The sequence below is a fragment of the Pseudolabrys sp. genome (assembly GCF_050250095.1).
Classification (GTDB): Bacteria; Pseudomonadota; Alphaproteobacteria; order Rhizobiales; family Xanthobacteraceae; genus Pseudolabrys.
Genome location: NZ_JBFWPH010000003.1, coordinates 556,531 through 613,104, shown reverse-complemented (window position 1 = coordinate 613,104; position 56,574 = coordinate 556,531). Strand labels below are relative to the sequence as shown.

At 66.3% G+C, this 56,574-nt stretch carries 52 protein-coding genes and 2 tRNA genes (2 of these 54 cut by a window edge); 26 read left to right on the top strand and 28 right to left on the bottom strand.

The window, feature by feature from the left end; translation table 11 throughout:
- The 10 genes from ubiE to trxA all read left to right on the top strand — a co-directional run.
- Positions 1 to 18, top strand: partial view of a bifunctional demethylmenaquinone methyltransferase/2-methoxy-6-polyprenyl-1,4-benzoquinol methylase UbiE gene (ubiE, locus tag AB7F10_RS12435; RefSeq protein WP_428561336.1) — the 3' end only. The gene continues 753 nt to the left of window position 1, outside the view; only the last 18 of its 771 coding nucleotides appear in the window; its start codon lies beyond the left edge, outside the window; it ends in the stop codon at positions 16 to 18.
- Positions 15 to 1,598 carry a 2-polyprenylphenol 6-hydroxylase gene (ubiB, locus tag AB7F10_RS12430; protein ID WP_428561333.1) on the top strand — a complete coding sequence of 528 codons (1,584 nt, stop codon included), beginning with the start codon at positions 15 to 17 and terminating at the stop codon, positions 1,596 to 1,598. The genes ubiE and ubiB overlap by 4 nt, the downstream gene beginning before the upstream one ends.
- Before the next feature lie 44 nt (positions 1,599 to 1,642).
- Positions 1,643 to 3,055 carry a bifunctional phosphopantothenoylcysteine decarboxylase/phosphopantothenate--cysteine ligase CoaBC gene (coaBC, locus tag AB7F10_RS12425; RefSeq protein WP_428561330.1) on the top strand — a complete coding sequence of 471 codons (1,413 nt, stop codon included), beginning with the start codon at positions 1,643 to 1,645 and terminating at the stop codon, positions 3,053 to 3,055.
- Entirely contained in the window at positions 3,052 to 3,507 is a 456-nt protein-coding gene (gene dut / locus AB7F10_RS12420; protein WP_428561328.1) for a dUTP diphosphatase, read from the top strand. The genes coaBC and dut overlap by 4 nt, the downstream gene beginning before the upstream one ends.
- Before the next feature lie 155 nt (positions 3,508 to 3,662).
- Positions 3,663 to 6,173, top strand: coding sequence for a PAS-domain containing protein (locus AB7F10_RS12415; protein WP_428561326.1), 2,511 nt, complete (start codon positions 3,663 to 3,665; stop codon positions 6,171 to 6,173).
- Between the two features lie 62 nt (positions 6,174 to 6,235).
- Positions 6,236 to 7,774, top strand: coding sequence for a tRNA (adenosine(37)-N6)-threonylcarbamoyltransferase complex ATPase subunit type 1 TsaE (gene tsaE, locus AB7F10_RS12410; RefSeq protein WP_428561323.1), 1,539 nt, complete (start codon positions 6,236 to 6,238; stop codon positions 7,772 to 7,774).
- Between the two features lie 23 nt (positions 7,775 to 7,797).
- Positions 7,798 to 8,532, top strand: a complete 735-nt coding sequence (locus AB7F10_RS12405; RefSeq protein WP_428561321.1) for a nucleotidyltransferase family protein — start codon at positions 7,798 to 7,800, stop codon at positions 8,530 to 8,532.
- Positions 8,533 to 8,681: 149 nt separating this feature from the next.
- A complete protein-coding gene (gene addB, locus AB7F10_RS12400) occupies positions 8,682 to 11,825 on the top strand; it encodes a double-strand break repair protein AddB (protein ID WP_428561319.1) in 3,144 nt (1,047 codons plus the stop codon).
- Positions 11,822 to 15,268 carry a double-strand break repair helicase AddA gene (gene addA / locus AB7F10_RS12395; RefSeq protein ID WP_428561317.1) on the top strand — a complete coding sequence of 1,149 codons (3,447 nt, stop codon included), beginning with the start codon at positions 11,822 to 11,824 and terminating at the stop codon, positions 15,266 to 15,268. Before addB ends, addA begins: the two co-directional genes overlap by 4 nt.
- 99 nt (positions 15,269 to 15,367) lie before the next feature.
- The gene (trxA, locus tag AB7F10_RS12390; protein WP_428561315.1) at positions 15,368 to 15,685 is read left to right on the top strand and encodes a thioredoxin; all 318 of its coding nucleotides are present in this window, start codon (positions 15,368 to 15,370) and stop codon (positions 15,683 to 15,685) included.
- A 70-nt stretch (positions 15,686 to 15,755) separates the two neighbouring features.
- Here trxA and AB7F10_RS12385 read toward each other — a convergent pair whose 3' ends face one another.
- The 4 genes from AB7F10_RS12385 to AB7F10_RS12370 all read right to left on the bottom strand — a co-directional run bounded on the left by AB7F10_RS12385 (position 15,756) and on the right by AB7F10_RS12370 (position 19,869).
- On the bottom strand, positions 15,756 to 17,081 hold the full coding sequence (locus AB7F10_RS12385; protein ID WP_428561313.1) for a bifunctional folylpolyglutamate synthase/dihydrofolate synthase: 1,326 nt from the start codon (positions 17,079 to 17,081) through the stop codon (positions 15,756 to 15,758).
- Positions 17,082 to 17,118: 37 nt separating this feature from the next.
- Complete coding sequence (gene accD, locus AB7F10_RS12380; RefSeq protein WP_428561311.1) at positions 17,119 to 18,021, bottom strand: acetyl-CoA carboxylase, carboxyltransferase subunit beta; 903 nt, start codon at positions 18,019 to 18,021, stop codon at positions 17,119 to 17,121.
- Between the two features lie 85 nt (positions 18,022 to 18,106).
- Complete coding sequence (locus AB7F10_RS12375; RefSeq protein ID WP_428561308.1) at positions 18,107 to 18,703, bottom strand: MarR family winged helix-turn-helix transcriptional regulator; 597 nt, start codon at positions 18,701 to 18,703, stop codon at positions 18,107 to 18,109.
- Positions 18,700 to 19,869, bottom strand: coding sequence for a Gfo/Idh/MocA family oxidoreductase (locus AB7F10_RS12370; RefSeq protein WP_428561306.1), 1,170 nt, complete (start codon positions 19,867 to 19,869; stop codon positions 18,700 to 18,702). The genes AB7F10_RS12375 and AB7F10_RS12370 overlap by 4 nt, the downstream gene beginning before the upstream one ends.
- 101 nt (positions 19,870 to 19,970) lie before the next feature.
- Between AB7F10_RS12370 and AB7F10_RS12365 the strand changes: the two genes are divergently transcribed.
- Together AB7F10_RS12365 and AB7F10_RS12360 are read left to right on the top strand one after the other, a co-directional pair.
- A complete protein-coding gene (locus AB7F10_RS12365; RefSeq protein ID WP_428561304.1) occupies positions 19,971 to 21,260 on the top strand; it encodes a Rieske 2Fe-2S domain-containing protein in 1,290 nt (429 codons plus the stop codon).
- A 47-nt stretch (positions 21,261 to 21,307) separates the two neighbouring features.
- Positions 21,308 to 22,261, top strand: coding sequence for an ABC transporter substrate-binding protein (locus AB7F10_RS12360; protein ID WP_428561302.1), 954 nt, complete (start codon positions 21,308 to 21,310; stop codon positions 22,259 to 22,261).
- A 118-nt stretch (positions 22,262 to 22,379) separates the two neighbouring features.
- Here AB7F10_RS12360 and trpA read toward each other — a convergent pair whose 3' ends face one another.
- The 9 genes from trpA to cmk all read right to left on the bottom strand — a co-directional run bounded on the left by trpA (position 22,380) and on the right by cmk (position 31,248).
- Complete coding sequence (trpA, locus tag AB7F10_RS12355; protein ID WP_428561300.1) at positions 22,380 to 23,213, bottom strand: tryptophan synthase subunit alpha; 834 nt, start codon at positions 23,211 to 23,213, stop codon at positions 22,380 to 22,382.
- The gene (gene trpB, locus AB7F10_RS12350; RefSeq protein WP_428561297.1) at positions 23,210 to 24,430 is read right to left on the bottom strand and encodes a tryptophan synthase subunit beta; all 1,221 of its coding nucleotides are present in this window, start codon (positions 24,428 to 24,430) and stop codon (positions 23,210 to 23,212) included. Before trpB ends, trpA begins: the two co-directional genes overlap by 4 nt.
- Positions 24,427 to 25,107, bottom strand: coding sequence for a phosphoribosylanthranilate isomerase (locus AB7F10_RS12345; protein WP_428561294.1), 681 nt, complete (start codon positions 25,105 to 25,107; stop codon positions 24,427 to 24,429). Before AB7F10_RS12345 ends, trpB begins: the two co-directional genes overlap by 4 nt.
- A gap of 57 nt (positions 25,108 to 25,164) precedes the next feature.
- Positions 25,165 to 26,367, bottom strand: coding sequence for an EAL domain-containing protein (locus AB7F10_RS12340; RefSeq protein WP_428561293.1), 1,203 nt, complete (start codon positions 26,365 to 26,367; stop codon positions 25,165 to 25,167).
- A 181-nt stretch (positions 26,368 to 26,548) separates the two neighbouring features.
- Complete coding sequence (locus AB7F10_RS12335; protein WP_428561291.1) at positions 26,549 to 26,932, bottom strand: lipopolysaccharide assembly protein LapA domain-containing protein; 384 nt, start codon at positions 26,930 to 26,932, stop codon at positions 26,549 to 26,551.
- 118 nt (positions 26,933 to 27,050) lie between these two features.
- On the bottom strand, positions 27,051 to 27,347 hold the full coding sequence (locus AB7F10_RS12330; RefSeq protein ID WP_428561288.1) for an integration host factor subunit beta: 297 nt from the start codon (positions 27,345 to 27,347) through the stop codon (positions 27,051 to 27,053).
- A 19-nt stretch (positions 27,348 to 27,366) separates the two neighbouring features.
- Complete coding sequence (gene sppA / locus AB7F10_RS12325) at positions 27,367 to 28,344, bottom strand: signal peptide peptidase SppA (RefSeq protein WP_428561285.1); 978 nt, start codon at positions 28,342 to 28,344, stop codon at positions 27,367 to 27,369.
- A 210-nt stretch (positions 28,345 to 28,554) separates the two neighbouring features.
- Entirely contained in the window at positions 28,555 to 30,327 is a 1,773-nt protein-coding gene (gene rpsA / locus AB7F10_RS12320) for a 30S ribosomal protein S1 (RefSeq protein ID WP_428561605.1), read from the bottom strand.
- Between the two features lie 300 nt (positions 30,328 to 30,627).
- On the bottom strand, positions 30,628 to 31,248 hold the full coding sequence (gene cmk / locus AB7F10_RS12315) for a (d)CMP kinase (RefSeq protein ID WP_428561283.1): 621 nt from the start codon (positions 31,246 to 31,248) through the stop codon (positions 30,628 to 30,630).
- A gap of 138 nt (positions 31,249 to 31,386) precedes the next feature.
- Between cmk and AB7F10_RS12310 the strand changes: the two genes are divergently transcribed.
- Positions 31,387 to 32,700 carry a class I SAM-dependent methyltransferase gene (locus tag AB7F10_RS12310; RefSeq protein WP_428561281.1) on the top strand — a complete coding sequence of 438 codons (1,314 nt, stop codon included), beginning with the start codon at positions 31,387 to 31,389 and terminating at the stop codon, positions 32,698 to 32,700.
- Between the two features lie 102 nt (positions 32,701 to 32,802).
- Here the strand turns inward: AB7F10_RS12310 and aroA are convergent, their stop codons facing one another.
- The gene (gene aroA, locus AB7F10_RS12305) at positions 32,803 to 34,143 is read right to left on the bottom strand and encodes a 3-phosphoshikimate 1-carboxyvinyltransferase (RefSeq protein WP_428561278.1); all 1,341 of its coding nucleotides are present in this window, start codon (positions 34,141 to 34,143) and stop codon (positions 32,803 to 32,805) included.
- A gap of 161 nt (positions 34,144 to 34,304) precedes the next feature.
- On the opposite strand from aroA, the gene AB7F10_RS12300 reads away from it, so the two are divergent.
- Positions 34,305 to 34,733, top strand: a complete 429-nt coding sequence (locus tag AB7F10_RS12300; RefSeq protein ID WP_428561276.1) for a TIGR02300 family protein — start codon at positions 34,305 to 34,307, stop codon at positions 34,731 to 34,733.
- Between the two features lie 34 nt (positions 34,734 to 34,767).
- Positions 34,768 to 34,843: transfer RNA gene (locus AB7F10_RS12295), tRNA-Ala, on the top strand.
- A gap of 84 nt (positions 34,844 to 34,927) precedes the next feature.
- Here AB7F10_RS12295 and AB7F10_RS12290 read toward each other — a convergent pair.
- The gene (locus tag AB7F10_RS12290) at positions 34,928 to 36,211 is read right to left on the bottom strand and encodes a cell wall hydrolase (protein WP_428561273.1); all 1,284 of its coding nucleotides are present in this window, start codon (positions 36,209 to 36,211) and stop codon (positions 34,928 to 34,930) included.
- 189 nt (positions 36,212 to 36,400) lie between these two features.
- On the bottom strand, positions 36,401 to 37,510 hold the full coding sequence (locus tag AB7F10_RS12285; protein ID WP_428561271.1) for an enolase C-terminal domain-like protein: 1,110 nt from the start codon (positions 37,508 to 37,510) through the stop codon (positions 36,401 to 36,403).
- A 196-nt stretch (positions 37,511 to 37,706) separates the two neighbouring features.
- Here AB7F10_RS12285 and AB7F10_RS12280 point away from each other — a divergent pair, with 196 nt between their 5' ends.
- A complete protein-coding gene (locus tag AB7F10_RS12280; RefSeq protein WP_428561269.1) occupies positions 37,707 to 38,132 on the top strand; it encodes an Hsp20 family protein in 426 nt (141 codons plus the stop codon).
- Positions 38,133 to 38,246: 114 nt separating this feature from the next.
- Entirely contained in the window at positions 38,247 to 38,486 is a 240-nt protein-coding gene (locus AB7F10_RS12275; protein ID WP_428561603.1) for a DUF1150 family protein, read from the top strand.
- 149 nt (positions 38,487 to 38,635) lie between these two features.
- Here the strand turns inward: AB7F10_RS12275 and ptsN are convergent, their stop codons facing one another.
- From ptsN to AB7F10_RS12235, 8 genes are all read right to left on the bottom strand, one after another.
- Entirely contained in the window at positions 38,636 to 39,097 is a 462-nt protein-coding gene (ptsN, locus tag AB7F10_RS12270; RefSeq protein ID WP_428561267.1) for a PTS IIA-like nitrogen regulatory protein PtsN, read from the bottom strand.
- A 131-nt stretch (positions 39,098 to 39,228) separates the two neighbouring features.
- Positions 39,229 to 39,534 carry a ribosome hibernation-promoting factor, HPF/YfiA family gene (gene hpf, locus AB7F10_RS12265; protein ID WP_428561600.1) on the bottom strand — a complete coding sequence of 102 codons (306 nt, stop codon included), beginning with the start codon at positions 39,532 to 39,534 and terminating at the stop codon, positions 39,229 to 39,231.
- Positions 39,535 to 39,693: 159 nt separating this feature from the next.
- Positions 39,694 to 41,250 carry an RNA polymerase factor sigma-54 gene (rpoN, locus tag AB7F10_RS12260; protein ID WP_428561265.1) on the bottom strand — a complete coding sequence of 519 codons (1,557 nt, stop codon included), beginning with the start codon at positions 41,248 to 41,250 and terminating at the stop codon, positions 39,694 to 39,696.
- Between the two features lie 177 nt (positions 41,251 to 41,427).
- Entirely contained in the window at positions 41,428 to 42,336 is a 909-nt protein-coding gene (gene lptB / locus AB7F10_RS12255; protein ID WP_428561262.1) for an LPS export ABC transporter ATP-binding protein, read from the bottom strand.
- A 130-nt stretch (positions 42,337 to 42,466) separates the two neighbouring features.
- Positions 42,467 to 43,171, bottom strand: a complete 705-nt coding sequence (locus AB7F10_RS12250; protein ID WP_428561260.1) for an LptA/OstA family protein — start codon at positions 43,169 to 43,171, stop codon at positions 42,467 to 42,469.
- Positions 43,168 to 43,917 (bottom strand): LPS export ABC transporter periplasmic protein LptC, encoded by a 750-nt coding sequence (lptC, locus tag AB7F10_RS12245; protein ID WP_428561257.1) that lies wholly within the window; start codon positions 43,915 to 43,917, stop codon positions 43,168 to 43,170. Before lptC ends, AB7F10_RS12250 begins: the two co-directional genes overlap by 4 nt.
- 88 nt (positions 43,918 to 44,005) lie before the next feature.
- Entirely contained in the window at positions 44,006 to 44,632 is a 627-nt protein-coding gene (locus AB7F10_RS12240) for a ribonuclease D (protein WP_428561255.1), read from the bottom strand.
- Positions 44,633 to 44,661: 29 nt separating this feature from the next.
- Positions 44,662 to 44,746 (bottom strand) — tRNA-Leu (locus tag AB7F10_RS12235).
- Between the two features lie 239 nt (positions 44,747 to 44,985).
- Here AB7F10_RS12235 and AB7F10_RS12230 point away from each other — a divergent pair.
- Both AB7F10_RS12230 and AB7F10_RS12225 read left to right on the top strand, forming a co-directional pair.
- Positions 44,986 to 45,951 (top strand): complex I NDUFA9 subunit family protein, encoded by a 966-nt coding sequence (locus tag AB7F10_RS12230; protein WP_428561253.1) that lies wholly within the window; start codon positions 44,986 to 44,988, stop codon positions 45,949 to 45,951.
- Between the two features lie 7 nt (positions 45,952 to 45,958).
- The gene (locus AB7F10_RS12225) at positions 45,959 to 47,122 is read left to right on the top strand and encodes an alpha-hydroxy acid oxidase (protein WP_428561251.1); all 1,164 of its coding nucleotides are present in this window, start codon (positions 45,959 to 45,961) and stop codon (positions 47,120 to 47,122) included.
- On the opposite strand, the gene AB7F10_RS12220 is transcribed toward AB7F10_RS12225, so the two are convergent.
- Positions 47,119 to 47,967, bottom strand: a complete 849-nt coding sequence (locus AB7F10_RS12220) for an undecaprenyl-diphosphate phosphatase (RefSeq protein WP_428561249.1) — start codon at positions 47,965 to 47,967, stop codon at positions 47,119 to 47,121. The two genes, AB7F10_RS12225 and AB7F10_RS12220, sit on opposite strands and share 4 nt — an antisense overlap.
- 180 nt (positions 47,968 to 48,147) lie before the next feature.
- Between AB7F10_RS12220 and AB7F10_RS12215 the strand changes: the two genes are divergently transcribed.
- Together AB7F10_RS12215 and queG are read left to right on the top strand one after the other, a co-directional pair.
- Positions 48,148 to 48,831 (top strand): glutathione S-transferase family protein, encoded by a 684-nt coding sequence (locus AB7F10_RS12215; RefSeq protein WP_428561247.1) that lies wholly within the window; start codon positions 48,148 to 48,150, stop codon positions 48,829 to 48,831.
- On the top strand, positions 48,729 to 49,946 hold the full coding sequence (queG, locus tag AB7F10_RS12210) for a tRNA epoxyqueuosine(34) reductase QueG (RefSeq protein ID WP_428561245.1): 1,218 nt from the start codon (positions 48,729 to 48,731) through the stop codon (positions 49,944 to 49,946). The genes AB7F10_RS12215 and queG overlap by 103 nt, the downstream gene beginning before the upstream one ends.
- Here queG and AB7F10_RS12205 read toward each other — a convergent pair.
- Entirely contained in the window at positions 49,935 to 50,723 is a 789-nt protein-coding gene (locus AB7F10_RS12205) for an alpha/beta hydrolase (protein WP_428561243.1), read from the bottom strand. The two genes, queG and AB7F10_RS12205, sit on opposite strands and share 12 nt — an antisense overlap.
- A 94-nt stretch (positions 50,724 to 50,817) precedes the next feature.
- Between AB7F10_RS12205 and AB7F10_RS12200 the strand changes: the two genes are divergently transcribed.
- The 3 genes from AB7F10_RS12200 to infC all read left to right on the top strand — a co-directional run bounded on the left by AB7F10_RS12200 (position 50,818) and on the right by infC (position 54,088).
- Complete coding sequence (locus AB7F10_RS12200; RefSeq protein ID WP_428561240.1) at positions 50,818 to 52,032, top strand: glycosyltransferase; 1,215 nt, start codon at positions 50,818 to 50,820, stop codon at positions 52,030 to 52,032.
- A gap of 177 nt (positions 52,033 to 52,209) precedes the next feature.
- Positions 52,210 to 53,385 (top strand): glycosyltransferase, encoded by a 1,176-nt coding sequence (locus AB7F10_RS12195; protein WP_428561237.1) that lies wholly within the window; start codon positions 52,210 to 52,212, stop codon positions 53,383 to 53,385.
- A gap of 163 nt (positions 53,386 to 53,548) precedes the next feature.
- Positions 53,549 to 54,088: a translation initiation factor IF-3 gene (gene infC / locus AB7F10_RS12190; protein WP_428561597.1), complete on the top strand. Its 540-nt coding sequence runs from the start codon at positions 53,549 to 53,551 to the stop codon at positions 54,086 to 54,088.
- A gap of 82 nt (positions 54,089 to 54,170) precedes the next feature.
- Here the strand turns inward: infC and AB7F10_RS12185 are convergent, their stop codons facing one another.
- Together AB7F10_RS12185 and AB7F10_RS12180 are read right to left on the bottom strand one after the other, a co-directional pair.
- Positions 54,171 to 55,184, bottom strand: a complete 1,014-nt coding sequence (locus AB7F10_RS12185) for a class I SAM-dependent methyltransferase (protein ID WP_428561234.1) — start codon at positions 55,182 to 55,184, stop codon at positions 54,171 to 54,173.
- Positions 55,185 to 55,397: 213 nt separating this feature from the next.
- Entirely contained in the window at positions 55,398 to 55,763 is a 366-nt protein-coding gene (locus AB7F10_RS12180; RefSeq protein WP_428561232.1) for a hypothetical protein, read from the bottom strand.
- Positions 55,764 to 56,068: 305 nt separating this feature from the next.
- Here AB7F10_RS12180 and rpmI point away from each other — a divergent pair, with 305 nt between their 5' ends.
- Positions 56,069 to 56,269 carry a 50S ribosomal protein L35 gene (gene rpmI / locus AB7F10_RS12175; RefSeq protein WP_428561230.1) on the top strand — a complete coding sequence of 67 codons (201 nt, stop codon included), beginning with the start codon at positions 56,069 to 56,071 and terminating at the stop codon, positions 56,267 to 56,269.
- 50 nt (positions 56,270 to 56,319) lie between these two features.
- Positions 56,320 to 56,574, top strand: the 5' portion of a protein-coding gene (rplT, locus tag AB7F10_RS12170; RefSeq protein ID WP_428561228.1) for a 50S ribosomal protein L20. It continues 120 nt past the right edge of the window; the window shows 255 of its 375 coding nt (coding positions 1-255); its start codon is at positions 56,320 to 56,322; the stop codon falls past the right edge of the window.

The following is a 56,574-nucleotide window of genomic DNA, read 5'->3' as shown; positions in this document are numbered from 1 at the left end:
TCCGGCTGGCGTTTGTGATCGCCTTGCTGTCGCATACGACCCGACTCATTCGTGCCGGATATGTCTTCGCCCGCGAAGGCGTGTTCTCGCTGGCCGACACCGCCGGCATGCCGCTGCCGGCGCGATTCGGCATCGGCATCGCGCGGCTCATCGCGCGGCCGAGCGCGCGGTCCGGCGCGCGCGCGCCGGAGAGCCGGCTCGCCGCGGCGCTGACGCGACTCGGGCCGACTTACGTCAAGCTCGGTCAGTTCCTCGCCACGCGGCCGGACGTCGTCGGCACGGTGATCGCAAAAAATCTCGAAAGCCTGCAGGACCAGATGCCGCCCTTCCCGCAGACGCAGGCCGAGGCGACCGTCGCCGCGGCTCTGGAAATGCCTGTGTCGCAGGCCTTTGTGACATTCGGCCCGCCGGTCGCCGCCGCCTCCATCGCGCAAGTGCACAAGGCCGAGATCGAGACTCCTGAAGGCCGCAAGGCTGTCGCCGTGAAGGTGCTGCGGCCCAATGTCGAGCGGCGCTTCAAGGCCGACCTCGATGCGTTCTTCTTCGCCGCGCGCACCGCCGAGAAATTTTCGGCGGAAGCCCGGCGGCTGCGTTTCATCGAGATCGTGGCGACGCTGGCGCGCTCGGTCGCCATCGAAATGGATTTCCGTCTCGAGGCCGCCGCCCTCTCCGAGATGACGGAGAACGTTCGCGAGGATCAGGACTTCCGCGTGCCCGCCGTGAACTGGGATCTGACCGCGCGCGAAGTACTGACGCTGGAATGGATCGACGGCGTCAAGCTCAACAACCGCGAGGCGCTCGCCGCCGCCGGGCACGACCTGCCCGCGCTCGGCCGAAAGGTGATCCAGAGCTTTCTCCGCCACGCGCTGCGCGACGGTTTCTTTCATGCCGACATGCATCCCGGCAACCTGTTCGTCGATGCCGAAGGCCGGCTGGTCGCGGTCGATTTCGGCATCATGGGGCGACTAAGCCCGAAGGAACGACTGTTCCTCGCCGAAATCCTCTACGGCTTCATCACCCGCGACTACATGCGCACCGCGCAGGTGCATTTCGACGCCGGCTATGTGCCGCGTCATCATTCGGTCGAGAGCTTCGCGCAGGCGATCCGCGCCATCGGCGAACCGATCCATAACCGCACCGCCGAAGACATCTCGATGGCGAAGCTGCTGATGCTGCTGTTCGAGGTGACGGGCCTGTTCGACATGCGCACCCGGCCGGAACTGCTGCTGCTACAGAAGACGATGGTGGTGGTCGAAGGCGTCGCGCGCGGTCTTGATCCGAGACTCGATATGTGGAAAACCGCCGACCCGGTGGTGCGCGAATGGATGGCGCGGCACCTCGGCCCGGTCGGCAAGCTCGAGGACGCCGTCGAGGGCGCGAGCGAGATCGGCCGCTTCGTCGCCCAGGTGCCGGCCTTGCTCTCCCGCGCCGGCGCCCTGATGGACCAGCTCGACGCCGCCACCCGCAACGGACTGGTGCTGGCGCCGGAAACGATCGCCGCCATCGGCGCGGTCGAGGCCCGCCGAGACCGCTGGAAAACCTTAGGCTTATGGGCCATCGCGGCCGGGCTGGCCTGGCTGATCTATCTGGTGATATGATTGCACTGATTGCAGTGCAATCACCCCCAGACGGAGGCCGCCGCGTGGCCAGCATCACCATCCGCCAGCTCGACGAGGCGCTGAAGCAGCGGCTGCGGCTCCGCGCGGCGAAGAACGGCCGCTCGATGGAGGACGAGGTTCGCGTCCTGCTGCGCGAAGCGGCCGACGGCGAGACGCCCGCGCCGGCTGAAAAGCCGTCAGCCGGCAAAACCAGTGGCAAGCGCGCCGAGCCATCGTCGCACATGACGCGCGTGCTGCTCGTCGTCGGCGGCGGCATCGCCGCCTACAAGTCGCTCGATCTCATTCGCCGGATGCGCGAGCGCGACATGCATGTGCGCGTCATCCTCACCAAGGCCGCGCAGCAATTCATCACGCCGCTGTCGGCCGGCGCGATTGCCGGCGAGCGCGTCTTCACCGACCTGTTCGACGCCGATGGCGAGTTCGATGTCGGTCACATTCGCCTCGCGCGCGAGGCCGATCTGATCGTCGTTGCGCCGGCGACCGCCGACCTGATGGCGAAACTCGCCAACGGTCACGCTGACGATCTCGCTACCGCCGTCCTGCTCGCGACCGGCGCGCGCGTGCTGCTTGCGCCGGCGATGAACCCGCATATGTGGACAAACAAGGCGACGCAGCGCAATCGCGCGCGGCTCGAAGCGGACGGTTTCGCCTTCATCGGGCCCAACGAAGGCGAGATGGCGGAAAGCGGCGAGCGTGGCCGTGGCCGCATGGCGGAACCGCTTGAGATCGCGGGCGCCGTCGAGAAACTTCTTGCCACATCGTCCGAACGCCCGCTTGCAGGAAAGCGTGTCGTCATCACATCGGGCCCGACGCATGAGCCGATCGATCCGGTGCGCTACATCGCCAACCGTTCGTCCGGCAAGCAGGGCCACGCCATGGCGGCGGCGGCGGCGGCGGCGGGCGCGGAGGTGACGCTCGTCAGCGGACCCGTCACTTTGCCCGATCCCGCAGGGGTTTCCGTCATTCGTGTCGAAAGCGCGCGCGAGATGCTGGCCGCCGTCGAGAAGGCGCTGCCGGCCGACATCGCGATCTTCGCCGCCGCCGTCGCCGACTGGCGCGTCAAGGATGCCGGCAACCAGAAGATCAAGAAGGCGCCGGGCGCGCGCGCGCCCGACCTCGCACTGGTCGAGAACCCGGACATTCTCTCCACCGTCGCGCATCGCACGAAGCAAAGGCCGAAGCTCGTGATCGGTTTCGCCGCCGAGACGCAGAACGTCGTCGCCAACGCGCAGAAGAAGTTGCAGTCGAAAGCCTGCGACTGGATCGTCGCCAATGACGTGTCGCCGCAGACCGGCATCATGGGCGGCGACAGCAACACGGTGATGCTGGTCTCGGCGCAAGGCGTCGAGAACTGGCCGCCGCAATCCAAAGACGAGGTCGCGCGCATGCTGGTCGCGCGCATCGCGGACACTATCGTGGGGAAGAAAAAGACATGAGCGGCATCGAGGTCAAAGTCACGCGCCTGCCTCACGGCAAGGACCTGCCGTTGCCGGAGTATCAGACCGCGCACGCCGCCGGGCTCGACCTGCTCGCCGCCGTGCCGGCCGATGCGCCGCTCACCATCGCGCCGCGCGCCCGCGCGCTGGTGCCGACCGGCCTCGCCATTGCGCTGCCGCCCGGCATGGAGGCGCAGGTGCGCCCGCGTTCCGGGCTCGCCGCCAAGCAGGGCGTCACGGTGCTCAACGCGCCCGGCACCATCGACGCCGACTATCGCGGCGAGGTGCAGGTCATCCTCGTCAATCTCGGCGCCGAGCCGGTCGAGATCGCGCGCGGCATGCGGATCGCCCAGATGATCGTCGCCCCGGTTGTGCAGGCCCGCCTTGTCGAGGTCGCGTCGCTCGACGAAACCGGCCGCGGCGCCGGCGGCTTCGGCTCGACCGGCCGCTGATTTCCGGACCTCCGGAATCCGCCCTGATTTCAGGGCTTTGCTGCGGCGACGTTCACGGTCTGGACTCTTTCGGGCGGATTCCCGTTGGGGGTAAAGTCTGTTGATTCGCGGGCCGTTGTGGCGGACGTCGGCCCGCACTCCAGGGGCAATTCGGAATGCCGGAGACGATCCGGACGACGAACGAGAGGCTGCGTTCTCGTCCGCGGGGCGGCGGATTCGCCGCGTCGCTGGCCATCACGACCTGTCTGGCCGCCGGCACCGTGCCGGCGCACGCCCAAGGTGCCTCCGCGCTCGATCATGCGCTGACCGTGCTCTCCGGCCTCGGCCGGATGGAGATGACCGGGCTCGCGATGACGCTCGGCCTCACGCTGTTCGCCACGCTTGCGACCATCGTGCTGGTGCGCACCCGCGCCCGCGCCGCCCGCGCCGAGGCGCAGGCCCAGACGGAAAACGCCGCGCTGCGCGCCGAGACCGACCGGCTGCGCACGCTGCTGATGTCCGAGCCTCAGGTGCTGCTCGCCTGGAACAATGACGATGACGAGCCGGCGCTGACCGGCGATCCGAGCCCGTTTCTCCCCGGCGCCGACGCCAGGCGCCTGCTGGCTTTCAGCTCATGGCTCGCCCCGCGCGGCACGCGCCAGCTCGACGAAGCCCTGACGGCGCTGCGCAACGATGGCCGGGCTTTCCGTCTGACCGTTGCGACGCAGACCGACGAGCCGGTCGAAGCGGAGGGCCGCGTCGTCGCCGGCTGCGCGATCCTGCGGCTGCGTCCGGTCGGCGGCGTCGCCCGCGACCTCGCCGAGCTGAAAGCCCGCCATGACCTGATGCTCGGCACCGCGCAGACCTTGCGCGGCGTGATCGACGCGCTGCCGGCGCCGATCTGGGCGCATGACGACACCGGTCTCCTCACCTTCGTCAACGCCGCTTACGTCCGCGCCATCGAAGCCGCCGACGCGACCGAGGCGGTCGACAACGGCATCGAGATGTTCGACCGCGCCGGCCGTACCCAGATCGCGCAGTCCCGCGCCAAGGGCGAAACATTCACCGGCCGGCTGCCGGCGATCGTCGGCGGCCAGCGCCGCAATTACGACGTCGTCGATCTGCCGAGCGGCTTCGGCAGCGCCGGCATCGCGGTCGAAGCCACCGAGGTCGAGACCATGCGCGCCGAACTCGGCCGCATGATCGACGCCCACCGCCGCATCCTCGATGAAATGCCGACCGCGGTGGCGGTGTTCGACGCCCATCAGCAGCTCGCTTTCCATAACGCCGCCTATCGCGCGCTATGGGAACTCGACGCCGGTTTTCTCGAGCAGTCGCCGTCCGACAGCAGCGTGCTCGACCGTTTGCGCGCGGCGCGAAAACTCCCGGAAGAACACGACTTCCGGCAATGGAAGGCCAAGCTTCACGAAGCCTATCGCGCGGTCGAACCGCACGAGACGATGTGGCACCTGCCGGATGGCCGCAGCCTGCGCGTCGTCACCATGCCCAATCCGCAAGGCGGCGTGATCTATCTGTTCGAGGATGTCAGCGAGCGGCTTGCGATGGCGCGCCGCTACGACGCGCTCATCAAGGTGCAGAGCGAGACGCTCGATCACCTGAAGGAAGCCGTCGCGGTGTTCGGCAGCGACGGCCGCGTGCGGCTGCACAACCCCGCCTTCGAGACGATGTGGAAATTCGCCGCCGGCACGCTCGGCGAGCGCCCGCATGCCGACGCCGTCACCGCCTGGTGCCAGGCGCAGCATGACGACAACACGATCTGGCGCGCCCTCAAGGGCGCGGTGACGGCCATCGACAACCGCCAGCCGACGCAGGCGCGCATCGAGCGCCGCGACGGCATGGTGATCGATTGCGCGACGTTGCCGCTGCCGGACGGCGCAACGCTGGTGACGTTCCAGGACGTCACCGCGTCGGTGAATGTCGAGCGCGCGCTGCGCGAACGCAACGAGGCGCTGGAAGCCGCCGACGAGACGAAGATCGAGTTCGTCCATCACGTGTCCTACGAGCTGCGCTCGCCGCTCACCAACATCATCGGCTTCGCGCATCTGCTCGACGATCCGGCATTCGGCACGCTGACGCCGAAGCAGCGCGAATATCTCGGCTACATCACCACCTCGACCAACGCGCTGCTCGCGATCATCAACAACATCCTCGACCTCGCCACCATCGACGCCGGCGCGATGACGCTCAATCTCGGCGCCGTCGACATCCGCTCCGCGGTGGAAGCCGCCGCCGAGGGCGTGCAGGACCGGCTGGTGCAGGGCCATATCCGGCTCGACATCAACGTCGCGCCGGGCCTCGGCAGCTTCGTCGCCGACGAGCGCCGCGTGCGGCAGGTGCTGTTCAACCTGCTCTCCAACGCGGTCGGCTTCTCGCCGCCCGGCGAAGCCGTAACGCTGTCGGCGGAGCGCAATGACGGCGTCATCGTGTTCAAGGTGACCGACCGCGGGCCCGGCATCCCGACCGATGCGATGGACCGGGTGTTCGACTGGTTCGAAACAAATTCGTTCGGTTCGCACCACCGCGGCGCCGGCCTCGGCCTGTCGCTGGTGCGATCCTTCGTCGAACTGCACCACGGCACGGTGACGATCGACTCCGAGGTCGGCCGCGGTACCACGGTGACCTGCGCGTTCCCGCTCGACCAGACCGCCGAACGCAGCGCCGCCTGAGAGCCGCTGGCCTCGCGGGCCTCGCGCCGCCTATAAAGGCCGGGCAGAGGACGACCGATTCGATGACTTCCACCAGCACCGCTGCTGCAAGCTTCACGGTGGCGCTCGCCGACGAGCGGGCAACCCACCGGCTCGCAGTCGACGTCGCGGCCATGCTCGCGCCCGGCGACACCATCACGCTGTCCGGCGATCTCGGCGCCGGCAAGACGACGTTTGCGCGCGCGCTGATCCGCCGGCTCGCCAGTGACCGCGCCCTCGAGGTGCCGAGCCCGACCTTCACGCTGATCCAGACCTACGACCTGCCGCGCTTTCCGGTTGCGCATATCGACCTGTTCCGCGTCTCGGACAGCGCCGAGCTTGCCGAGATCGGCATCGACGACCTGACCGACAAGACCGTGACGCTGATCGAATGGCCGGAGCGCGCCGCAAGCCTCTTGCCCGAGAACCGCTTCGACATCGCGCTCTCGCTGTCGCCGCAACAGGGCTCGCGCCACCGCAACGCGACGCTCACCGGCTACGGGACCTGCGCGCCGCGGGCCGAGCGCATCGCGGCGATGCGCGCCTTCATCGAGCGCTGCGGCCTGGCCGACGCCGAGCGCAAGCACATGCAGGGCGACGCCTCGACCCGCGCCTATGAGCGGTTTGTCCACGGCGGACACTCCTATGTGCTGATGAACGCGCCGCGCCGGCCGGACGGCCCGCCGGTGCGCGACGGCAAGCCCTACAGCACCATCGCGCACCTGGCCGAAGACGTCACGCCGTTCGTCGCGATGGCGAATGCGCTGCGCAGCCGCGGCTTTTCCGCGCCCGCCGTGCTCGCCGCCGACCGCGCCGCCGGCTTCCTGCTCATCGAGGATCTTGGGCATGAGGGTGTCGTGGCCGGCACACCGCCGGCGCCGATCGAGGAGCGTTACGCCGCGGCGGCCGACCTGCTCGCCGCGCTTCACGCCATGCAGTTGCCGGCGACCATCCCGGTCGAGGCCGGCGTGGATTACACGTTGCCGCCCTACGACATCGAGGCCCTGCTGATCGAAGCCGAACTGCTGACCGACTGGTATCTGCCGATGCTCGGCGCGCCGATGTCGGTGACGCGCAAGCGCGACTATCTTGCGCTGTGGCGGGAAGCATTGACGCCGGCGCTGCAGGGGCCGCCGACCTGGGTAATGCGCGACTATCACTCGCCGAACCTGCTGTGGCTTCCCGACCGCAAGGACCGTGCCCGCGTCGGCCTCCTCGACTTCCAGGACGCGGTGATGGGCTCGCCGGCCTACGATCTTGCCTCGCTGTTACAAGACGCCCGCGTGGACGTGTCCGAGATGACCGAGATCACGTTGCTCAGCCGCTACACCCGCGCGCGGCTCACCGCCAATGCTGGCTTTGACGCGCCGGGCTTTGCGCAATGCTACGCCGCGCTGGCGGCGCAGCGCGCCTCGAAAATCCTCGGCATCTTCGCGCGGCTCGACCGGCGCGACGGCAAACCGCAATATTTGCGACATATCCCGCGGGTATGGGGCTATCTGCAGCGTTCGCTGGAGCATCCCGCGCTGGCGCCGCTGAAAGCCTGGTACGCGACCAATGTGCCGGCATTGAAACCGCTCTGACACGGACTCTTCCGAACGACCTCATGACCGACAGACCGCAAGGCGCTCCCCGTTCCGCGATGGTTCTGGCCGCCGGCCTCGGCACGCGGATGCGGCCGCTGACCGACACCATGCCGAAGCCGATGGTCAAGGTCGGCGGCAAGACGCTGCTCGACCACATGCTCGATCGGCTGGCGCAGGCCGGCGTCGAGACCGCGGTGCTCAACGTCCACTATCTTGCGGATCAGATCGTGCGGCATGTCGAAGGCCGCGCCAAACCCCGCTGCGTCATTTCCGACGAGCGGCAGCAACTGCTCGGCACCGGCGGCGGCGTGGTCAAGGCGCTGCCGCTGATCGGCAACGCGCCGTTCTTCCACGTCAATGCCGACACGCTGTGGATCGACGGCGTCAAGCCGAACCTCGTCCGCCTCGCCGAAGCCTTCGACCCGGCCACGATGGATGCGCTTCTACTGCTCGCGCCGTCGTCGGGCAGCGTCGGCTACGACGGCCGCGGCGATTACACGATGGCGCCGAACGGCCGCCTGCAGCGGCGCGGCGAGCGCGATGTCGCGCCCTTCGTCTTTGCCGGCGCGGCGATCCTGTCGCCCGCCCTGTTCAACGATGCGCCGCGGGGCGAATTCGCGCTGACCAAACTGTTCGACCGCGCCGGGGAAGCCGGGCGGCTGCACGGCCTGCGCCTCGAAGGCCAATGGATGCATGTCGGCACCCCGGAGGCCATCGGCGAAGCCGAAGCCGCGATCGCGGCCAGCACGGATTGACTCTCTGACCGCTCACCCCCGCGAAAGCGGGGGTCCATAACAGAACACGACTGCTGCTCAGTGCGCCTCTGGATTCCCGCTTTCGCGGGAATGAGCGGAGTTTGTTTACACTGGACCCCTGCAGCAAACCGGGCGAATCTCCGTTTCCGATGGCCCCACCCAAAGCCAACGTCTTCAACATCCCCGCCTCCGCGCCGTTTTTGCCGGTGCTGATCCGCGCATTGCGCGACGGCAGGCTGATCGAGGGTTTCCCCGACCGTGGCGATCCGCTGTCGCTCGGACGCGCGACGATTTATCTGCCGACGCGGCGCGCCTGCCGGCTCGCCCGGGACATCTTCCTCGACATCACCGGCGACAGCGCCGCGATCCTGCCGCGCATCGTGCCGCTCGGCGACATCGACGAGGACGAGCTGATTTTCGCCGAGATGCTTGGCCCGCTCGCCGCGCCGGCGCTGGAATTGCCGGAGACGCTCGACCCGCTGTCGCGCCGGCTGCGTCTTGCCGAGTTGGTGTCCCGCTGGGCGGCGAGCGCGGGGATGACCGGCGCGCAGGGCACGCCGCTTGTCGCCAACACGCCGGGATCGGCGCTCGGCCTTGCCGACGATCTGGCCCGGCTGATGGACGACATGACGACGCGCGGCGTCGGCTGGGACAAGCTCGACGGCCTGGTGCCGGACGATCTCGACCGGTTCTGGCAGCAATCGCTCGCGTTCCTGCGCGGCGTGTTGCCGCACTGGAACCAGTATCTGACCGACAACGGGCTGATCGAACCGGCGGCGCGGCGCGACCGGCTGATCGCGGCGGAAGCCGCGCGGATCGCCCGCGACGGCACGCCGGTGATCGCGGCCGGCTCGACCGGTTCGATGCCGGCGACCGCTGCATTGCTCGCCACCATCGCCACGCTGCCGCACGGCGCGCTGGTGCTGCCGAGTCTCGACATGGATCTCGACGAAGCCTCGTGGCGCGCCATCGCCGGCGACGGCAAGGCGGCAGCGCATGACGGCGGCACGCCCGCGGCGGGACACCCGCAATTCGCCATGCAGGCATTGCTCACCCGGATCGGCACCGCCCGCGAGGCGGTGCGGGAACTCGGAGCCCGCGCCCCGCGCGAGCGGATGATCTCGGAGGCAATGCGGCCGGCGCAAACGACCGAACAATGGCGCACGCGGCTCAACGGCGACGATTTCGCAGCGGCGGCCGACGCCGCCTTCAGGAATGTCGTCGTCGTCGAGGCGGCCAATGTCGAGGAGGAAGCGCTGGCGATCGCGGTCGCGCTGCGCGAAGCGGTCGCGACACCGGACAAGACCGCCGCACTGGCGACGCCGGACCGCGCGCTCGCGCGCCGCGTCGTTGCCGCGCTCGCGCGATGGAACGTGCCTGTCTACGAATCCGGCGGCGACCGGCTGCCCGATACACCGGCGGGAGTGTTCGCGCGTCTCGCAACGGACACCGCGGCCAGCCATCTCGCGCCGGTGCCGTTGCTCGCGCTTGTGAAGCATTCCCTGCTGCGGCTCGGCCGGCCGCGAGGCGGCTGGACGCAAGGCATCGTCGCGCTCGAACGTGCGATCCTGCGCGGACCGCGGCCGCGCGCCGGCTCGGACGGACTGGCGCACGCACTGGCGACGTTCATGTCCGAACTCGCGCGGCACAAGGCCGGCGAGCGCGACATCTTTCATCGCAGCGACCCCCGGCTGACGATTGCCGAGACCGATCTCGCTGCGGCCACCGAGCTCGTCGCGGCGTTGCAGGCCGCGCTGACGCCGCTCGAAAGCGCCGGGATCGAGACGCTGACGCTCGCGCAGTTCGCCGGGCGTCACCGCGACGCCGTCGCCGCGCTGTCGCAGGACGATGCGGGCCTGGCAGCCGCATTCGCCGGCCAGGACGGCCATGCGCTCGCGCGCGCCTTCGAGACGCTGATCGACAACAGCGCCGCGCAGGTGCTGTCCGTCACCGCCGCCGACTATCCGGAGAGCTTCGATGCCGTCGCGGCGAGCGCCATCGTGCGCCAGCCGGAGCCGGCCGGCGTGCGGGTGCATGTCTTCGGCCTGCTCGAAGCCCGGCTGCAATCGGTCGACCGTCTCGTGCTGGGCGGGCTGAACGAAGGCGTCTGGCCGCCGGAGATTCGCGGCGATCCATGGCTGTCGCGGCCGATGCGCCATCGGCTCGGCCTCGATCTTCCCGAGCGGCGCATCGGCCTCGCCGCGCACGATTTCGCGCAAGGCTTCGGCGCCGGCGAAGTGTTCCTCACCCGCGCCGGCAAGGTGGCCGGCGCACCTTCCGTTGCCTCGCGCTTCCTGCAGCGGCTCGCCGCCGTCGCGGGCGCGCAACGCTGGCAGGGCGCGAAGGATCGCGGCGCGCAGTATCTGCAATGGGCGCACGGCCTCGATACGCCGGCCACGCCGCCGCCCGAAGCGAAAGCGCCCGCGCCGATGCCGCCGCGCGAGGCGCGGCCGACACGGCTTTCCGTCACCGACATCGAGAACTGGCTGCGCGATCCCTATACGATCTACGCAAAGCATGTGCTTCGCCTCGCCCCGCTCGACGCCGTCGACACCGAGCCGGGCGCCGCCGACCGCGGCAGCGTCATCCACGCGGCGATCGGCGAATTCACGCAGACCTACGCGACGGCGCTGCCGAAGCAGCCGCTTCACGAGTTGATTGCGATCGGCCGGAAACATTTCGCGAAGCTCGCCGATTATCCGGAAGCCACCGCGTTCTGGTGGCCGCGGTTCGAGCGCATCGCGCAATGGTTTGTCGGCTGGGAGCGCGACCGCCGCACCGATCTCGACGCGGTCTATGGCGAGATTTCCGGCAGCATCCCGATTCCTCTCAAGGACGGTGACTTCACGCTGTCGGCCCGCGCCGACCGCATCGAAAAGCGCAAGGGCGGCGGCTATACCGTCATCGACTACAAGACGGGGCGGCACCGCACCGAACCGCAGGTGCGCACCGGCCTCGCGCCCCAGCTGACGCTGGAAGCCGCGATCCTCCAGCACGGCGGCTTCAGCTATGTGCCGAAAGGGCCGGTGGAAGAGCTGCTCTACATTCTGCTCAAGGGCGGCGAGCCGGCCGGCGACGACAAGCCGGTGAAATTCAGGGACGGCACCACGCAGACGCAGGCCGAGCACGCACTGACACGGCTGACCGAACTGGTGCGCAGGTTTGACGACGCGGCGACGCCGTATCGTTCGCTGGTGCATCCGATGTGGACGACACATTACGGCGACTACGACCACCTCGCCCGCGTCAAGGAATGGTCGGCGACCGGCGGCAGCGGCGAGGACGGCGAATGAGCGGCGCCCGCATCATTCCGCGCGACGCGCTCGACAGGCAACTCGCAGCCGCCGACCCGGAGGCGTCGGTCTTCGTCTCGGCCAATGCCGGCTCCGGCAAGACCCATGTTCTGGTCCAGCGCGTGATCAATCTGCTGCTGCAGGGCGCCGACCCGTCGACCATCCTCTGCATCACCTACACGAAGGCCGCCGCCGCCAACATGTCGAGCCGCGTGTTCGGCACGCTGGCCAACTGGACGACACTCGACGACGCCGCGCTTGATAAAGCGATCCGCGAGTCGTCCAACGTTGCACCGAATGCCGCGACGCGCGCCCGCGCGCGGCGGCTGTTCGCACGGGCGCTGGAAACGCCGGGCGGCCTGAAGGTGCAAACCATTCACGCCTTCTGCACGCGGCTGCTGCACCAGTTCCCGTTCGAAGCCGACGTCGCCGCCCGCTTCACGGTGATGGACGAGGCGCAAACGGGACAGCTTCTCACCCAGCTGACGATGGACGTGCTGCTCGACGCCGCCGCAGCGCCGGAGAGCGAAGCCGGCCTCGCACTCGCCGCGGCCATCGGCTTCGCCGCCGACCAGACGCTGAAGGACGTCATCGCCGACGCGATCCGCAATCGCGAAACGCTGATCGCATGGTTCGACCGCGCCGGCGGCTTCGACCCGGCGATCGACGAGTTGTCCAGTGTGCTCGGCGTCGCATCCGACGCGTCCTTGCAAGCCATTGAAAGTGAATATCTTTCCGGTTCGCTCATTGGCGAGGAGCGCTGGACCGATCTTGCCGCGGCGTTCGCGTCCGGCTCCAGCAACGACCGGAAACTCGGCGTCTCGCTCGCCGCCGCAAGCGCCGCAGGAGGCCGCGACCGCATCGAGGCCTATCGCGGCGTTTTTCTCACCGGCTCACTCGGCCCGCGAAAAACGCTGCTGACCAAGAAACTCGCGGAGGCGCATCCGGACTGGAACGACCTGCTCTACCGCGAGCAGGCGCGGATCCTCGCGCTGCTGTCGCAGGAGCATGCCGTCACCGCACGCGACCGCACCCGGGCCATGCTGACCATCGCCCGCGAGGTGATCGGCCGTTACCGCCGCGAGAAGGATCGCCGCGCGCTGCTCGACTATGAAGACCTGATCGAGAAGGTCGCCCATCTGTTCGGCAACACCGCGGCGGCCTGGGTTCTCTACAAGCTCGACGCCGGCATCGATCATGTGCTGATCGACGAGGCGCAGGACACCAGCCCAAAGCAGTGGGACATTATCCGCACCATCGTCTCGGAATTCACGCCGGGCGGCGCGCGCGCCAATACGAGGCGCACGGTGTTCGCGGTCGGTGACGACAAGCAATCGATTTTCTCGTTTCAGGGCGCAAGGCCGCGCGAGTTCGATCAGGCGCGGCGCGCCTTCAAGCAACAGTTCGAAAGCTCCCGGCAGGGCTGGCGGGATATCCAGCTCGACTTTTCATTCCGCTCCGGACAAAACGTCCTCGATGCGGTCGATGCGGTATTCCAGACCGAGGAGATTTTTCAGAGCGTTACCGTTGATCGCGACCGCCCGTTAAGGCACGCGGCTTTGCCAAAAGTTGCGCCCGGCGTCGTCGAAATCTGGCCGATGATCGCGCCACCGGAGAAGCGTCAGATCGAAGGCTGGGACGCCCCGTTCGACACCGTGAGCGAGCAGAGCCCGGCGGTGCAGCTGGCCCGCCGCATCGCCGCCACCGTAAAGGTCTGGATGACCAACGGCGAAAATCCTCGCGACGTTCTTATCCTCGTGCGGCAACGCAACGCGCTGTTCGAAGCGGTGATCCGCGCGCTCAAGCAGGCCGGGATTCCGGTGGCCGGCGCGGATCGGCTGGTGCTGACCGAGCACATCGCCGTCATGGACCTGCTGGTGCTCGCCGACGCGCTGTTGATGCCGGACGACGATCTCGCGCTGGCGACGGCGCTGAAAAGCCCCCTGTTCAATTTCGACGACGACCAGTTGTTCAAGCTCGCCTGGCAGCGGCAGGCGTCGCTGCGAAACACGTTGCGCGCCAAAGCGGGCGACGACGCAATGTTCGAGGCTGCGTCACGAGCGCTCGACGAGCTTGAAGCCGCCTCGAGCGCGATGTCGCCTTTTGCCTTCTATGCGCATGTGCTTGGGCGGCGGCGCGGCCGCAAAAGCATTCTCGCCCGGCTCGGCCCCGAAGCCGCCGATGCGCTCGACGAATTCCTCAACCTCGCGCTCGACTACGAAGCGCGCGAGACGCCATCCCTGCAAGGCTTCGTGCACTGGCTGCGCGCCGCGCAAAGCGAGATCAAGCGCGACATGGAACTTGGGCGCGACGAAGTGCGGGTGATGACCGTGCACGGCGCCAAGGGACTTGAAGCGAAGAACGTCATCCTTGCCGACACTACCGGCAAGCCGAGCGGCCCCCGCGACCCGCGCCTGCTTACGCTGTCATTGCCCAAAGCGGCGCCCGGCGCAGCCGCGACGGTCTGGGCGACCGCCAAGGCGGCCGACACAGAGGCGATGGGCGCCGCGCGCAGCGCCGCGCAAGGCGAAGCGGAAAACGAGTATCGCCGCTTACTCTACGTCGCGATGACGCGCGCCGCCGAGCGGCTCGTCATCTGCGGAGCACGCGGCAGCCGCGAGCCGCCGGACGGCTGCTGGTATCAACTCGTCGAGACCGCATTGGCTGCTGAGAGCGTCGCCGAGCCGGCCGACGCCGGCGACGGCGAGGTGTTGCGATTCTACAAGGAGCAGCCGCGGGATCGCGCCGCCTCCACCGCGACCGCACCGGTACCACTCGCGGCACCGGCGCAACCGCCCTGGCTCACGGCGCTCGCAGCGGCGGAGCCGCCGTCGCGGCGGCACGTCACGCCGTCCGATGCCGACCCAACCCACGTCGCGCGGCCGACGTCCGACCCCGAGGCGCGCAAGCGCGCGCTCAAACGCGGCACGCTGATCCATCGCCTGCTGCAATCGCTTCCGGATATCGCGCCGGAATATCGCAAGGAAGCCGCGCGGAGTTTCCTCGAGCGCGCGGCAAAGGAGTTTCAGCCGGACGAGCGCGACGCCGTGACCGAGCAGGCCTTGCGCCTGATCGGCGATGCGCGCTTCACCGCATTGTTCGCGTCCGCCAGCCGCGCCGAGGCGCCGATTGTCGGCCGCATCTCCCGCGCCGGGCAGCCGGCGCTCGCGGTGTCCGGTCAGGTCGACCGGTTGGCGGTTACCGCCGATGAGGTTCTGATCGCCGACTACAAGACCAACCGGCCGGCGCCGCGCACGGTCGATGAGGCGATGAGTCGTTTTCCGTCCTACGCTGCCCAGCTTGCCCTCTATCGCGCGGCGCTCGCCCAACTCTATCCCATGAAACGCGTGCGGGCGGCGCTGGTCTGGACTGATGTTCCTGATTTCATGGAGCTTTCGAGCGAGGCGCTGGACGCCGCGCTGGCGCGGGTCACCTCCGCGTGAGGCTGCCTTGACGCTGCGGAAGCCCATTCATAGGTTCTGCCATCGACTCAAAGAGCGCACGCTGTGCGCCGTTCCAATTCAATTGCATGAGGTGCTCCCATGGCCGTCGGCAAGGTGTCAGACGCTGATTTCGAATCGCAGGTTCTCAAGGCGGACGGCCCGGTCGTCGTCGATTTCTGGGCGGAATGGTGCGGCCCGTGCCGCATGATCGCGCCCGCGCTGGAGGAGATCGCCGGCGAGGTCGGTGACAAGGTCAAGATCGTCAAGCTGAACGTCGACGAGAACCCGAACACCGCGTCGAAATACGGCATCATGTCGATCCCGACGCTGCTGATGTTCAAGGGCGGCGAGATCGCCTCGCGCCAGGTCGGCGCGGCGCCCAAGCAGAAGCTGGCGCAGTGGATTTCGGGCGGCTGATCGCCGCTCTTAAAACAGGTTTCATGACGGCCGGGCCAGCGCCCGGCCGTTTTGCTTTTCGAGCGGCGAGCTAAACCGGCAGCGTGCCGTTTTCCTTCAGCACCGCGCCCGCGAGGTACAGCGAACCGGTGATGAGAATGCGCGGCGGCGGCACGAGATCGAGTTTCACGACCGCGGCAAAGGCCTCGTCGAGATTGTCGCGGCTGGTCGCCGACAGGCCGATGGCGCGCGCCGCGGCCGACAACTCCTCGGCTGGCATGCCCTTCTCCGCATCCGGCACCGGCACCGCAATCAGCCGGCGCGCCAGACCGGTGAAATTGCGCAGGAAGCCGGAGCAATCCTTGGTCGTCAGCATGCCCGCGATCAGCACCAGAGGACGCGGCACGCGCTCCTCAATGTCGGCGAGCGCCGCGGCGATGGCGCGGCCGCCGTCGGGATTGTGACCGCCGTCGAGCCACAGCTCGCTGCCGAGCGGCGCGAGATCGAGCAGCCTGCCTTGCGTCAACCGCTGCATGCGCGCCGGCCAGTCGGTATTGACGATGCCCGCCTCGAACGCAGCATGCGGGATCCTGAGTGACGGGATGGCGCGCAACGCGGCGATGGCGACGCCCGCATTCTCGAACTGGTGGCGGCCGAGCAATTTCGGCGCGGGCAGATCCAGAAGCCCATCGTCGTCCTGATAGACGAGACGGCCGCGCTCCTCGGTCGCCGTCCAGTTCTCTCCGGCGATGCGGATCGGCGCGCCAAGCCGTGCCGCCTGCCGCTCGATCGCGCCGAGCGCATCGCGCGGCTGCGTCGCGACGACGACCGGACAGCCGCGCTTGATGATGCCGGCCTTCTCGGCGGCGATGGCGGCGAGCGTGTCTCCGAGAAAATCGGTGTGGTCGATCGACACCGGCGTGATGACGGACACGAGCGGCTTGTCGATCACATTCGTCGCGTCGAGACGGCCGCCGAGACCGACTTCGAGCACCAGCACATCGGCCGGGTGACGCGAGAACAGCAACAGCCCGGCCGCGGTGGTGATTTCGAACACCGTAATCGGCTCGCCGTCATTGGCCTGTTCGCATTCGTCGATCGTGGCGGCAAGCTCTTCGTCGCCGACCAGCACGCCGGGACCGCCCAGCGGATTGGCCAGCCGGAAGCGCTCGTTGAAACGCACCAGATGCGGCGAGGTGTAGACATGCGCGCGCTTGCCCGCCGCTTCGAGGATGGCGCGCAGAAATGCGACCGTGGAGCCCTTGCCGTTGGTGCCGGCGACATGAATCGCGGGCGGCAGCTTGCGTTCCGGGTGGCCGAGCTTCTCCAGCAACCGCCACAGCCGATCGAGCGACAGGTCGATGCGCTTCGGGTGCAGCGCCGTGAGCCGCGTGAGGATGGAATCGATGTCTGTCATGGCCGCAATCGATCTGCCGCCCTTGGCGGCTGGCGCCTCAACTCGCGGCCGGAACAGCTGCCATGGCCGGCAGCGCGGCTCTCGCCTCGCCGGGCGGCGCCTTCATCAGCAGATGACACAGCCGCGACAGCGTCTCGCGCAACTGGTGGCGATGCACGACCATGTCGACCATGCCATGCGCCTCGAGATATTCGGCGCGCTGGAAGCCTTCGGGAAGCTTCTCGCGAATGGTTTGCTCGATGACCCGCGGGCCGGCAAAGCCGATCAGCGCGCCGGGCTCGGCGATGTGAACGTCACCCAGCATCGCATAGGACGCGGTGACGCCGCCGGTGGTCGGATTGGTCAGCACGACGATGTAAGGTTTCTTCGCCTCGCGCAGCATCTGCACCGCGACCGTGGTGCGCGGCAGTTGCATCAGCGAGAGGATGCCCTCTTGCATGCGCGCGCCGCCGGAAGCCGCAAACAGAATGAACGGCGTGCCGCGCTTCACCGCGGTTTCGGCGCCGGTCACCACAGCCTCGCCCGCCGCCATGCCGAGCGAACCGCCCATGAAATCGAAATCCTGTACCGCCGCCGTCACCGGCAAATCGTCGAGCTTGCCGAGGCCGACCTTCATCGCGTCGGCAAGGCCGGTCTTGGTGCGCGCGTCTTTCAGCCGGTCGGCGTAGCGCCGCTCGTCGCGGAACTTCAGCGGATCGACCGGAACCTCCGGCATCGCGATCTCTTCGAACTCGCCACCGTCGAACAGCGACTTCAGCCGCACGCCGGCGCTGATGCGCATGTGGTAGTTCGATGACGGGATGACGAACTGATTGGCCTCGACGTCCTTGTAGAAGACGAGCTGTCCGGTATCCGGGCACTTGATCCAGAGGTTTTCCGGCGTCTCGCGACGCAGGAAGCTGCGAATCTTCGGGCGAACGACGTTGGAAATCCAGTTCATGGGCTCTGATGTAGTCCCGAACGGACGACAAATCCACTCCCGCCGGCGGTTAACCGGAGCGTTACCTTGCCGGCAAAGACGACCTTTATTTGGCGCGTTTGCGGGCCTTGGCCCGGGGTGGGCGGCTACGCAAGGGGCCGGCGCGATTGGCAAGAACGCGGGTCGACGGCATGCGCCGGTCGGCGGCCAGTTCATCGGATGCCAGGTTCTCGATGATCGACAGCAGCACCGCGCGCGTCGCGACGATGTCCGCCTTCGCCACGCCGCGGACCGCGATGCGGTTGACCTCCTCCGCCAACGGCACGAGCTTGCGTTTCAACTGGCGGCCCTTCGGCGTCAGGAACACATAGACCTTCTTGCGGTCCCCCGGCTTGCGGCGGCGCGCGACATAGCCGAACCGCTCCATCGCGGTCAGCGCCGCGAAGGTGGTCGACTCCATCACGCCGGCCTGCTCGCTCAACTCGCGCTGAGTCATGCCGTCGCCTTCCCAGAGAATACGCAGGAACGACCAGTAGCCGAACGATACCTTGTGCTCGGCGAGGCGGATCGTCAGCGCCCGCACCAGCGCGCGCGTTGCATCCTTGACGAGATGCGCGAGCCGGTCGTCCGGCAGCGCCTCGCGCCAGTGCCGCAGGATGACCTCCGTATCGGACGACTTCCCGGATGTCTTGCTGCGGCTCATCTGACGGCGACCTGATGTTCGAGCGCAACCTCGCCGCTTTCGCGAGCGGCGCGCAACATGGCGAGACACACTTCCATCGTCGCCATCGCCCAGCGGCCGTCATGCAGCGGCGCGCGGCCGTGAACGACGGCATCGTAAAGCTCGTCGATCACCTCACCGCGCGGCACCGTTGGCGGGAGCAGTACGTCGCGGCGCGCGGTTCCGTTCTGATAGATCATCACGCCGTCCGCCATCGGCCGCAGGTCGCCGCGCTCGCAGCTCACGATGAACAGGCCGAACTGCTGATAGGCCTCTGCCTCGTCCGGCTGCGGCTTGTAGGCCGCGCCGCCGTAGTTGCGGTCGTTCTTGAACGCAGCTTCGCCGTCACCCGGCGGCAGCGCCCCGCGCGCCTGCGCGTAAGGCTGCTTGCGGCGACCCATCTCGCCGATCCAGTTCTGGAACTCGTCGGAGTCGAAATTGCCGTAGCCGCTATAGATGAGCGAGGCGAAAGCGCCGCTCTCAAATATGAGCTGCGCGGCGTAAGCGGCTTCGACCGGCCGCGCGCGATCCCACACGCCGGTCATCGCGCGCACCGACACCACGCGGCCGCCGCCGAGCAGGCGCACAATGTCGACCTGATGCGCCGCCTGGTTCAACACCGCGCCACCGCCCTGCGCGGTGTCGAGTTCTTCCGGCCGGCGCGGACGATAAAGAAAATCCGTGTAGTTGAGCGCGGTGATCATCTTCACCGCGCCGAATTCGCCGCTCGCGATCAACTCGCGCGCGCGGCGGATCGGCGCGTCGAACGAATGGCTGTGGCCGACGACGAGATGCACGCCGCCACGGTCCGCCGCCGAGATCATTGCCGCGCAGTCCTCGAGCGTCAGCGCCATCGGCTTCTCGACCAGCACATGCTTGCCGGCCTGCGCGGCCATGGTGGCGTGACGCGCGTGCAGTCCATGCGGCGTTGCAACATAGATCGCGTCGAGTTCGGGATCGGCGATGAGCGCCTCGACCGTCTCATGCGCGCGGCCGCCGAAATCATGCGTGAACCGCGCGCGCGCCTCGGCGCGCGGATCGGACGCGGCGACAAGGAAAACCCGTGAATCGCCGGCAAAAGCCGGGATCATCAGGCTGAACGCCCGCCCCAGCCCCGCCACGCCGATCTTTATTGCCCGTTCGGCCACGCCTATCCCGCCTCGACAGTCATCGACATTTTCACTAGTCTAATCTTAGATATCTAAGAATAATCGCGCGAGGAAAATTCCTTGCGCGGGAGGATGCCAGAATGACACCGAAAGAAAACGACCTTCTTTGCCGCGTCGAAGGCGATGCCCCGATGGGGCAGATCATGCGCCGTCACTGGATCGCCGCCTGCCTCTCGGAGGAAGTGGCGGAGGCGGACGGCAAGCCGGTGAAGGTCCGCCTGCTGGGTGAGGATCTTGTGGTGTTCCGCGACAGCAAAGGCCGGCTCGGCGTGCTCGACGAATATTGCGCGCATCGCCGCGCATCGCTGGTGTTCGGCCGCAACGAGGAATGCGGCCTGCGCTGCCTCTATCATGGCTGGAAATTCGACGTCGAAGGCAATGTCGTCGAGATGGCCTCCGAGCCACCGGGCACCAGCATCCCGCAGCGGATCAAGCAGAAGGCCTATCCGGCGCGCGAGGCCGGCGGCTTCGTGTGGACCTATCTCGGCCCGGCCGAGACGATGCCGGAGTTCGAGCCGCCCGCCTTCGCGCCGACGCCGGATGCGCGCGTCAGCGCGACGAAAGTGCGCGTCAACTGCAACTGGGCGCAGATCCTCGAGGGGCAGATCGACTCGGCGCATTCCTCGAGCCTGCATTCGTCGGACATGGTGCCGGCGCAGGTCGAAGGCGCCAAGGCGACCGACGTCAACTGGCTGCGCCCCTCGACCGACAAGGCGCCGCGCTTCCAGATCGAGCGCACCAGCTACGGCTTCCGCTACGCGGCGATCCGCAAGCCGATTCACAACGAAACGACCCACGACTACATCCGCACCACGGTTTACATCGCGCCGTTCACCGCACTCATTCCGCCGAACAACGTCCATAACGTCGCGACGCTGCTGACGCCGGAGGACGACACTCACACGATCTTCTACTTCATCGCGTGGAACGGCGCCGACAAGCCCGGCATCGACGCCGACACCTGGCGCAAGTTCAACGTGCTGGAATGGGGCGTCGACGTCGATGAGCACTTCAACGGCATCCGCACGCGCGACAATCTGTACAAGCAGGATCGCGCCGCGATGGCGGCCGGCAACTTCACCGGCATCAAGGGCATTCCGAACCAGGACATCGCGATGTGGGAATCGATGGGCCCGATCGGCAGCCGCGAACAGGAAAAGCTCGGCCACAGCGACGTCGCGGTCGCCGCGTTCCGCCGCCTGATGCTGGAGGCCGCGCGCGACTTCGCCGACGGCAAGCCGGCGATCGGCACCACGCAGCCGCGCCTGCCGCATGCCGGCATCAGCTCGTTCGAAGGCGTGGTGCCCAAGACGGTGAACTGGCGCTCGCTCGGCGGCGGCAGCGAAAACCTGAAAGACCGGGTCGCCTGAACGGCGGTCCGCAACAAGAAACGACGTTCAACATGGGAGGAGAAACGATGAAAACGATCTGGACCGGCGCGCTCGCTGCGCTGGCATTGCTCGGCGCGCAAAACCTTGCCGCCGCTGAGGACACGCTGAAGCTGGCGGTCGGCCAGCGCGGCAACTGGGATACCTCGATGTCGGAAGTCGGCCAGCGCGCCGGCATCTTCAAGAAGCACGGTCTCGTTCTGGAGATCGTCTACACGCAGGGCGCGGGCGAGACGCAGCAGGCCGTGATTTCCGGCAGCGTCGATATCGGCGTCGCCGCGGGCGTGATGGGCGTGCTCGGCGCCTATTCCAAGGGCGCACCGGTGCGCATCATCAGCGCGGAGACCACCGGTGCCGGCGATCTCTATTGGTATGTGAAGGCGGATTCGCCAATCAAGTCGCTGAAGGACACCGCTGGCAAGACGCTCGCCTATTCGACCAACGGGTCCTCGACGCACGGCATCGTCCGCGCCTTCATGGACGAGTACAAGCTGACCGCGAAGCCAACCGCGATGGGCGGCCCGGCGGCGAACCTCACCGCGGTAATGTCGGGCCAGGTCGATGTCGGCTGGGCCGCGCCGCCGTTCGGCCTCGACCAGCTCGACGCCAAGCAGATTCGCATCGTCGCGACGGGCAACGACGCCTCTGCGTTCAAGGGCCAGACCGTGCGCCTGAACATCGCGAACGCGCAGTCGCTGAAGGACAAGAAGGACGCGATCAACCGTTACATGAAGGCGTACCGCGAGACGGTCGACTGCATGTACAAGGATCCGAAGTGCATCAAGATCTATTCCGAGTGGCTGAAGATCACCGAGGCGAAGGCCAAGCGCACCCGCGACGGCTTCTTCCCGCCCGCGTCGGTCAACCCGGACAAGATCACCGGCCTCGACCACATCGTGAAGGACGCCGTGACGCTGAAGTTCACCGCCAAGGAACTGACCAAGGAGCAGCTCGCCGAGCTGATCCAGATTCCGCCGCGGTAAGCGTTTCTTCTCGTCATGGCTGGGCTTGTCCCGGCCATCTCGCTTAGGGACGCAGTGCATCCTAAGCGGGACCCGCGGGACAAGCCCGCAGATGACAGATAATTGCTTGGAAAATCAGCTATTTTAGCCGGCGGGCGCTGCGCACCCCTTCGGCGAGTTCGGAGACAAGCCCGGCGACGGCGGACACGGTGTTCGCCGTCGCCTTTCCATTGGCGTCGAGCGAACGCAACAGCACGTCGACCAGCGCCGAACCGACCACCACGCCGTCGCTGCTCTTTGCGATCGCCGTCGCGGTCGCCGCGTTCTTGACGCCGAAGCCGACAGCGACCGGCAGCTTGGTGTGCCGCTTGATGCGCCCAACCGCCGCCGCGACCGCCGTGCTGTCCGGCACGGCCGAGCCGGTGATGCCGGTGATCGAGACGTAGTAGACGAAGCCCGAGGTGTTCGCGAGCACCGCCGGCAGGCGCTTGTCGTCGGTCGTTGGCGTCGCAAGACGGATGAAATTCAATCCCGCCTTCAGGGCCGGCAGGCAAAGCTCGTCGTCTTCCTCCGGCGGCAGATCGACGATGATGAGGCCGTCGACGCCGGCTGCCTTCGCGTCGGCGAGAAACTGCGCAACGCCGTAAACATAGATCGGGTTGTAGTAGCCCATCAAAACGATGGGCGTGGCGTCGTCGCCGTCGCGGAACGCGCGCACCATCGCGAGCGTCTTCTTGAGCGTCTGCCCGGCCTTCAGCGCGCGCAGGCCCGCGGCCTGCACCGACGGTCCGTCCGCCATCGGATCGGTGAAGGGCATGCCGAATTCGATCAGGTCGGCGCCGGCCTTCGGCAGCGCCTTGATGACGGCAAGCGAGGTCTCGTAATCGGGATCGCCGCTCATCAGAAAGGTCACGAGGGCAGCCCGGCCTTCCTTCGCGAGGTCGGCGAAACGCTTGTCGATACGTGTAGTCATTTCGTCCGGCTCGCCAGATAGTTCGCAACCGAGTCGAGATCCTTGTCGCCGCGGCCGGAGACATTGATCACCATCAGATGGTCCTTCGGCTTGTTCGGCGCCAGCTTGATGACCTGCGCCAGCGCGTGCGCGGGCTCAAGCGCCGGGATAATTCCTTCGAGCCTGCTGACAAGCTGCAGGGCATCGACCGCCTCATCGTCGGTCGCGGAGAGGAATGTCACGCGGCCCATGTCGTTGAGCCACGCATGTTCCGGGCCGATGCCGGGATAGTCGAGGCCCGCCGAAATCGAATGCGCCTCGGTGATCTGCCCGTCGGCATCCATCAGGAGATAAGTGCGGTTACCGTGCAGCACGCCCGGCTTGCCGCCGGCGATCGAGGCCGCATGCTGGCCGCTGTCGATGCCGTGGCCCGCTGCCTCGACGCCGTAAATCTCGATCGCGCTGTCGTCGAGGAACGGATGGAACAACCCCATCGCGTTGGAGCCGCCGCCGATGCAGGCGACGAGCGAATCCGGCAGGCGGCCTTCGGCGGCCATCATCTGCTCGCGCGTCTCGCGGCCGATGATGCACTGGAAGTCGCGCACCATCGCCGGATAGGGATGCGGACCCGCCACCGTACCGATGCAATAGAATGTGTCGGCGACATTGGTGACCCAGTCGCGCAGCGCTTCGTTCATCGCGTCCTTGAGCGTCTTCGAGCCGGAGACGACCGGCCGCACCTCGGCGCCGAGCATCTTCATGCGGAAGACGTTCGGCTTCTGCCGCTCGACGTCGACCGCGCCCATATAGACGATGCATTCGAGGCCGAACCGCGCGCACAGCGTCGCGGTGGCGACGCCGTGCATGCCGGCGCCGGTCTCTGCGATGATGCGCTTCTTGCCCATGCGGCGCGCCAGCATGATCTGGCCGAGCACGTTGTTCACCTTGTGCGCGCCGGTGTGGTTCAACTCCTCGCGCTTGAAATAGATTTTCGCGCCCTTCAGGTGCTCAGTCAGCCGCTCGGCAAAATACAGTGGCGACGGCCGGCCGACATAATGCGCGAGATAGCCGTCCATTTCCTTCTGAAACGCCGGATCGGCCTTGGCCTCGTTATAGGCCTTCTCGAGATCGAGGATCAGCGGCATCAGCGTCTCGGCGACGAAACGGCCGCCATAAATGCCGAAATGGCCGTGGTCGTCCGGGCCGGTACGCAACGAATTGGGACGCGACACGTTCATGCGGTTCCTGTTTTCTGCGGCGCCGCCAGTGCGCGCTCGGCGGCGCGGGCGGCCGCGATGAAGGCGCGGATCTTGTCGGGGTCCTTGACGCCGGGCGCCTTCTCGACGCCGGACGACACGTCGACGCCCGGCGCGCGCGTGATCGCGATCGCCTCGGCGACATTGCCGGCATCGAGGCCGCCCGACAGCATGAAGGGAATGGCGCGGTCGATGTCCTTCAGCAGCGTCCAGTCGAACGTCCTGCCGAGGCCGCCGGGCCGCGTCGCGCCCTGCGGCGCGCGCGCGTCGAACAGCAGGCGGTCGGCGACCGAAGCATAGAGCCGGATCGGCGACAAATCCTTGCGCTCCGAGATCGCCAGCGCCTTCATCACCGGCAGGCGGAACCGGGTGCGGATCGCAACCACGCGGTCGGGCGTCTCGTTACCGTGGAGCTGGAGCATGTCGGGCTTCAGCGCCTCGACGATGTCGTGCAGCATCTCGTCGGTGGCGTTGACGGTCAGCGCGACCTTGCCGGCGCGGGCCTTCACGCGACTGCCGAGCGCGCCCATCGCCTCGATGCCGAGGTGGCGCGGCGACGGCGGAAAGAATACGAAGCCGACCTGATCGGCGCCGGAATCGAGCGCCGTATCGAGGGCCTCCGGGGTCTTTAACCCGCAAATTTTGACGATCAGAGCCATGCGGGAGCGGTTCTAGCCGCTAATTCCGCTCTCCGCAAAGCCCTGCCCGGCTTCCCGTCAGGCCGTCGCCCGGCCGTGCACCGTCAAAAGGCGCTTGAATTTGCGCGCTTCGAGCGGCGGCGCGAACAGCGCGCCCTGAATGACGTCGAAGCCCAGCTCGGACAGCACGCGGAAGTCGGCCCGGGTACGAACGCCGTTCGCGGAAGCGCGAGCGCCGCGAGCGTGTGCCGCCCGCACCAGCCGCGTGCAGTCGGCCTGCTTGGTCTCGTCCTCGGCGCATCCGTTGGCAAGGGATGGGTCCGCCTTCAGCTCGGCAAAGACGCCGTCCTGCTGCTCCAGCAGTCCCGCGAAGTCATCGGCGACGCAATCGATCAGCGTGCCGATTCCGCAGTCATCCAGCGTCTGCGCGACGCGGATCAACCGCTCGGGCTCGCCGTCCGCTTCGGCGCCGGAAATCGCAACTGCGATCGCGCCGGAGTGGGTCGGAGGGGCGAGCTGGCGGCGCAGCCAGTCGACGAAGGTACGGTCCTCCAGCCTCGGCAACGGAACGTTGAACGACAGCAGCGGATCGGTCCGGCCCGCGGTCAGGATCGACCAGTCCTCACGCGCCCGCGTCACGGTGAATTGCATCAGCGCCTGCATCGCCTTGGCGCCATCGGCATAGGGCGAGAAGTCGGCCAGGCTGACGCCGCGCGCCGGGTGCCTGACGAAGAGCAACGCTTCGGCGCCGAACACCGAATAGGTCTTGATGTCGATCTTCGGCTGATAGCGCAGTTCCAGCCAGCCTTGGTGCAGCGCCTCTTCGGGATCGACGGAGACTCGCTGCGGTCCCGTCACGGGTCGAAATGACGCCAGATTGGCGGCAAGCTCGCTGTCACGGAACGGCGTGCCGAGGAACGGCAACATGCGCAGACCGGTCTCCTCGCCGAATTCCTGGCTTTCGATCAGGTCGAGCGAGCCACGGCCGCCGAACAGCATAACCTTGCCGCCGTAGTTCACGCTGGAAAGCCAGGCCAGCCTCCGCCGCAATTCATCGCGGCCGGACAACAGACCGAAAAGCACGAGGTCCGGCGCGAGGTCGGGCAGGATGAAGTCAAGCTCGGCGGCCGTGCAGCCATAGGCCGAAAAGCCGAGACCTTCGAAGATTTCTCCAAGGAATGCGCGAATGTGCGACTTGTTCTCGACAATGCAGACACGCAGCGGCGCATTGCGTTGGGTAAAGGAGACAACTTTGGAATTTGTAACGATGTTGTCGCTCATGAATGTCACGCCTTCTTGCTAGAGGAGCACACCTGTCGCGACCATTGAGCAACGATAAGAGCTTCGGCGCAGCGGTAGGCGATTGCCGGTCACAGCAATTGTCCGCGCCTCGGTTAATTGTCGGCGTGAGAGCTTCAGAAAGTTTGAAGCGAATTATCGCGCGGCAAATCGATTTTGCGCGCTACTGACGCATATTATTCGGCAATAGCGGCGTCGTGCCCGCCGATGCCGGCTCGTTTTCACGCGGATTTGCCGCCTGCGCATTAAGCATCGCGTTCAACCGCGCGGTTTCTTCACGCAACTGGCGCACCTCGCCGTCGAGCCGCCGTGCGGTGCGGCGCCACGAACTCTGGCGCAGCCAGGCCGCGACTCCGCCGACGAGGACGCCAAGGATCACCAGGATGAAAATGATGATGAACAGCGGCAACGTCACAGAAGCCGCCGGGCTCACGGAGTTCAGCGGATCGAACGACACCGTGACGTTCTGCCGGTTCGCCACCGCGAAGGCGACGATGATGATGGCCAGCGGAATGACGATGACGGCGGTGACGATCTTGCGGAACATCGGTGGCGGTAATCCCGTTCACTGGCCCGGGCGTGATTATGACCGGGCAAAAGGACGTTTACGTCCGTCTTAACGAGAAAAGTCCCCGGCCATCCTGGCATCCCCGCAGGAAACGCCGCTATTCGGCGGCGCCATCTTCGCGGTTCAGCCGCTCACGCATCTCCTTGCCGGTCTTGAAAAACGGCACGGACTTCTTGGCGACCGCGACATGGGCGCCGGTGCGCGGATTGCGGCCGGTTCGGGCCGGACGATGCTTCACCGAAAAGGCGCCGAAGCCGCGCAACTCGACGCGGTCGCCGCCGGCCATCGCCGTGGTGATTTCGCCGAGGATGGCGTTGATGATGTTTTCGACGTCGCGCTGGTAGAGATGCGGATTCTGGGCGGCGATGCGCTGCACCAGTTCGGATTTGATCATCGACGCCCCACTCAGTGACCTATTGCGACACCGAAGGGTGCCAAAGCGCCAACAGACCGTCAAGGTTCAGACGGTCGATAGCGGCCGCGCCGCCCCATGCCTCGAACTGGCGGGCAAGCCCGTCCAGGCCGATCTTCTCGAAGGTCCAGGCCGCGACATGAAGGAAGGAGAGTTCTCCAAACCGCGATTGCAACGCGTAATCGCGCACCGGCGTACTCGCCGGAATCTGCTTTTCGCGCGCCAGCCATTCGCGCGCGGTCCGTTCGTCGCCCAATGCGTCGATCAGCTTCAGGCCGAGCGCCTGCCGGCCGGTGAAAACACGCCCATCCGAAACCGCTGCCAGCTGAGCGTCGTCGAACCTGCGTCGCTCCTTCACCAGTCCCTTAAACCAGTCATACGAATCCCGAATGATCGACTCGATGGCCGCTCGCGCTTCGGGGCTAGTCGGCTCGAAGCCGTTCGGGGCCGCCTTCAGCGGCGCCGAGCGGATCGCCTCGACCTTGATGCCGAGCGTCTTCAGCGCCTCGGAGAAGTTCGGAAACTGGAACAGCACGCCGATCGAGCCGACCAGCGAGGTTTCCTGCGAAATGATGTGGTCGCCGGCGATCGCGGTGATGTAGCCGCCGGACGCGGCCATACCGTCGACCACGATCACGACCGGCTTGCGCGCCTGGATGCGCCGCAGCGAATCGTACAGTTGCTCGGAGCCCGCCGTGGTGCCGCCGGGTGTGTCGACATGGACGATCACCGCCTTGGCCGAACTCTGCCGCGCCAGCCGCTCCAGCGCCTCGGTGCGCTCCTGATTGCCGCGGATCAGCCCCTGCACCTTGATGCGGGCGATATACTCGCCTGAACCGAGCATGTCCCGTCGCGGCACCAGCGTGAAGGCGAGGCCGACCACCGCGACGATGGCGATCAGCAGCGCAGTCACGCGCCAGAAGGTGAGCTTGCGCCGCATCCGGCGGCGATCGACGATCCTGTCGGCGTCGAGCGACATGGTTTCCGCTCCTGTGAACCTGATCCGAAAACGAAACGAAGGATTGGCAAGACGAAGGCTTGCGCACTCAATCCGCCGTTTCAGGCAACACCGTGTTCAAATCGGCCGGTCGGGAAACGAATCGGGCCGCCATTCTAGCGCGAATGCCGGCCCGTTCGAATGGCGAACCGCGGCCGGCACTGAGCGCCGGCCGCGGTCGGTCTTGCATCGTTACTCGTTGGCGCCATCGCGCTGCTTGAGAGCGGCGCCCAGAATATCGCCGAGCGACGCGCCCGAGTCCGATGAGCCATACTGCGCAATGGCTTCCTTCTCTTCGGCCACTTCCAGCGCCTTGATCGACACCGTGACCTTGTGGGTCTTGCGGTCGAACTGGGTGACGCGGGCGTCGAACTTCTGGCCGACTTGGAAGCGGTCGGTGCGCTGGTCGCCACGGTCGCGCGCCAGCTCGTTGCGCTTGATGTAGGCGGTCAGGTCCGTGCCGGTGATCGCGACTTCGAGGCCGGGCTCCTCGACCTTGATGACTTCGCAGGTCACCACCGAGCCCTTCTTGACGTCGCCGGCACTTTCCATCGGATCGCCGCCGAGCTGCTTGATGCCGAGCGAGATGCGCTCCTTCTCGACATCGACGTCGAGCACCTGCGCGGTGACCATGTCGCCCTTCTTGTATTCCTCGATCACCTGCTCGCCCGGACGCTTCCAGTCGAGGTCGGAGAGATGAACCATGCCGTCCACGTCGCCGTCGAGGCCGAGGAACAGGCCGAACTCGGTCTTGTTCTTGACCTCGCCCTGCACGGTGGAGCCCGGCGGATACTTCTCGACGAAGGTTTCCCACGGGTTGCGCATGGTCTGCTTGAGGCCGAGCGAAATGCGGCGCTTGACCGGATCGACTTCCAGCACCTGCACTTCGACTTCCTGCGAGGTCGAAACGATCTTGCCGGGATGGACGTTCTTCTTGGTCCACGACATTTCGGAGACGTGGATCAGGCCTTCGATGCCCGGCTCCAGTTCCACGAACGCGCCGTAGTCGGTGATGTTCGTCACGCGGCCCTTGAAGCGCGCGCTGACCGGATACTTGGCCTCGATGCCCTGCCACGGATCGTCCAGCAGCTGCTTCATGCCGAGCGAGATGCGGTGCGTCTCGTGGTTGATCTTGATGATCTTGACCTTCACCTGCTGGCCGATGTTGAGCACTTCGGACGGGTGATTGACGCGGCGCCACGCGATGTCGGTGACGTGCAGCAGGCCGTCGATGCCGCCGAGGTCGACGAAGGCGCCGTAGTCGGTGATGTTCTTCACCACGCCGTCGATCACCTGACCCTCTTCGAGGTTCTGCACCAGTTCCTGGCGCTGCTCGGCGCGCGTCTCTTCCAGCACGGTGCGGCGGGAGACGACGATGTTGCCGCGGCGGCGATCCATCTTGAGGATCTGGAACGGCTGCTTGACGTTCATCAGCGGGGTGACGTCGCGGATCGGACGAATGTCGACCTGCGAACGCGGCAGGAAGGCCACGGCGCCGTCGAGATCGACGGTGAAGCCGCCCTTGACCTGGTTGAAGATGACGCCTTCGACCTTTTCGTTGGCCTGGAACGCCTTTTCGAGCTTGCCCCAGCTCTCTTCGCGGCGCGCCTTGTCGCGCGACAGCACCGCTTCACCGAGCGCATTCTCGATGCGCTCCAGATAAACCTCGACCTCGTCGCCGACCTTCAGATCGGACTGACGGCCCGGCGCGGCGAACTCGCGCATCGCGACGCGGCCTTCGGTCTTGGCGCCGACGTCAATGACGGCCATGTCTTTCTCGATGCCGACAATCTTGCCCTTGATGACCGAGCCTTCTTGCAGGCTGCCCTGGTCGAAGGACTCTTCGAGCATCTTGGCGAAATCTTCGCGTGTCGGTGCAGCAGCAGTCGCAGTAGCCATGAAATTCCTCTGATCATTGCGCCGGCGGGTTTGAGTGGCGTTCCGGGCGCGCGGGCTGAAAGCCAGTGCAAATCAGCTTGCAAAGCTTTCAGCGGCCCCGGAATCCCAGACGGGAAAACCGGAAGGCCGGCGCGAAAGAGACCGTGCGTCGGAACGATGGTTCGGATCGGGCGATGCCGGCCTCGAGGCGCGAACGGGGCTTTGTCCTCCAACAACGGGGGCGGTTAAGCCGACCCCCGGCCCGTTCGGGTGGCCTCGACGCGTGTCGATGGCGGCCCGGTTGGCGCGGGTATAGCGGAGGCAGCCCGGCCCGGCAAGGGCCGCAAGGCGCACCGGCGCGGCCCTGACGCCTCTTAAGACGCTGTTCTACTTGGCGTTTTCGACGATGGCGATGGCCGCCCGCAGCACCGCATCGGCATCCATCGCCGTCGTATCGAGCAGATGGGCATCCGGCGCGATCTTGAGCGGCGCGACGCCGCGAGAACTGTCGCGCTCGTCCCGGCGGCGTATGTCGGCCAGAACCTCGGCTTCCGACAATTTGCCGCCGCTCTGCTGCATCTCGAGGAAGCGCCGGCGGGCCCGCACCTCCGGGTTCGCGGTGACGAAGATCTTCACCTCGGCCTGCGGGGCGATCACCGTGCCGATATCGCGGCCGTCGAGCACCGCGCCGGGCAGCCGCGCAACGAAATCCTTCTGATAGGCCAGCAGCGCGGTCCGCACCTCCGGGATGGCGGAGACGATCGAAGCCGCCTCGCTCACCTTCGGCGCCTTGAGCGCGCTCTCGGGAAACCGCGACAGGTCGAGCGTTCGGGCCGCCGCTTCGGCGCGGTCGCGCTCCGATGGCGCCTGGCCGGCCTCGAGCAGCGACAGGGCGACGGCGCGATAGAGCAGCCCGGTATCGAGGCAATGAAAGCCGTAATGCGCCGCGAGACGCTTCGCCAGCGTGCCTTTGCCCGACGCCGCCGGGCCGTCGATGGCGATGATCATGACTACCCCCGCATGCCGCTGGCGATTGACATGCACCATCCGCCGCTCGCGTTGCAAGAGAGCAAACGGCAGTTGCCGCCGATGCCCCGGCATGATGCATTGCCAGTCCGGCGGCGAACAGCCGCAGAAGCGAGCCTCATGTCTGACGGACCCCGCACCTCAAACACGGCACGGCTTGCGAGCCTGAAGACGCTGCTGGCGCATGCGCGCGAGCGCGCCGGGCTCGATGTCGGTTTCGTGCTGTGGGACGGTACGCGCGTGCCGGCCGATCTCGCGGACGACGCATTGGCGATCAGCATCGCCGACGAGGGCGCGGTGGCCGCGCTGCTTCGCAGCCCCAACATCGACACGCTGGCGAACCTCTGGACCAGTGGCCGGCTCGATCTGCGTAACGGCACGCTGTTCGATCTGGTCGAACGTAAGCCGCGCGTGCGCACCAAGGACATTCTGCGCAGCCTCGATAAAAGCCTGGCGATCCGCACGCTGGCGCGCTTCCTGTTCGTGCCGCGCGGCGGGCCGTGGCCGCTCGAAACTGTTTCCGCGACACCGGTGGACGACGGCAGCGAGGCCGCGAACCGCGACAACGTGCAATATCACTACGACGTATCGAACGAATTCTACGCGCTCTTTCTCGATCCAGACATGGTTTACACCTGCGCGTATTTTCACGACTGGTCCGACGATCTTGCCACCGCACAGCGAAACAAGCTCGATATGTCGTGCCGGCGGCTGCGGCTGAAGCCCGGCGAGACGCTGCTCGACATTGGCTGCGGCTGGGGCGCTTTCATCTGCCACGCCGCGCAGCATTACGGCGTGCGCGCGCATGGCGTGACGCTGGCGCAGAAACAGTACGACCTTGCGCGCGAGCGCGTCGCTCGTCTCGGATTACAGGATCGCGTGACACTCGAATTGCGCGACTACACCAAGGTCGACCGCACCTTCGACAAGATCGCCTCGATCGGCATGTTCGAGCAGGTCGGCATCGACAATCACGCGGAATACTTCCGGACAATTCATCGCCTGCTGAAGCCGGACGGACTTTATCTGCACCATGCGATCAGCCGGCCGGCCAAGCGCGACGACAAGAGCTTTCGCAAACGCCGGCCGGAATTCGCCGCGCTGACGCGCTACATCTTTCCGGGCGGCGAGCTCGATCATCTCGGCATGACAATCGCCAATTTCGAGCGGCACGGCTTCGAGGTTCACGACGTCGAAGCCTGGCGCGAGCATTATCAGCGCACCTGCCGCATGTGGCACGATCGCCTGCTGGCCAACCGCGACGCCGCGATCGCGGAAATCGGCGCGGTCAAAACGCGGCTCTGGCTCGTCTATCTCGCAGCCTGCTCGATCGCATTTCAGCGCGGCACCGTCGGCATCTTCCAGACGCTGGTGTCGAAGCGAAAGCGCGGAAGCTCCGGCCTGCCGCCGACGCGCGCAGACCTCTATCGCTGAACTAGGGCGTGATCCCGAAAAGCGGGAGCCGGTTTTCGGACCAGATCATGCCCTTACAAGAAGATTGGCGACGGGTCTCATTCAACGAAGTTGAATGAGACCCTAGCTCAGGTCGGCGCCGAGCGAGCGCATCAGCCCGGTGAAATCCGGGAAGCTCGTCGCAATGAACGCCGTGTCGTCGGCCTGCACGGGCTGCTCGCTCGCCAGCCCCATCATCAGCGCCGACATGGCAAGGCGATGATCCATATGCGTCGCGACGATGCCGCCGCCTTGCGCGCGGCCTTTTCCGTTGACGATCAGATCGTCGCCCTGAATCTCCACATCGACACCGTTGACGCGCAGCATCTCGGCGGTCGCGGCGAGCCGGTCGGATTCCTTCACGCGCAATTCGCTCAGGCCACGCATTACCGTCCGCCCCTCCGCGAAAGCGGCGGCGACGGCGAGGATCGGATATTCGTCGATCATCGAGGGGGCGCGGTCGGCGGGCACGTCGACGCCCTTGAGCGGACCGGCCTTCACGCGCAGGTCGGCGATCTCCTCGCCGCCGTCGCTGCGCGTCTCCAATGTCTCGATCTGCGCACCCATCTCGCGCAGCGTCGTGTAAAGCCCCGTGCGCAGCGGATTGGTCATCACCGCTTCGAGCACAAGCTCCGAGCCCGGCACCAGCAGTGCCGCGACCAGCGGAAACGCCGCCGAGGACGGATCGGCCGGCACCGTGACCGGCGCCGCTTCAAGCTCGGGCTGGCCCTGCAGCACGATGCGCCGGCCGCGGTCGTGCGACCCGACCGGCTTGACCCGGATGCTCGCGCCGAAGTGCTTCAGCATCTTTTCGGTGTGATCGCGGGTCGCTTCCGCTTCGAGCACCGTCGTCTCGCCCGGCGCGCCGAGGCCGGCGAGCAGCACCGCCGATTTGAGCTGCGCGGACGGCACCGGCGGCTCGTAGTCGATCGGCATCGGATCGCGCGCGCCGGCGATGGTCAGCGGCAGGCGACCCTGTTCGGCGACCGCGATCACCTTCGCGCCCATGCGCTGCAGCGGCTCGAGCACGCGGCCCATCGGCCGTTTGCGCAGCGAGGCATCGCCGTCGAAGCTCGCGGTGACCGGATTGCCCGCCACCGCGCCGATCACCAGCCGGCAGCCGGTGCCGGAATTGCCGAGGTCGAGCGTGGCCTTCGGGCTGACGAAGCCGCCGACGCCGACGCCCCGGACCCGCCAGAGACCGTCGGCGGTCCGCTCCACCTCGGAGCCCAGCGCCCGCATGGCGTCCGCGGTGCGGTGGACGTCCTCGCCTTCCAGCAGTCCGGTAATGGCCGTTTCGCCGACCGCGAGCGCGCCGAGGATCAGCGCACGGTGCGAAATCGACTTGTCGCCGGGGACGCGGACGCGGCCCTGGAGGGGCCCGGCGCGGCGCGCGGTTAACGGCGTGGGGTTAATACTGTCCAAAGGCGGGGTCCTGAGGCGATTTTGCGCCCTCCTACCACGCGGCCATGCGCGGCGTCATCCCGCCCGCGGGCCGCGAAATTGCCTTGCCGCCGCTATTGACAGGGACGCCGCAACTAGCCAAGTGAAACACCGATTTTCCAAGCGCTCGAGGAATCCGGTCAGTGGCGAAACCCGACTTTGGCACCAAGCGTCTTTGCGCCGGCTGCGGAGCAAAGTTTTACGACCTCAACAAGAATCCGATCGTCTGCCCGAAGTGCGAGACGGTGTTCGTTGTTCCGGTCGCACGTCCGCGAGCCGAGGCGGCGCGCGCCGCTGCAGCCGCCGCAGCGGCGGCGGTTCCGGCAGAGCCGGCCGAAAAGGAGACGGCGGACGTCGAACTGGTTTCGCTGGAAGACGCCGACGCCGAGGCGGAGGGCAAGACCAAGAAATCCGCTGCCAAGGGCGCCGAAGGCGAGACCGACGACGATGTCGAGGTCGAAGACGACGACGACAACATGGACGATTCGACCTTTATCCAGGAAGAAGAGGATGGCGACACCGATGTGACCGACATCATCGGCGACGGCATCGAAAAGGAAGAAGAAAGCTGATAGGTTCGCCGGTATAAACCGGCCAACACCGATTGGGGCCATAGCTCAGCTGGGAGAGCGCCTGCATGGCATGCAGGAGGTCGGCGGTTCGATCCCGCCTGGCTCCACCAAATCCCGAGAGTGCCGTCGCGCTCGAAGAAAAAACCGCCCTCGCCGGGCGGTTTTTTGTTTTCAAAGCTGCGCCGCCGCGGACGTCAGTGCGAGACCGGCTTTTTGACCTGCGCCATCGCCTTGCCCCAGGTCGGCAGTTCGGCGCCGTTGCCCCAGGCATAGGGCCGGTAGAACGAGTGCAGCCCGAAACGGGCGAGCTTGCGCATCTCGCGCGCCCAGATCGGCCGCACATAGGCGGCGTGATAGTGCGTCGATTTGCCGACCTCCGGCAGGTAGATCTGGCCGTCGAGCGTCTGCCGCGCGATGCGGTTGGCCACCGACCAGGAATGGCGATCGTGGATCGCCTTGCTCTTGCCGTCGCAGGCGAAGGTGAACTGGCAGGCCAGCCGGCGGTGCGAATTCTGGTAGACCACGCCGCAGACGTCGTTCGGATAGAAATCCGAGAACACGCGGTTCATCACCACCTGCGCGACCGCCATCTGGCCGCGGATCGGCTCGCTGCGCGCTTCGAAGTAAACCGCGTTGGCGAGGCAGCGCAGCGACTTGGCGTAGGCCTTGTCGTCGAGCTTCAGCCGATAGGCCGGCGACGGCGGAGGGATCGGCGGCGACGGCGACGGCAACGGCACTTTCTCAAGCGGAATATAGGGCGACGGCAGCGCCGCATTGGTCAGCGGCGGAATGCTTGCATCCGGCGCGATCGAGGCGAGCTGATAGCCCGGCGCATCGGCGCCCTCGACCGCCCGGGCGTTGGCGGAGGCGGCCTCCGGTGACAGCGAGGCAAGCTGCGTGACCGCCGGCTGCGACGGCGTCAACGCCGCAGGCGTCACGGCGACGGCCGACGCGGGAGCGGATTTCGGTTCGAGTTTCGCGACAGCCGCCGGAGCAGGCTTGATCGACGCCGTCTTCGCCGGCGCGGCGTCGCTTTTCGTGCCGGCCTGCGCAAGCGCGCGATCCGGCACCACGACGGTTTTCTCCGCCGTCATCAGGTCCTGCTTGAAGCCTGGCAACGACGGTCCGAGCGCAACCTCCATCGCGTCGCGGCCGCGTTCGGCGGCGAGGCGATCGAGCGTGTTCGACGGCGCGCGCGTCGCGCTCCGCACCGTCTCGACACGCGCCGTCACCGCATTGCCGTCGCCGATGATGGCGAGGTCGCCGCTGCGAATCTGCGCGCCCAGCGACGCGACATTGGCGTGCGCGTTGCGCCAGAAGCTGCCTGCGGTGCTGACCGAATGGACGCCCGCGATGTCGAGCGCTCCTAGCATCAGCGCAATGCCGGCGAACGCGAAGCAGCCGCGCTTCGCCCAGCGGAACAGAATTTCGTCAAAGGTGTAATCGAGATTGAACCGCTCGATATCGCGCGCCGCCACTCGACACTCTCCCGTTGTTCCAGCCGATATGCTTCGGCTTGACGCGCGGGATACTAGCTGCGGGAAACGCGGGATTTCCGTCCGTTAAGATGTTTTTGACCAAATAAAGCAAACACAGATGCTTAATTTAACGATGGTCTTGGCGCGGCGTTTACGACGATGCGCGCGTTAATCATGGCGCGCTCGCGATCACTGCATGCGAAAGCGCGCGACAGCATCCTTGTTCCACGTCAGGCCGTTGCCCGGACGCTCCGGCACCACGGCGTTGCCGTCGACGATCGCCAGCGGCTCCTCGACCAGCGCGTTCGCCCAGTCGACATATTCGAGGTAGTGGCAGGTCGGCGTCGCCGCGAGCAGATGCGCGCTGACTTCCGGGAACAGATGCGACGACATCTCGATACGGTTAACCGCGGCGAGCGCGGCGGCGCGCTGCCAGCCGGTGACGCCGCCGATGCGTTCGAGATCGGGCATCACATAGTCCGCCGCGCCGGCGGCGAGCGCCGTCGCCATGCCCGAGGCTTCCGAGAAATTCTCGCCGATCTGCACCGGCACTTTCAGTTCGCGCGCGAGGGTCGCGGCGCCGGCGTAGTCGTCGTGGCGGATCGGTTCCTCGAGCCAGGCGATGCCCTCGCCGTCGAGCGCGCGCCCGCGCTCGAGCGCCTCGTTCAAGCCGAGCGCTTGGTTGTAGTCGACCATAAGCCTTGCATCGCCGCCGATGCGCTCGCGCACCGCGCGCACCGCGGCAATGTCTTCGCGAAGCGTCGGGTAACCGAGCCGCAGCTTCACCGCACGGAAGCCGCCTTCGAGCAGCTTGCCGGCCTCGTCCGCCAGCGCGCCCTTGTCGGCCATCAGGCCGAGCCCGCAGCTGTTGTAGGCCGGGATCGGCCGGGGCCGCGCGCCGAGGAAGGTCGCGAGCGGCACGCCGGCGGCGAGCGCGAGCGCATCCCAGGCCGCGGTGTCGAAGCCGGCCATCGCCATGCGCACGATGCCCTGCACGCCGATCAGCGTGAAGCGGCGGGCAAGCTTCGCCGCGAGATCGAGCGGCGCGACGGGATCGCCTTTGGTCTGCGTTTCGATCTCGCGCAGGATGCTCACGATGCCCGGCGCGGAGGCCGGCAGGTAGCAGAACAGGTAGGTGCGGCCGGTAACGCCCTCCTCGGTCTCGAGGTCGACCAGCAAAAGGGGGGCCTTGCGCACCGCTCCGGCGCTGGTGCCGAGCACATAGGTCATCGGAACCTCGACCGGCGTGGCGCGAACCGCCCGCACCGTCAGGGCGGACATCGAAAACGGCTTGGACATGGCGCTCCCCAGAAGTTCCGGGCCGGAACCCGGTCAATATAGGCAAAACCGGCCTTCGCCGGGACAAACAGTGTTCTTGAAGCTTTAACCGGGGTTCCCCATATTTGAAGAGGTTTCGCAGACACGAGGTCTGCGGAACTTGCGGGGTGCCAGGTTTGGGCCCCGTCAAAGTCGCTAACGCAGGACTTTGAGAGCCATGTCACGTATCCCGTCCCTGTCCAGCCCGTTCCTTCTGGGATTCGACGAAATCGAGCGCGTGCTCGACCGCGTCGCCAAGGGTTCGGACGGCTACCCGCCCTACAACATCGAGCGGCTTCCGCGCGACGGCAATCATCCGGAGCGGCTTCGGATCACGCTCGCGGTTGCAGGTTTCACCCGCGACCAGCTCGACGTCACCGTCGAGGAAAGCCAGCTGGTGATCCGCGGGCGGCAGCAGGACGACAAGTCCCGCCAATTCCTCCACCGCGGCATCGCCGCGCGCCAGTTCCAGCGCACCTTCGTGCTGGCCGACGGCATGGAGGTGCTCGGCGCCGATTTGAAGAACGGCCTCTTGATGATCGACCTCGCCCGGCCTGAGCCGGAACGGGTGGTGAAAACCATCTCGATCAACGAGCAGGAATGATTGGAAGGCGTGAAACAGGACTCGACAGACACGCTGTACAGAAAGGAGTCGAGGGCCATGATCGATACCAAGATGACGACCGAAAAGACCAACGAGACGATTGAAGTGAACGGCATGCCGCCGATGAGCCAGGACGCGCTCGCGCATCTCGGCGAAGGCGAGTTGGCTTACGTGAAGCCGATCAGCTCGGACGAGGTCCGCAAGCTGTTTCCGCAGGCGCCGGAACTCGCGCCCGGCACGACGCTGTTCGCGCTGCATGCCGCCAACGGCACGCCGATCATGCTGACCGACAGCCGCGAAGCGGCGATCGCCAACGCCTGGAGCCAGGAGCTTCAGACCGTCAGCGTGCATTGAGGCAACGAGCTGCCATCGACAGCTCAAAGCCAATCTCGGTCATGCCCGGCCTTGTGCCGGGCATCTACGCCTTAAAGACGTCGCTGCAAAGACGTGGATGGCCGGGACAAGCCCGGCCATGACAGCGGAGAATTGCGAGGCGAAACAGCCTACGCCGCGCTGGCCGACGGCAGCGTCAGGATCGTATAGATCGCTTCGGCATTATCGAGATCGCGCAGCTTGCGGGTCGTCTCGGGTTCGCGCAGCAACCGCGCAATCCGCGCAAGCGCCTTGAGATGATCGGCGCCGGCGCCTTCCGGCGCAAGCAGCAGAAAAATCAGATCGACCGGCTGGCCGTCGAGCGCCTCGAAATTGATCGGCCGCTCCAGCCGCGCAAACAATCCGAACAACCGCGCAAGCTTTGGCAACTTGCCGTGCGGAATGGCAACGCCGTTGCCGACCGCCGTCGAGCCGAGCTTTTCGCGCTGGAGCAGCACCTCGAGAATCTGCTTCTCGTCCTGCCCGGTGAGCTGCGCCGCCCGTGCCGCCAGTTCCTGGATCGCCTGCTTCTTGTTGTTGACCTTGAGCGCAGGAATGATCGCGTTCTGCGCGACAATGTCCGTGAGCGGCATGATCGGGTCCGGGTTGTTGTTGGGAACTCAGCGCCGCATCAAAAGCGGCCTGAAGGCGGCGGACCATAGGGAGGTGGTGATGCCCCGTCAATGGCCCCGTGCAGGTGAAATTCTCCTGTTCCGGTAACGACCTAAGCGGGCCGCCGATGATCCTTGCGGCGGCGATTATCGCGCCGAAGCTGCTTTTCAATCCTGTCCGCGGCGAGATCCGCGCTCTGATAAGGGTCTTCGGCTGCGGCTTCCGATTTCAACACCGCGCCCGAATCGAGATGCAACGCGCATTCGGTCACGAACCCTGCGCCGTCCTTGCCGATGATCGCATGGCCCGAATAACCGCGGTCGAAATACTTTCCTACGGCGCCATCGATTCGTTCGCTGATGCGCTCGCGCAAGGCGTCGCCGACGTCGATGTTTTTTCCGGAGATTCGAAACGACATACGCTCGCTCCTCTTTTGGTGCGGCCCTGCCCTCTGAATATATCTAAGCCTATGCTTCCTTTTTAAAAGGTCAATGCGCAGTATGGATGGGCCTATTGCAGCGCGAATGCGCATAAAGACGCGGCGTGCCGGACGTTGCCGCGTGCGGAACGCGCGAGCTTATGTCGCAGCGATACCGGCTTTCTTGTCGCGGCGGCGCTGCACCGACGACGGGATGTGCATCGCCTCGCGGTATTTCGCCACGGTGCGACGCGCAATGTCGACGCCCGAATCGCGCAGGCGATCGACGATCGTATCGTCCGACAACACATCTTCCGCGGTTTCGGCATCGATCAATTGACGGATGCGGTGGCGCACCGCCTCGGCGGAATGCGCCTCACCGCCGTCGGCGGATGCAATGGCGGACGTGAAAAAATACTTCAGCTCGAAAATCCCGCGCGTCGTCGCCATGTATTTGTTGGCGGTGACCCGCGACACCGTCGACTCGTGCATGCCGACGGCGTCAGCGACGATCTTGAGGTTGAGCGGCCGCAGATGCTGCACGCCGCTCGCAAAGAATGCATCCTGCTGGCGCACGATCTCGCTCGACACTTTCAGGATCGTCTTGGCGCGCTGGTCGAGCGCGCGCACCAGCCAGGTCGCGGTCTGCAGGCAATCGGCAAGATAGGTCTTGTCCTTGTCGCCGCGCGTCGTCTTCGACACCTGCGCATAATAGCGCTGGTTGATGAGGACTTTCGGCAGCGTGTCGGAATTCAGTTCGACCTGCCAGCTGCCATCCAGCGCCGCGCGCACGAAAACGTCCGGCACGATCGCCTGTACGGTCGACGAGCCGAAGGCCAGCCCCGGCTTCGGATTGAGATGACGTATCTCGCCGATCATGTCGGCGATGTCGTCGTCACCGACGCCACACACCTTGCGCAAGGCCGCGATGTCGCGCTTCGCCAGCAGATCGAGGCGATCGACCAGCGCGGCCATCGCGGGGTCGTAGCGGTCGCGTTCCTTGAGCTGGATCGCCAGGCATTCAGACAAATTGCGGGCGCAGACACCGAGCGGATCGAAGGTCTGCAGCACGCCGAGCACATGCTCGACCGTTTCGATCGGCGCGCCGAGCTTTTCCGCGACGGAGGCAAGATCCCCGGCGAGATAGCCCGCCTCGTCGACCATATCGATCAGGTGCTGGCCGATGATGCGCTCGACCGGATCGGAAATCGCCAGTTGCATTTGTTCGGCGAGATGATCGGCGAGCGTCGTCTCGCTCGATACGAAGGCTTCGAGATTGTAGTCGCCGTCGCCGGCCGGGGCCGCGCCGGCTCCGGTCCATTCGGCATAGGACGGCCCGGTATCCGGCGCCACAACGGGACGCTCGGGGTTGTCGTCGGGAAAGACGTTCTCCAGCTCGGTGCCGAGGCCCTGCTCCATCGAGGTCCGGCTGGTCTCGAAATCGTCGCCGGCCCAGTCCGCCGTCGAACCGTCCTCGCCGCCTTCCCCGCCACCGTCGCCGTCCGCCGGCGCGTCGGCGTCGGTATCCGGTTCGGCCGCAGGAGGCCCCTCGTCCTCGCTCGCCCGCTCCAGCAGCGGGTTGCGTTCGAGTTCGGCCTCCACATAGGCGGCAAGATCGAGGCTCGAAAGCTGCAGCAGCTTGATGGCCTGCATCAGCTGCGGCGTCATCACCAGTCCTTGCGACTGGCGGAATTCGAGACGTTGCGAAAGAGCCATAAACCCCAGCCCGGAACTGGTCCGATTCTTGCTTATAACAGGGCCGGGTCGGCGCGGCTATCGCCTTTTTGCGCCGCAATATAATGGAGCGTTTTCAAGCGAAGTGGGCACCGGTTCGCGTGAAGAAAACGCGACCCGTGAAAATCGGAACTTCGCTCTGCTTCAGCGGTAAAGGCTCTACAGGCGGAATTCTTCGCCGAGATAAAGCCGGCGGACATCCGGGTTGTTGACGATGTCCTCGGCCCGGCCCTCCATCAGCACCTCGCCCGAATAGATGATGTAGGAGCGGTCGGTGAGGCCGAGCGTCTCGCGGACGTTGTGGTCGGTAATCAGCACACCGATGCCGCGCGTCGTGAGCTGCTTCACCAGCGCCTGGATGTCGCCGACCGCGATCGGGTCGATGCCGGCGAACGGCTCGTCGAGCAGCATGTAGCTCGGCCGCGAGGCGAGCGCCCGGGCGATCTCGACGCGGCGGCGCTCGCCGCCCGACAGCGCGATCGACGGCGTCTTGCGCAGCCGGCCGATGTTGAATTCCTCGAGCAGCGCGTTGAGGTCGGCCTCGCGGCGGCGCTTGTCCGGCTCGACGACCTCCAGCACCGCGCGGATATTGTCCTCGACATTGAGGCCGCGAAAGATCGAGGCCTCCTGCGGCAGGTAGCCGATGCCGATGCGGGCGCGCTGATACATCGGCAGCGGCGTGACATCGTAGCCGTCGAGCTCGATGCGGCCGCGATCGGCGGCGATCAGCCCGGTGATCATGTAGAATACCGTCGTCTTGCCGGCGCCGTTGGGCCCGAGCAGGCCGACCGCCTCGCCGCGCCGCACGTAGAGCGTGACGCCCTTCACCACCTTGCGCTTGGCAAAGCTCTTCTCAACGGCATGCGCGGCGAGATAGCCGTGGCGCGCGCTCGGCTGCGCTTCCTGCCGACCGCGCGCCGCACGCTGCTGCGCAAGCGCCTGCGCATCATGCTGCTGCGGCGGCGCCGGCGCATTCAACGATGTCGCCCGCGCCCGCGGATCGGCAGCGGGACGGCGCTCATCGGCCGAAACGGTGATGGCCCGTCGAAACAGCGAAACGATCTTCACGCCTGGCTCCGCGACGCCGGTTGATCCGCCCTTTGCCGCCGCTCCGGGCAGCCGACCCTAGCTGATTCCCGGCTGACCGGCCGGCCTGTCTGTGGACCGCACCACCGCCGTGCTGTCAATCGGCGCGCGATCAATTGAGTTGAAGCGGCTGGCCCGGCGAACGCTGGGCGGGACGGCGCGGCGGCTCCTGATGCTTGGGCGGGCGCTGCAGCGGATTGATTTGCGGCACGGCCGAACCGCCATTGTTGCCGGGCAGGAAAAGACCCTGCACCCGGCCGTCACCGCCCTTGCCGGAGAACACTTTCGACACGCCGGTGTTGAGATCGACAACCAGCCGCTCACCACGCAGCACGTTCTGTCCCTGCGTCACGACGACGTTGCCATTGAGCGTCACGGTGTTGGAGGCCATTTCGAACAGCGCGTTGTCGCCGGTGGCGATCTGGTCGTTCTGCGTCACCACGACGCCGCCGCGCGCCTCGAGGCGCTTGATTTTCTGCTCACCCGCGTTCGGCGCAGCAGGCGCAGGAGCAGCAGGCGCACCGGGCGCATTTTTGTCCGGCTCGTAGAACACCACCAGCGTCTTGCAGCGCATTTGCGTGTCGCCCTGCACGACCTGCACATCGCCTGAAAAGGTCGCGACCTTGTCCTTGTCGCGCACCTCGAGGCGCTGCGCCTCGATGTGGATCGGCTTGTCCTTGTTGGTCGAAAAGCCCTGCATCGCATTGGGCGGGCCGGACGCCGTGCTGCGCGGCTGTGCCGGAACGAGCGTCACGCCTGCGGCAGACAACGCGGCGGCAAGCACCGCGGTCAGGAGCGAACCGCGCACCATCGTCATCGTCCCCTCGCCGGCTGACCCTGCGGCGCGGCGGGCGTCGCCGCCGATTGCGGGCGACCGACGCCGTTGTTGTCGAGCTTTAGATTCATGACAACGTCACCGTCAAACAGCAGCAATTGACCGGCCTCCTTGACCTCGAGCCGCTTGGCGTTGAGCGTCCCCTGAAGCATCTTCACCTCGACCGGCTTCTCGGTGACGACATTGCCGGTGCGCACGTCCACCACCGCGTCGTTCAGCCAGACCGTGTAGGTGCTGGCATTGAGCACGACATTCCTTTCGAGCTTCAGCACTTCGTTCTTCGAGTCGTATACGCCGTCATGCGCGGTGACGTTGGCGTTGCTGTTGTCCGGCATCTGGAACTTGGCGCGCACGTCATGCATCTCGACAATGTCGGGCTTGGTGATGTCCTGCGACGCCTGCGAAGCGGTGAGTTCGTAGGCGCGCGCATCCTTGGTGAAACCCTTGAGACGCGGCTGCTCCATCGTGATCTTCGAACCCGACACCACCAGATCGTTGGCGCCGACCGGCAGATTGGCCGTCAGCAGACCGATCGGGTTGAACATTCTCCAGAGCATGTAGCCGGCAACGACGGCCACCGCGCAGACCGGAACCGCGACACGCAGCACGCGGACGCGGCTGCTGTGCCGACGCGCCGCGCGGAACAGACGCTCGCGATCGGTGCGACCGATCGTCCAGTAGGCCCTCGCCGTCGCGGCATCGGGCTGAGCGGCAGTCAAATGCGTCATGCCGTGGCCGGCTCCGATCGAGATTGTCCAGGCGGTTCAAGCGGTACTCGGCACAGGATGCGGCCCGAATATGGCCGGCTGGCGGCGCTCACGCACGCGTTACGGAGTGCGAAAAAATGTCCTCGGCGGCCCAGCCTTCGAGATCGAGGCGGACCCGCTGCGGCAGAAAGCCGAAACAGGCCGCGGCGAGATCGGTCCGTCCCTCGCGCGCGAGCATCGCGTCGAGCTTCTCTTTCAGCGCATGCAGATGCAAAACGTCCGAGGCCGCGTAGGCAAGCTGCGCGTCGGTCAGCCTGTCGGCGCCCCAATCCGACGACTGCTGCTGCTTCGACAGATCGACGCCGAGCACCTCGCGCGTGAGATCCTTCAGGCCGTGCCGGTCGGTATAGGTGCGACACAGCCGCGAGGCGATCTTGGTGCAGTAGACCGGCTCCGGCATGACGCCGAACGCCTTGAACAGCATACCGAGATCGAACCGTGCGAAATGGAAAATCTTGAGGATCGACTTGTCGGTGAGCAGCTTCTTCAGGTTCGGCGCATCGTGATGGCCGGCCGGAATCTGAACGACGTCGGCGGAGCCGTCGCCGGGGGAAAGCTGGACCACGCACAGCCTGTCGCGATTGGGATCGAGACCCATGGTCTCGGTGTCGATCGCCACGGCGCCCTTGTAGGCGGAGAGGTTTGGCAGATCGCCGCGATGCAGGCGGATGGTCATCGGGTATCGGACATCCGGGTTCGGAGCGCTGGTGCCCAGGAGAGGACTCGAACCTCCACGGTGTTACCCGCTAGTACCTGAAACTAGTGCGTCTACCAATTCCGCCACCTGGGCAAAGGTCTCGGACGCAAGCTTGGACTTGCGCGGGACTAGGTACGGATGCCCTTCCCGCTTGTCAAATGATCCCGGCCTCGGCGCTTTGTTTGTCGCGTTTTCTTCACGCGGACCGGTCCCCACTTCGGTCGAAAACGCTCTATACAGTGTCTGGACGATGCGGTATTGCCCGGCATCAGGGCACGCAGCCACGGCGCTTGCGCCGGAATTCCCGAGAGCGACGTCCGAGAGCCACCGTCATGAAAATCCCGTCCGACAGCCTCGTCACCGTCTATGGCGGCTCCGGCTTCCTCGGCCGCCATGTGGTCCGGGCGCTGGCGCAGCGCGGCTACCGCATCCGCGTCGCGGTGCGCCGGCCCGACCTCGCCTTCCACCTCCAGCCGCTCGGCCGGGTCGGCCAGATCCACGCCGTGCAGGCCAATCTGCGCTATCCGGAGTCGGTCGAGGCCGCCGCCCACGGCGCCGATGCGGTCGTCAATCTGGTCGGCTTGCTGTTCGAGCGCGGCCGCCAGCGGTTCGACGAGGTCCATGTCAACGGTTCCGAACGGGTCGCGCAGGCCGCGGCAAGTCACGGCGCCCGCATGGTGCAGATTTCCGCGATCGGCGCCGACGCCAACGGCACCGCGCAATACGCCCGCACCAAGGCCGAGGCGGAGCGGCGGGTGCTCGCGGCGCTGCCCGGCGCGGTGATCGTGCGGCCCTCCATCGTGTTCGGCCCGGAAGACGACTTCTTCAACCGCTTCGCGGGACTGGCGCGCATCTCGCCGGTGCTGCCGCTGATCGGCGGCGGCCACACAAAATTTCAGCCGGTGTTCGCCGGCGATGTCGCCCGCGCGATCGCCGACGCGGTCGACGGCAAGGCGCGCGGCGGCGCGGCCTATGAACTCGGCGGCCCGACCGTCTACAGCTTCAAGCAGCTGATGGAGTTCGTGCTCGAGACCATCGGCCGCAAGCGCATCCTCGCGCCGCTGCCGTTCCCGATCGCGAAGCTCAAGGCCGGCATTCTGCAATTCATGCCGACGCCGCTGCTGACGCCCGATCAGGTCGAGCTGCTGCGGACCGACAACATCGTGTCGGAGGCCGCGGTTCGCGACAACCGCACCTTGACGTCATTCGGCATCGTGCCGGAGTCGATCGAGTCGATCGTGCCGACCTATCTCTGGCGCTTCCGCAAGACCGGCCAGTTCCACGGCCGCACCGCCTGATCCGCCGATGGCCGCCATCACCAATGTCGAGGACCTGCGCACGCTCGCGCGGCGCAAGATTCCGAAGGCGTTGTTCGATTACGTCGACCGCGGGTCCTATGACGAACTGACTTACGGCACCAACCGCAGCGATCTGAAAGCGATCCGCTTTCGCCAGCGCGTGCTGATCGACGCCGACAACCGTTCGCTCTCGACCACCATGCTCGGCGAGACGGTGTCGATGCCGGTCGCGATCGCGCCCACCGGCCTCACCGGCCTGCTGCACGGCAACGGCGAGATGGTCGCGGCGCGCGCCGCCGAGAAAGCCGGCATCCGCTTCACGCTGTCGACCATGTCGATCTGCTCGATCGAGGACGTGCGCTCGGCGACCACGCAGCCGTTCTGGTTCCAGCTCTATGTGTTCCGCGACCGCGGCTTCAGCGAGGAAGTCATCGCGCGTGCACACCGCGCCGGCTGCACGGCGCTGTTCGTCACCGTCGACCTGCCGCTGCGCGGCCAGCGCCACGCCGACATCAAGAACGGCCTGCAGGTGCCGCCGCGCCTGACGATGCGCAACGCCTTCGATATCGCGACCAAACCCGGCTGGGCGATGAGCGTGCTGATGGGCAAGCGCAAGTCGTTCGGCAATATCGACGCCTATTTGAAACGCAAGGGCGGCGTCTGGGCCGCCGGCCGCTGGGCCAACGACAATTTCGACGCCTCGATGTCGTGGCGCGACGTCGAATGGGTGCGCAAATTGTGGCCCGGCAAGCTGGTGCTGAAAGGCATTCTCGATCCCGCCGACGCACAGATGGCCGCCGATCTCGGCGCCGACGCCATCGTGGTGTCGAACCACGGCGGGCGTCAGCTCGACGGCGCGCCCTCCACCATCGTCGCGCTGCCGAAGATCGCGGAAGCCGCCGGCCACCGTCTCGAGGTGCTGTTCGACGGCGGCGTGCGCTCGGGACAGGACGTGCTGAAGGCGCTGGCGCTGGGCGCGCGCGGCTGCATGATCGGCCGCGCTTATCTCTATGGCCTCGCCGCGATGGGCGAAGCCGGCGTCGCCAAGGCGCTGAGCATGATCGGCGACGAGTTGCGCGTGAGCATGTCGCTGACCGGCGTGCAGAACATCGGCGAGGTCACGCGCGATATCCTGTTCGATCGCGACGCCGACCGCCGCAGCAATATCTAGGCAAAATAAATCGCGAACAGGCCGGCGCTGCCGATGATGATGCGCCACCATGCGAACAGCGCGAAGCTGTGCCGCTGCACGTAGTGCAGGAACGTCTTCACCACGATCCAGCCGCAGATGAACGAGGTGACGAAGCCGACCGCGATCAACGTCAGGCTGCCGTCGCTGAAATGCGCGCCGCTCTTGTACATCTCGTAGGCGAAGGCGCCGATCATCGTCGGCATCGCAAGCCAGAACGAGAATTCGGCGGCCGAGCGGCGGTCGGCACCGAACAGCATCGCGCCGATGATGCTCGCGCCGGAGCGCGACACGCCGGGAATCATCGCAAGGCACTGGATGAAGCCGATGCCGAGATACATCCACAGCGGAAACTCCGTCGCGTCGTGATGGCGCGATTGCAGGTTCTTGCGGTCAACCCAGATCAGAATGAAGCCGCCGATAACGAGCGTGATGCAGACGATCCGCACGTCGAACAGCTTGTCCTTGATGAAATCGTGCGCCAGCGCGCCGATCGCCGCCGCCGGCAGAAACGCGAGCAGCACGCCGATGACGAAACGCGCCGCCGCCCAGTCGGTGAACATGTAACGGGCGAGCGCCAGCAGCCGGCCGAAATAAATCGTAAGCAACGCGAGGATCGCGCCGAGCTGGATCAGAATCGCGAACGACTTGCCGAAATCGTCGTCGCCCCAGCTGAAGAAGTGCTCCATCAGCAACAGATGGCCGGTCGACGACACCGGCAGGAATTCGGTGAGGCCCTCCACGATCCCGAGCACGCCGGCCTTGAAAAGGTCGAGATGCGAAGCGATGACGCCTGCAATAGCGGCCTTGATCGCAACGAAATCCATGGCTTGCTCCGGGGAGACTGTGGCGGGCGACGGGCGTTGACGCGGCTTGTGGCGCAACCCGCGGCGGCGGGCAACGAAAAAGGCGGATATGCCAACAGTTTGCCGGGCGTCTGCGGCTTTTTATAGTGCGTCAGGTGATTCTCCCTGCGGCCCGCCGGGCCGCGTTTTTACCGGGACCGCATGCTGACACTGTTCCACCAGCCGCTTTGTCCGTTGTCGCGTTTCGTCCGTCTCGCGCTCGGTGAATACCGGCTCGAGGCGCGGCTGATCGAGGAGCGGCCCTGGGAGCGACGGCAGGAGTTTCTCCAGATCAATCCGGCCGGCAGCGTGCCGGTGCTGATCGACGAAGGCGAACCGCCGATCTGCGGCGCCGGCGTCATCGCCGAATATCTGCACGAGACACGCAACGGCCGTGAGCCGCTTTATCCCGCCGACCCCGGCCAGCGCGCCGAGGTGCGGCGGCTGACGAGCTGGTTCAACGATAAATTCCACGCCGAGGTGAGCGGCTTTCTCGCCAGTGAGCGCGTGTTCAAACGCCACATGACCCGCGAACAGGGCGGCGGCCCGCCCGACACCGATGCGATCCGCGCGGCGCGTCACAATATCCGCTATCATCTCGCCTATATCGGCTGGCTGGTGCGCACGCGCGACTGGCTCGCCGGCGACGAACTGACCTATGCCGATCTTGCCGCCGCCGCGCATGTTTCGGCGGCCGACTATCTGGGCGATGTGCCGTGGAGCGAAGACGAGGCAGCGAAGGCGTGGTACGCGCGGGTGAAGTCGCGCCCGTCGTTCCGTCCGATTCTCGCGGAGACGGTGGCGGGCGTTCCGGCGGCGGACCACTACGCCAATCTCGACTTCTGACCGACGCTTCGCTCATCAAGACGCAACTGATCGAGACCGCGCGCGGTCTGGGGTTTTCGTCCGTCGGAGTCGCGCGGCCGGACGCCATCCCCCATGCGCCGGAACGGCTCGCGCAGTTCATCGCCGCCGGCGCGCATGGCGACATGGGCTGGCTCGAGGCGACGGCCGAGCGGCGCGGCGCGCCGCGGGCGCTGTGGCCGGAGGTGCGCTCGGTCGTCATGCTTGGCCTTAACTACGGGCCGGATCGCGATCCGCTCGAGATTCTGGCGCAGCGTTCGCACGGCGCGATTGCCACTTATGCGCAGGGCGACGACTATCACGAACTGATCAAATCGCGGCTGAAACAGCTCGCGCGCTGGCTCATCGAAAAAGCCGGTGGCGACGTCAAGGTATTCGTCGACACCGCCGCTGTGATGGAAAAGCCGCTGGCCGAAGCGGCCGGCCTCGGCTGGCAGGGCAAGCACACCAATCTCGTCTCGCGCGAGTTCGGTTCGTGGCTGTTTCTCGGCGCGGTCTTCACGACGATTGATTTGCCTGCCGACGAGAAAACACCCGACACCTGCGGCTCCTGCCAGGCCTGTCTCGACGTCTGCCCAACGCGCGCATTCCCTGCGCCCTACCGGCTCGATGCGCGGCGCTGCATCTCGTATCTCACCATCGAGCACAAAGGGCCGATCCCGCACGAGTTTCGCGCCGCGATCGGCAATCACATCTTCGGCTGCGAGGATTGTCTTGCGGTGTGCCCGTGGAACAAGTTTGCGCAGGCCGGACGTGAAGCAAAGCTCGCCGCCCGCGACGCGCTGCGCGCGCCGCAGCTTTCAGAACTCGCGCGGCTCGACGATGCGCAGTTCCGCACGCTGTTTGCCAAGACCAGCATCAAGCGCACCGGCCGCGACCGCTTCCTGCGCAACGTGCTGATCGCGATCGGCAACTCGGGCGACGCAACGCTCGTTCCCGAAGCGCGCCGCCTGCTCGAAGACGCCTCGCCGCTGGTGCGCGGCGCAGCGGTGTGGGCGCTGTCGCGGCTGATGCCGGCGCTCGATTTTGCCGCGCTGAAGCGGGACGACGCCGACGCGACCGTCAATGAAGAATGGGCGCAGGCGTCAGGCCGATAGTTCCTCGATCACCGTCATCAGCCGCTCGATATCCTCCGGCCGCGACAGGCGGTGATCGCCGTCCTTTACGAGCGTAAAAACAACATCGTCGGTGGCAAACCGCGTCAACAGTTCAGCGGCGTGGCCCCATGGCACGTCCGCGTCCTGTGCGCCCTGCAGAATGCGAACGGGGCAGCCGGTCTCGATCAGCCCACCAAGCACGAGATGGTTGCGGCCGTCCTCGATCAGCGCGCGGGTGATGATGTAGGGCTCCTCGGAATAGTCCGACGGCCGCGCCCACGCACCCTTCTCTTCGATCTCGCGGCGCACCTCCGGCGAGAACTGTTTCCACATCAATTCCTCGGTGAAGTCCGGCGCCGGCGCGATCAGCACCATGCCGGCCATCGGCGCGGCATCCTTGTGCTTCTTCAGTTCGCGCGCGAGCAACAGCGCCATCCAGCCACCCATCGAGGAGCCGACCACGATCTGCGGCCCTTTCGCAAAACGCCGGTAAACCGCGAGGCTTTCTTCCAGCCAGCTGCCGATAGTGCCGTCGGTGAACTTGCCGCTCGACTCGCCGTGGCCGGAATAGTCGAACCGCGTCACCATCCGGCGGTGCTTTGCACCCCAATGGTCGAGCGCCTCGGCCTTGGTGCCCTTCATGTCGGACTTGAAGCCGCCGAGCCAGAACAGGCCGGGCGCTTCGCCCTGCCGCTGACGCACGGCAATCATGCGAGCCTGTGCACCGCTGCCAACGGTGAATGTTTCGGGCGGAGAATCGGGTAATGACGGGTTCATAGGAAAACTCGATGACGGCAAAACCGGACACGCGACCCGGACTGTTTCGCCGGAATGCACCCTCCGATGCAAGGGAAAGCATTTGGGGGCGTGCATGGTTGTGAGCACAGCGACCGCAACACCGCCGCACCGCCGTTCGCTGGCCGGCGCAACGATCCTCCAGATGGTGCCCGGCCTGCGCGACGAGCCGGCCGGCCACGCCGCGGTCGATATCGCGCTGATGCTGCTGCAATCCGGCGCCCGCGCCATCATCGCCGGCGAGGGCGGCGCGCTGGTCGGCGAATTGCGCGCCTTCGGCGGCGAGTGGCTCGACATGACCGCCGACACGCTCAACCCGCTGACGATCAAACGCAACGCGCGCGCGCTCGCGGGCCTGATCGGTTCGGAGCGCATCGACATCGTGCATGCGCATTGCGCCAGCGCCGCCTGGAGCGCGAAAGCCGCAATCGCACGATTGCCGGTGCGGCTCGTCACATCGTTCCCGGACCGGCTCGCCGCCGACTCATGGTGGCGCACGCGCTTCCAGAGCGCGCTCGCGCAGGGCCATCGCGTCATCGCGCCGTCCAGTTATGTGTCTCTGGCGATGATCGATCGCTACCGAATTTCACCCGAGCGCATCGTCGTCATTCCGCGCAGCATCGATACCGCAAGCTTCAGCCCGGCGGCGACCTTCGTCGAACGCACCGCCGCGCTGCGCCGCGCCTGGGGGGTGTTGCCCGACGTGAAGATCATCCTGGTGCCGGGCCGCGTCGTGCCGTGGAACGGGCAGATCGCGATGATCGATGCCGCGCGCCATCTGGTCGCCAACGGCGACCGCAATGTCGCTATCGTTTTCGTCGGTGACGACCGCGCCGACCGCCGCTATCGCCGCGCCGTCATCCAGCGCGCCCGCGGGTTCGGCGTCGACACGCTGATCCGCCTCACCGGCCCATGCGCCGACATGGCGGCCGCCTACGCGGCCGCGTCGGTCGTCGTTATTCCGGCAATGCTGCCGCCGTTGACCGGACGCAACGCAGCGGAAGCACAGGCGGTCGGCCGGCCGGTGGTGGTCCACGCCGTCGGCGTCCTGCCGGAAAACGTGCTCAGTCCGCCGCGGATCGACGAGCAATTGCGCACCGGATGGGTGGTTCGCCCCGGCCAGCCGGGCGAACTCGCGCGCGCCATCGCGGCGGCTTTAAAGCTCGACCGCACCGCATTCGACGCGCTCGGCGCCCGCGCGCGGCAATTCGCCGAATTCATGTTTTCGCCGCAAAGCGTTGCTGAAGCTATCCGTGGCGTTTATACGTCACTCTTGGCCCGCGGCCCCTGACCATATTGCGGTCGGCGCCGGGCGGCGCCTTTCCGGGGTTGGTGGTTCATGTCGAGTCTTCCCGTTCATGGGATGCCGGAAGTGCCACCCCGACGGGGCGGACTCCGCGACGTTTCGAACGAGCCAAACACACCCGCGACACGACACGGCGCCGATGCCTGCAATGTTCTCATCGTTGTGCCTGCGCTCGATACCGGAGCCGCCGATGCTGGCGCGGTCGAGCTGACACGCATTCTCTCCAACGCAGGACACCAGCCGATCGTCGCCGCGCGCGCCGGCCGGCTCGTCACCGAGGTGACGATGGCCGGCGGCGAATTCGTTGCGCTCGATACCGATTCCACAAATCCGGTTGCGATCCTGCGCACGGCGGCGACGCTGGTGCGGCTGCTGCGGGAACGCAACTGCGTCGCCATTCACGCGCTCGGCCGCGCGCCGGCCTGGGCGGCGTGGATCGCCGCGCGGGTGACGCGCAAGCCGATGCTGACGAGCTGGTACAAGGGCTTTCGCGAGCAGAACGTCTTCAAGCATCATTACAACCGCGTGATGGTGGCGGGCGATCGCGTGGTCGCCGTCAGCGAGCAGCTCGCGCAGTTGATCAACGACCGCTACGGCACGCCGTGGGAGCGCATTGCGGTTGTGCCGCTTAGTATCGATCTCGCCGCCTTCGATCCCGGCGCGGTGTCGCATGACCGCATCGAGACCATGCGCCGCGCCTGGGGCGTGACACGCGACACGCGGGTCTTTCTCGTCACCGGGCGTATCCTGCGCCGCAAGGGCCACCACACGGTGGTGCGGGCGGCCCAGCGGCTGAAGGAACGCGGCCTGACCAATTTCCTGTTCGTCTTCGTCGGCGAGGACCGCGGCCGCACGCATTATACCGGCGAGTTGTGGGATCTGGTGCTCGAAACCGGCACGGTCGATGTCGTGCGCATGGCCGCGCCGGTCGCGGACATGGCGGCCGCCTATGCGGCGGCGACCGCGGTTGTTTCGGCCGCGATCCAGCCGGAAGGCTTGCAGCGCGCGCTGCTGGAAGCGCAGGCGATGGCGCGGCCGCTGGTGGTGTCCGATCTCGCCGCCGGCTCGGAAGTCGTGCTGTCGGAGCCGTCGGTTCCCGCCGATCGCGCGACCGGCCTTCGGTTTCCCGCCGGCAACGACACCGCGCTGGCTGCCACCCTGCTGCGGCTGCTGGCGATGCCCGACGCCGCCCGGCGCGCGATGGGGCAGCGCGGACGCCAGTGGGCCTCCAGCCATTTCGACCCGAATGCGGTGGCGGCCCAGATGCTGCGGCTTTACGCCGACGTCACCGAGGGCCGCATAGGCGCGCCAAAACACAACGTTTCACAGGTCAATTGATCCGGATTCACCGGCAGCGCGGCCACTGCGGCATTTTTTTAGCCATTCGCCGCGGAACCGCGTTGACTTATCCCCGGTTTGTTCCAATCTCTCCCGCTCCGGCGCGATTAGCGACGGAGCAACCGAGCCCGCATGAAACGCAACAACTGAGGAGACAGCAGCCATTCGTCGTCCGATGAAAGCCGCGCCCGTCGTCCAGAAAGACGGCCCGCGCATCAACGAGGAGATCCGCGTCCGCGAGGTCCAGCTTATCGACGCCAGTGGTCACAACCACGGCCCCACTCCGATCCAGGCCGCGCTCGAAGCAGCGCAGGCGGCCGGGCTCGACCTGGTCGAGATCGCCCCCAATTCAGTGCCGCCCGTCGTCAAGATCCTGGATTACGGCAAGTACAAATTCCAGGCCCAGAAGAAAGCGGCGGAAGCGCGCAAAAAGCAGAAGGTCGTCGAGGTCAAGGAGATCAAGCTCCGGCCGATGATCGACGACCATGACTATCAGGTCAAAATGCGCTCGATGCAGCGCTTCTTCGAGGAAGGCGACAAGGTGAAGATCACTTTGCGCTTCCGCGGCCGCGAGATGGCGCACCAGGAACTCGGTTACAAGCTCTTGAACCGCGTCAAGGACGACACCGCCAAGATTGCCAAGATCGAATCCGAGCCGCGCTTCGAAGGCCGGCAGATGGTGATGATGCTGGCGCCGCGCTAGAGTCTGAATTCAACGCCAATGCAAAGACCGCGATCCGAGCCCGGACCGCGGTCTTTGTTTTTGGCTTGCGACAGCCCTTAAATCAGTGCGGCTTCGCTACCAGCTTCGGACGCTGCGCGCGGGCGCGGCGGCGCGCGGCGCGGCCGAAACTGCCGAGCACATTGGTGCCGACGGTCCACGGCACATTGGCGCCGCTCACCACCGTCAACAGCTTTTGCAGCGGCACGCGCTCGATCTCCTCGGCCGGGCGCGAGACGAACAGCTCCGCGTGGTAGAGCCCTTCCGCCTCGTGGCCGCGGGTGTCGATGCCGCGCTTCTCGACCGCCATGATGGCCGCTTCCATCTCCTCGCGATTGCCGAAGCGGCGCTGCACGAAGGTCGCACCTTCGAACTTCTCGGTCACCAGCCCGTACTTGCCGAGCGTCTTGGCGATGTCATCGAACGGGAACATCCGCAGCACGAACGACACCACCCATGGCGTGCGGCCGTTGCGGGTCGCCTTGGCGATGCGGTCGAAGGTTTTCGCGGTGACATAGCCGACGCAGCCGGTTGAGATGATGAGGTCGACATTGGCGAGCGCTTCGGCCTCGGCAGGAGTCGGGTCGCGGTCCTCGAAATCGGCGGCGAGGCCGAGATCGGCCGTGCCGGACTGCTGCGCATAGCGCACTGCGTTCTCGGAGATGTCGAGCGCGATCGTGCGGACGCCGGGATTTTCCGGCCAGGCGTTGAAGAAATTGCGGTCGAGGTCGAGCAGCTCCTCGCTGCTCAGAAGCTGGAGGCCGGGAAAGGTGTAGCGCTCGCGCAGCATTTCGTAGCGCAGCGCGTATTTCATCAGCGCGCCGTTGACGGCGTAGGACGAGCCGACGTCAAGAACGGTGACAGGATCCTGCTGCAACTCGGCGCGGGCACGAATGACCTGCGCAAACACCGGCTGGGCAAGGTGCGGAATGACGTAATCGAGCTGACCGAGATACTTGAAGTAATTTCTGGGGTCTTTCGAGGTGTAGAGACTGCTGAAATCGACCTTGAGTTCATTGATTTCTGCAAAGTTCGTCGTGGTATTGGCGGATTTTTCGACAGATTTTGTTTTCTGCACGGCGATTTCTCCATCGAGATCGTGTGCCGACAAAGTGTCAGTGCCGACAAACAAAGTGTTTGGGCCAGAATTCCGGGCCAGTTTTTTTGATGACAACGCTATATAAGCGGTATGGCGTTCGAATTGAACCCACAAAATCTGCGCTTATTCACCGCACATGCGGGCAAATCTAGAGTTTTTCTGGCCATGCGAACGAAGTCTGCCGCTTTTTACTCAGCGGCGCTCGGCATCCCATCGGCCCGAACATTCGCCGGCCGATGACCGGCCGCGCCAGGTGCCGCTGCCGCTTCGCGCCGAGAGGCGTCCCGCGCCGCTGGCATTCTGATTGCCCTTGCTGACCGCGACCTTCACGGCGCCGTCCGCCGCGACTGCGCCGGAGAAACTGAAGCCGCCCTCGCCGTCATAGGAGAGCCGGCCGTTCTCGATCCGGACGTCGTAGCGATAGCCGCGGTCGCAGTCGCCCCGTTCGGTCACGATCGACACGCTCCAGCGGCCATCGAAGGGGGTGGCGGCCAGTGTCGGGGACGTCAGCATCGGTGACGCCAGCAGCGCGAAAGCGAGCAGCCACGGTCGCATCACAGACGTTCTCCAGATTGGCGTCCCATCGGGCAGCCAAAGCATGCCGCGACGGGAGCGGAAGAGCCAGTTTTCAGCGCCAGAGGCGGAATTAGGCCGGAAACCGTTAAAACCCGGGGCAATGACAGCGGCGCGACCCTGTTGTCATTGTCCACAGCCTCTGCCATAACCCCGCCCTCGCCGCCCGGCTGAAAAAGGGCTGCCGTGGCGGCGATTTCGCTCATTTTCGAGCACTTTGCCGGGGTTTCGCGCCCCGGCGTCAAACCGGCCGTGCGGCTTTGCCGCCTCGGGCCGCGCAGGAGAGCAAAATGCCCAAGCTGAAGACCAAGTCCGGCGCCAAAAAGCGCTTCAAGATTACCGGCACTGGCAAGGTGAAGTACCAGCAGTCCGGCAAACGCCACGGCATGATCAAACGCACGACCAAGCAGATCCGCGACCACCGCGGCACTGCGGTCCTGTTCAAGACCGACGGCGACAACATCAAGAAATACTGGATGCCGAACGGCTGACGGTATCCGTTTTCGCTTTCACCGAATTTCAGAGTTAGAGGAGATCAGCCATGGCTCGCGTCAAACGCGGTGTCACCGCGCACGCCAAGCACAAGAAAGTCTTCAAGGCCGCGAAGGGCTTTTACGGCCGCCGCAAGAACACCATCCGCATCGCCAAGCAGGCGGTCGACAAGGCGAACCAGTACGCCTTCCGCGACCGCAAGCGCCGCAAGCGCAGCTTCCGCGCGCTGTGGATCCAGCGCATCAACGCCGCGGTGCGTCCATTCGGCCTGAACTATTCGAAGTTCATTGCCGGGCTCGACAAG

What these genes read in the sequence shown, in the direction of transcription:
- dut (WP_428561328.1), top strand. Translation starts at nt 3,052, where the DNA reads ATGAGCGGCATCGAGGTCAAAGTCACGCGCCTGCCTCACGGCAAGGAC.
- AB7F10_RS12415 (WP_428561326.1), top strand. Translation starts at nt 3,663, where the DNA reads ATGCCGGAGACGATCCGGACGACGAACGAGAGGCTGCGTTCTCGTCCG.
- tsaE (WP_428561323.1), top strand. Translation starts at nt 6,236, where the DNA reads ATGACTTCCACCAGCACCGCTGCTGCAAGCTTCACGGTGGCGCTCGCC.
- AB7F10_RS12405 (WP_428561321.1), top strand. Translation starts at nt 7,798, where the DNA reads ATGACCGACAGACCGCAAGGCGCTCCCCGTTCCGCGATGGTTCTGGCC.
- addB (WP_428561319.1), top strand. Translation starts at nt 8,682, where the DNA reads ATGGCCCCACCCAAAGCCAACGTCTTCAACATCCCCGCCTCCGCGCCG.
- addA (WP_428561317.1), top strand. Translation starts at nt 11,822, where the DNA reads ATGAGCGGCGCCCGCATCATTCCGCGCGACGCGCTCGACAGGCAACTC.
- trxA (WP_428561315.1), top strand. Translation starts at nt 15,368, where the DNA reads ATGGCCGTCGGCAAGGTGTCAGACGCTGATTTCGAATCGCAGGTTCTC.
- AB7F10_RS12385 (WP_428561313.1), bottom strand. Translation starts at nt 17,081, where the DNA reads ATGACAGACATCGATTCCATCCTCACGCGGCTCACGGCGCTGCACCCG.
- accD (WP_428561311.1), bottom strand. Translation starts at nt 18,021, where the DNA reads ATGAACTGGATTTCCAACGTCGTTCGCCCGAAGATTCGCAGCTTCCTG.
- AB7F10_RS12375 (WP_428561308.1), bottom strand. Translation starts at nt 18,703, where the DNA reads ATGAGCCGCAGCAAGACATCCGGGAAGTCGTCCGATACGGAGGTCATC.
- AB7F10_RS12365 (WP_428561304.1), top strand. Translation starts at nt 19,971, where the DNA reads ATGACACCGAAAGAAAACGACCTTCTTTGCCGCGTCGAAGGCGATGCC.
- AB7F10_RS12360 (WP_428561302.1), top strand. Translation starts at nt 21,308, where the DNA reads ATGAAAACGATCTGGACCGGCGCGCTCGCTGCGCTGGCATTGCTCGGC.
- trpA (WP_428561300.1), bottom strand. Translation starts at nt 23,213, where the DNA reads ATGACTACACGTATCGACAAGCGTTTCGCCGACCTCGCGAAGGAAGGC.
- trpB (WP_428561297.1), bottom strand. Translation starts at nt 24,430, where the DNA reads ATGAACGTGTCGCGTCCCAATTCGTTGCGTACCGGCCCGGACGACCAC.
- AB7F10_RS12345 (WP_428561294.1), bottom strand. Translation starts at nt 25,107, where the DNA reads ATGGCTCTGATCGTCAAAATTTGCGGGTTAAAGACCCCGGAGGCCCTC.
- AB7F10_RS12340 (WP_428561293.1), bottom strand. Translation starts at nt 26,367, where the DNA reads ATGAGCGACAACATCGTTACAAATTCCAAAGTTGTCTCCTTTACCCAA.
- AB7F10_RS12335 (WP_428561291.1), bottom strand. Translation starts at nt 26,932, where the DNA reads ATGTTCCGCAAGATCGTCACCGCCGTCATCGTCATTCCGCTGGCCATC.
- AB7F10_RS12330 (WP_428561288.1), bottom strand. Translation starts at nt 27,347, where the DNA reads ATGATCAAATCCGAACTGGTGCAGCGCATCGCCGCCCAGAATCCGCAT.
- sppA (WP_428561285.1), bottom strand. Translation starts at nt 28,344, where the DNA reads ATGTCGCTCGACGCCGACAGGATCGTCGATCGCCGCCGGATGCGGCGC.
- cmk (WP_428561283.1), bottom strand. Translation starts at nt 31,248, where the DNA reads ATGATCATCGCCATCGACGGCCCGGCGGCGTCGGGCAAAGGCACGCTG.
- AB7F10_RS12310 (WP_428561281.1), top strand. Translation starts at nt 31,387, where the DNA reads ATGTCTGACGGACCCCGCACCTCAAACACGGCACGGCTTGCGAGCCTG.
- AB7F10_RS12285 (WP_428561271.1), bottom strand. Translation starts at nt 37,510, where the DNA reads ATGTCCAAGCCGTTTTCGATGTCCGCCCTGACGGTGCGGGCGGTTCGC.
- AB7F10_RS12280 (WP_428561269.1), top strand. Translation starts at nt 37,707, where the DNA reads ATGTCACGTATCCCGTCCCTGTCCAGCCCGTTCCTTCTGGGATTCGAC.
- AB7F10_RS12275 (WP_428561603.1), top strand. Translation starts at nt 38,247, where the DNA reads ATGCCGCCGATGAGCCAGGACGCGCTCGCGCATCTCGGCGAAGGCGAG.
- ptsN (WP_428561267.1), bottom strand. Translation starts at nt 39,097, where the DNA reads ATGCCGCTCACGGACATTGTCGCGCAGAACGCGATCATTCCTGCGCTC.
- hpf (WP_428561600.1), bottom strand. Translation starts at nt 39,534, where the DNA reads ATGTCGTTTCGAATCTCCGGAAAAAACATCGACGTCGGCGACGCCTTG.
- rpoN (WP_428561265.1), bottom strand. Translation starts at nt 41,250, where the DNA reads ATGGCTCTTTCGCAACGTCTCGAATTCCGCCAGTCGCAAGGACTGGTG.
- AB7F10_RS12250 (WP_428561260.1), bottom strand. Translation starts at nt 43,171, where the DNA reads ATGACGATGGTGCGCGGTTCGCTCCTGACCGCGGTGCTTGCCGCCGCG.
- lptC (WP_428561257.1), bottom strand. Translation starts at nt 43,917, where the DNA reads ATGACGCATTTGACTGCCGCTCAGCCCGATGCCGCGACGGCGAGGGCC.
- AB7F10_RS12240 (WP_428561255.1), bottom strand. Translation starts at nt 44,632, where the DNA reads ATGACCATCCGCCTGCATCGCGGCGATCTGCCAAACCTCTCCGCCTAC.
- AB7F10_RS12230 (WP_428561253.1), top strand. Translation starts at nt 44,986, where the DNA reads ATGAAAATCCCGTCCGACAGCCTCGTCACCGTCTATGGCGGCTCCGGC.
- AB7F10_RS12225 (WP_428561251.1), top strand. Translation starts at nt 45,959, where the DNA reads ATGGCCGCCATCACCAATGTCGAGGACCTGCGCACGCTCGCGCGGCGC.
- AB7F10_RS12220 (WP_428561249.1), bottom strand. Translation starts at nt 47,967, where the DNA reads ATGGATTTCGTTGCGATCAAGGCCGCTATTGCAGGCGTCATCGCTTCG.
- AB7F10_RS12215 (WP_428561247.1), top strand. Translation starts at nt 48,148, where the DNA reads ATGCTGACACTGTTCCACCAGCCGCTTTGTCCGTTGTCGCGTTTCGTC.
- AB7F10_RS12205 (WP_428561243.1), bottom strand. Translation starts at nt 50,723, where the DNA reads ATGAACCCGTCATTACCCGATTCTCCGCCCGAAACATTCACCGTTGGC.
- AB7F10_RS12200 (WP_428561240.1), top strand. Translation starts at nt 50,818, where the DNA reads ATGGTTGTGAGCACAGCGACCGCAACACCGCCGCACCGCCGTTCGCTG.
- rpmI (WP_428561230.1), top strand. Translation starts at nt 56,069, where the DNA reads ATGCCCAAGCTGAAGACCAAGTCCGGCGCCAAAAAGCGCTTCAAGATT.